The sequence below is a fragment of the Alkalimonas collagenimarina genome (genome assembly GCF_030717845.1).
Lineage (GTDB): Bacteria > Pseudomonadota > Gammaproteobacteria > Enterobacterales > Alteromonadaceae > Alkalimonas > Alkalimonas collagenimarina.
Window position 1 is genome coordinate 1 of sequence record NZ_JAUZVZ010000030.1, and the last position, 42,080, is coordinate 42,080.

Annotated in this window: 38 protein-coding genes and 2 pseudogenes; 31 read left to right on the top strand and 9 right to left on the bottom strand. The window is 49.0% G+C overall.

The features are described from left to right. Nucleotides 1–39 precede the first annotated feature (39 nt). The 4 genes from Q3O60_RS15945 to Q3O60_RS15960 form a co-directional block, all read right to left on the bottom strand. On the bottom strand, nt 40–936 hold the full coding sequence (locus tag Q3O60_RS15945; protein WP_305894929.1) for a phosphoribulokinase: 897 nt from the start codon (nt 934–936) through the stop codon (nt 40–42). Nucleotides 937–1,009: 73 nt separating this feature from the next. Then, nucleotides 1,010–1,357: a potassium channel family protein gene (locus Q3O60_RS15950; RefSeq protein ID WP_305894930.1), complete on the bottom strand. Its 348-nt coding sequence runs from the start codon at nt 1,355–1,357 to the stop codon at nt 1,010–1,012. Continuing rightward, complete coding sequence (locus Q3O60_RS15955; RefSeq protein ID WP_305894931.1) at nt 1,342–1,791, bottom strand: ion transporter; 450 nt, start codon at nt 1,789–1,791, stop codon at nt 1,342–1,344. The genes Q3O60_RS15950 and Q3O60_RS15955 overlap by 16 nt, the downstream gene beginning before the upstream one ends. Then, the gene (locus tag Q3O60_RS15960; protein ID WP_305894932.1) at nt 1,749–1,982 is read right to left on the bottom strand and encodes a hypothetical protein; all 234 of its coding nucleotides are present in this window, start codon (nt 1,980–1,982) and stop codon (nt 1,749–1,751) included. The genes Q3O60_RS15955 and Q3O60_RS15960 overlap by 43 nt, the downstream gene beginning before the upstream one ends. A 33-nt stretch (nt 1,983–2,015) precedes the next feature. Between Q3O60_RS15960 and Q3O60_RS15965 the strand changes: the two genes are divergently transcribed. Continuing rightward, nucleotides 2,016–2,411 carry an MAPEG family protein gene (locus Q3O60_RS15965; protein ID WP_305894933.1) on the top strand — a complete coding sequence of 132 codons (396 nt, stop codon included), beginning with the start codon at nt 2,016–2,018 and terminating at the stop codon, nt 2,409–2,411. Nucleotides 2,412–2,424: 13 nt separating this feature from the next. On the opposite strand, the gene Q3O60_RS15970 is transcribed toward Q3O60_RS15965, so the two are convergent. The 3 genes from Q3O60_RS15970 to Q3O60_RS15980 all read right to left on the bottom strand — a co-directional run bounded on the left by Q3O60_RS15970 (nt 2,425) and on the right by Q3O60_RS15980 (nt 6,513). Then, nucleotides 2,425–4,215 carry an ExeM/NucH family extracellular endonuclease gene (locus Q3O60_RS15970; protein ID WP_305894934.1) on the bottom strand — a complete coding sequence of 597 codons (1,791 nt, stop codon included), beginning with the start codon at nt 4,213–4,215 and terminating at the stop codon, nt 2,425–2,427. A 168-nt stretch (nt 4,216–4,383) separates the two neighbouring features. Further along, nucleotides 4,384–5,673 carry a phosphoribosylamine--glycine ligase gene (gene purD, locus Q3O60_RS15975; RefSeq protein WP_305894935.1) on the bottom strand — a complete coding sequence of 430 codons (1,290 nt, stop codon included), beginning with the start codon at nt 5,671–5,673 and terminating at the stop codon, nt 4,384–4,386. 15 nt (nt 5,674–5,688) lie between these two features. Further along, nucleotides 5,689–6,513 (bottom strand): class I SAM-dependent methyltransferase, encoded by an 825-nt coding sequence (locus Q3O60_RS15980; protein WP_305894936.1) that lies wholly within the window; start codon nt 6,511–6,513, stop codon nt 5,689–5,691. Nucleotides 6,514–6,804: 291 nt separating this feature from the next. On the opposite strand from Q3O60_RS15980, the gene trmJ reads away from it, so the two are divergent. The 26 genes and pseudogenes from trmJ (at nt 6,805) to Q3O60_RS16110 (ending at nt 34,526) form a co-directional block, all read left to right on the top strand. Further along, nucleotides 6,805–7,551, top strand: coding sequence for a tRNA (cytosine(32)/uridine(32)-2'-O)-methyltransferase TrmJ (trmJ, locus tag Q3O60_RS15985; RefSeq protein ID WP_305894937.1), 747 nt, complete (start codon nt 6,805–6,807; stop codon nt 7,549–7,551). Then, entirely contained in the window at nt 7,551–8,360 is an 810-nt protein-coding gene (gene cysE / locus Q3O60_RS15990) for a serine O-acetyltransferase (RefSeq protein WP_305894938.1), read from the top strand. The genes trmJ and cysE overlap by 1 nt, the downstream gene beginning before the upstream one ends. A 114-nt stretch (nt 8,361–8,474) precedes the next feature. After that, nucleotides 8,475–8,951 (top strand): Fe-S cluster assembly transcriptional regulator IscR, encoded by a 477-nt coding sequence (iscR, locus tag Q3O60_RS15995; protein ID WP_305894939.1) that lies wholly within the window; start codon nt 8,475–8,477, stop codon nt 8,949–8,951. A gap of 21 nt (nt 8,952–8,972) precedes the next feature. Next, the gene (locus Q3O60_RS16000) at nt 8,973–10,187 is read left to right on the top strand and encodes an IscS subfamily cysteine desulfurase (protein ID WP_305894940.1); all 1,215 of its coding nucleotides are present in this window, start codon (nt 8,973–8,975) and stop codon (nt 10,185–10,187) included. 32 nt (nt 10,188–10,219) lie between these two features. After that, nucleotides 10,220–10,609 carry a Fe-S cluster assembly scaffold IscU gene (iscU, locus tag Q3O60_RS16005; RefSeq protein ID WP_305894941.1) on the top strand — a complete coding sequence of 130 codons (390 nt, stop codon included), beginning with the start codon at nt 10,220–10,222 and terminating at the stop codon, nt 10,607–10,609. A 2-nt stretch (nt 10,610–10,611) separates the two neighbouring features. Beyond that, a complete protein-coding gene (gene iscA, locus Q3O60_RS16010; RefSeq protein WP_305894942.1) occupies nt 10,612–10,935 on the top strand; it encodes an iron-sulfur cluster assembly protein IscA in 324 nt (107 codons plus the stop codon). Nucleotides 10,936–10,947: 12 nt separating this feature from the next. Beyond that, on the top strand, nt 10,948–11,475 hold the full coding sequence (gene hscB / locus Q3O60_RS16015; protein WP_305894943.1) for a co-chaperone HscB: 528 nt from the start codon (nt 10,948–10,950) through the stop codon (nt 11,473–11,475). Between the two features lie 5 nt (nt 11,476–11,480). Further along, complete coding sequence (hscA, locus tag Q3O60_RS16020; RefSeq protein WP_305894944.1) at nt 11,481–13,340, top strand: Fe-S protein assembly chaperone HscA; 1,860 nt, start codon at nt 11,481–11,483, stop codon at nt 13,338–13,340. Between the two features lie 2 nt (nt 13,341–13,342). Continuing rightward, complete coding sequence (gene fdx, locus Q3O60_RS16025; RefSeq protein ID WP_305894945.1) at nt 13,343–13,681, top strand: ISC system 2Fe-2S type ferredoxin; 339 nt, start codon at nt 13,343–13,345, stop codon at nt 13,679–13,681. 178 nt (nt 13,682–13,859) lie between these two features. Beyond that, entirely contained in the window at nt 13,860–14,981 is a 1,122-nt protein-coding gene (locus Q3O60_RS16030) for a porin (protein WP_305894946.1), read from the top strand. A gap of 10 nt (nt 14,982–14,991) precedes the next feature. Next, nucleotides 14,992–15,414 carry a type 2 periplasmic-binding domain-containing protein gene (locus Q3O60_RS16035; protein ID WP_305894947.1) on the top strand — a complete coding sequence of 141 codons (423 nt, stop codon included), beginning with the start codon at nt 14,992–14,994 and terminating at the stop codon, nt 15,412–15,414. Nucleotides 15,415–15,443: 29 nt separating this feature from the next. Next, nucleotides 15,444–16,539, top strand: a pseudogene (locus Q3O60_RS16040) (porin). Between the two features lie 16 nt (nt 16,540–16,555). After that, nucleotides 16,556–16,969, top strand: a complete 414-nt coding sequence (locus Q3O60_RS16045) for a type 2 periplasmic-binding domain-containing protein (RefSeq protein WP_305894948.1) — start codon at nt 16,556–16,558, stop codon at nt 16,967–16,969. 182 nt (nt 16,970–17,151) lie between these two features. Beyond that, nucleotides 17,152–17,583: a nucleoside-diphosphate kinase gene (gene ndk, locus Q3O60_RS16050; RefSeq protein WP_305894949.1), complete on the top strand. Its 432-nt coding sequence runs from the start codon at nt 17,152–17,154 to the stop codon at nt 17,581–17,583. Nucleotides 17,584–17,680: 97 nt separating this feature from the next. After that, complete coding sequence (gene rlmN / locus Q3O60_RS16055) at nt 17,681–18,808, top strand: dual-specificity RNA methyltransferase RlmN (RefSeq protein ID WP_305894950.1); 1,128 nt, start codon at nt 17,681–17,683, stop codon at nt 18,806–18,808. A 23-nt stretch (nt 18,809–18,831) separates the two neighbouring features. Then, entirely contained in the window at nt 18,832–20,646 is a 1,815-nt protein-coding gene (gene pilW / locus Q3O60_RS16060; protein ID WP_305894951.1) for a type IV pilus biogenesis/stability protein PilW, read from the top strand. Then, entirely contained in the window at nt 20,636–21,550 is a 915-nt protein-coding gene (locus tag Q3O60_RS16065) for a RodZ domain-containing protein (RefSeq protein WP_305894952.1), read from the top strand. The genes pilW and Q3O60_RS16065 overlap by 11 nt, the downstream gene beginning before the upstream one ends. 2 nt (nt 21,551–21,552) lie before the next feature. Continuing rightward, nucleotides 21,553–22,665, top strand: a complete 1,113-nt coding sequence (ispG, locus tag Q3O60_RS16070) for a flavodoxin-dependent (E)-4-hydroxy-3-methylbut-2-enyl-diphosphate synthase (protein WP_305894953.1) — start codon at nt 21,553–21,555, stop codon at nt 22,663–22,665. Between the two features lie 89 nt (nt 22,666–22,754). After that, entirely contained in the window at nt 22,755–24,026 is a 1,272-nt protein-coding gene (gene hisS / locus Q3O60_RS16075; protein WP_305894954.1) for a histidine--tRNA ligase, read from the top strand. A gap of 11 nt (nt 24,027–24,037) precedes the next feature. Next, nucleotides 24,038–24,679: a YfgM family protein gene (locus Q3O60_RS16080; RefSeq protein ID WP_305894955.1), complete on the top strand. Its 642-nt coding sequence runs from the start codon at nt 24,038–24,040 to the stop codon at nt 24,677–24,679. Between the two features lie 11 nt (nt 24,680–24,690). Beyond that, on the top strand, nt 24,691–25,869 hold the full coding sequence (gene bamB / locus Q3O60_RS16085; protein WP_305894956.1) for an outer membrane protein assembly factor BamB: 1,179 nt from the start codon (nt 24,691–24,693) through the stop codon (nt 25,867–25,869). Between the two features lie 68 nt (nt 25,870–25,937). Beyond that, complete coding sequence (gene der / locus Q3O60_RS16090) at nt 25,938–27,416, top strand: ribosome biogenesis GTPase Der (protein WP_305894957.1); 1,479 nt, start codon at nt 25,938–25,940, stop codon at nt 27,414–27,416. 163 nt (nt 27,417–27,579) lie between these two features. Beyond that, nucleotides 27,580–28,722, top strand: coding sequence for an efflux RND transporter periplasmic adaptor subunit (locus tag Q3O60_RS16095; protein WP_305894958.1), 1,143 nt, complete (start codon nt 27,580–27,582; stop codon nt 28,720–28,722). Nucleotides 28,723–28,725: 3 nt separating this feature from the next. Further along, nucleotides 28,726–31,857, top strand: coding sequence for an efflux RND transporter permease subunit (locus Q3O60_RS16100; protein ID WP_305894959.1), 3,132 nt, complete (start codon nt 28,726–28,728; stop codon nt 31,855–31,857). Between the two features lie 159 nt (nt 31,858–32,016). Continuing rightward, a complete protein-coding gene (locus tag Q3O60_RS16105) occupies nt 32,017–33,309 on the top strand; it encodes an amidohydrolase family protein (RefSeq protein ID WP_305894960.1) in 1,293 nt (430 codons plus the stop codon). After that, nucleotides 33,306–34,526, top strand: a complete 1,221-nt coding sequence (locus Q3O60_RS16110) for an amidohydrolase family protein (RefSeq protein ID WP_305894961.1) — start codon at nt 33,306–33,308, stop codon at nt 34,524–34,526. Before Q3O60_RS16105 ends, Q3O60_RS16110 begins: the two co-directional genes overlap by 4 nt. Before the next feature lie 40 nt (nt 34,527–34,566). On the opposite strand, the gene xseA is transcribed toward Q3O60_RS16110, so the two are convergent. Then, on the bottom strand, nt 34,567–35,907 hold the full coding sequence (gene xseA, locus Q3O60_RS16115; RefSeq protein WP_305894962.1) for an exodeoxyribonuclease VII large subunit: 1,341 nt from the start codon (nt 35,905–35,907) through the stop codon (nt 34,567–34,569). A gap of 151 nt (nt 35,908–36,058) precedes the next feature. Here xseA and guaB point away from each other — a divergent pair, with 151 nt between their 5' ends. Both guaB and guaA read left to right on the top strand, forming a co-directional pair. Next, nucleotides 36,059–37,528 (top strand): IMP dehydrogenase, encoded by a 1,470-nt coding sequence (guaB, locus tag Q3O60_RS16120; RefSeq protein ID WP_305894963.1) that lies wholly within the window; start codon nt 36,059–36,061, stop codon nt 37,526–37,528. A 124-nt stretch (nt 37,529–37,652) separates the two neighbouring features. Continuing rightward, nucleotides 37,653–39,230, top strand: a complete 1,578-nt coding sequence (gene guaA / locus Q3O60_RS16125) for a glutamine-hydrolyzing GMP synthase (protein WP_305894964.1) — start codon at nt 37,653–37,655, stop codon at nt 39,228–39,230. Nucleotides 39,231–39,278: 48 nt separating this feature from the next. Here guaA and Q3O60_RS16130 read toward each other — a convergent pair. Further along, a pseudogene (locus Q3O60_RS16130) lies at nt 39,279–40,235 on the bottom strand (integron integrase). 353 nt (nt 40,236–40,588) lie between these two features. Between Q3O60_RS16130 and Q3O60_RS16135 the strand changes: the two are divergent. Together Q3O60_RS16135 and Q3O60_RS16140 are read left to right on the top strand one after the other, a co-directional pair. Continuing rightward, a complete protein-coding gene (locus tag Q3O60_RS16135; protein WP_092590456.1) occupies nt 40,589–41,152 on the top strand; it encodes a TIR domain-containing protein in 564 nt (187 codons plus the stop codon). 26 nt (nt 41,153–41,178) lie between these two features. Beyond that, entirely contained in the window at nt 41,179–42,015 is an 837-nt protein-coding gene (locus Q3O60_RS16140; protein ID WP_305894965.1) for a macro domain-containing protein, read from the top strand. The last annotated feature ends 65 nt before the right edge of the window (nt 42,016–42,080 follow it).

Genomic DNA, 42,080 nt, shown 5'->3' on the forward strand with positions numbered 1-42,080 from the left:
GCTGAGCGGTTTTTTTGTTATTGCTGATGCTGACCGAACTTAACGCCCCAGCCAATCCAACTGACCTCGGGCGCTGGCGCGTTTTTTCATCAGGTTTTCGATGAGTGGCGTTAAAATTAGCTCCATCGCCAGGCCCATCTTGCCGCCAGGCACCACCAGTGTATTGACCCGCGACATAAAGGAGCCGTGGATCATTTTTAGGTAATAGGGGAAGTCGACATGCTTAATGCCGCGAAAACGCACCACCACAAAGCTTTCATCCAGTGATGGGATATCTTTGGCACTGAATGGGTTGGAGGTATCCACCGTGGGTACCCGCTGGAAGTTAATGTGGGTGCGTGAGAATTGGGGCGTGATAAAGTTGATGTAATCATCCATGCTGCGGACAATGCTGGTCATCACCGCTTCGCGGCTGTGTCCCCGGTCATGGGTATCGCGGATAATTTTCTGGATCCATTCCAGGTTGACAATGGGCACCATGCCAATCAATAAATCCACATGCTGAGCCACATTGTGCTGCTCGGTAACCACACCACCATGCAAACCTTCATAAAATAACAGATCAGTATTGGCTCGGAGTTCTTGCCAGGGAGTAAAAGTACCAGGTAATTGATTGTAGGGAACTGCTTCTTCAAAAGTATGAAGGTACTTGCGGTACTTACCACCGCCACTACTGCTGTAACTGGCAAAAAAGTCTTCCAAGGCACCAAAGTCGTTGGCTTCGGGGCCAAAGTAACTGATGTGCTTGCCTTGCTCATGCGCTTTGCGTACCGCTAAGTCCATTTCAGGCCTACTGTAGCGATGAAAACAATCCCCTTCTATAAAAGCGGCATCGACCCCTAAAGTACGGAATATATGTTGAAACGCATTGCTAGTGGTGCTGGTACCGGCACCAGATGAGCCAGTAATCGCAATAATAGGGTTCTTGTGAGCCACAACATCATCCATCGCAAGTGATATAAGACACTTACCTTATCGGACCCGGAGCAGACAGGCAAGGTTCAGTGCATTAGTTCTTGTCATTAAGGTGGGTGGCTTGATAGCGTTTCTCCATCAGTTCACGCAGAATGGCCGCTTCGGTATGGCTGATCCCCAGTTCAGCTCGCAGGCGTTGTAACATGGGCTCAGTTTCGGCTGCAAAGCGACCGTCTTGAAACGCTTTATCCAAAGCCAACTGGTAGAACTGGCGTCGACGTGATAACTGTTCAGAAAAGCCGGACGCCAATATGCCAGCAGGTAGCGCTACCATGCCAATGCCAACGATGGTAATTAAGCCCCCAAACAACTTGCCTAAGTCGGTGACCGGAGTAACATCGCCATAGCCTACGGTGGTTAATGTGACTAGCGACCACCACATAGCTTATAGCCTACGGTGGTTAATGTGACTAGCGACCACCACATAGCTTGAGGTATGGAGCTGAAATGTTCGGGTTGTATGTCTCTTTCCAGGGTGTACATGGCACAGGCAGCCACCAGCATAATGATAAACAGCACAGAAAAAGCAGCAAACAATGAATAACGCTCTTCTTTAAATACATTCATCAGCAATTGCATGGCTCGTGAATAGCGGGTGAGCTTGAAGACTCGCAATAACCGGAACACACGCAGATAGCGCAAGTCGGCTTGAATGAAGAAGCCAAGGTAAAATGGCAAGATGGCCAGTAAGTCAATGATAGCCAGTGGTGAACGTATATAGCGCCAGCGCTTTTGCCAGTGGCTGCCTGCTTGCTGCTGATACAGTGGGGTATCTACGACACTCCAGATCCGGGTACCATATTCCAGCGTAAACACAGTAATTGAAAAAATTTCGAAGTAAAAAAGTGACGGTGATAGACGTGATCGATCGTCTCAATGGATTGCAGGATCAGGGCAATAATATTCAGCCCAATCAACAGGATTAAGGCCAAATCAACCCAGAGATAGCGTTTATTGTGCTCGGAAGACGGCTCTAACCATTGCGCTACTATATGTCGCTGCATCATTATCAACCCTCAACTTAGAAAAAGGAGATCCGCATGACCACCTTGCTACTCACATTATTTATATGCATGTTGCTGCCTTATCTGGCAAAGGCACCTTTAGTGGTTGCGATGCATCGTCAACCCGGAGGTTACGATAACCATAATCCCCGCGAGCAGCAAGCCGGATTGCAAGGTTTTGGCCAGCGAGCTAATGCGGCTCACTACAATAGCTTTGAAGCTTTAGTCATCTATGCCTGTGCTGTCCTGGCAGTGGCCATTAGCGGTACCATTGATGGTTTTACGGAAGCGTTAGCTTGGTTGTTTGTGCTGTCCCGGTTAGGTTATTTGCTGTGTTACTGGTTTGATTTGGCCAGCTTACGTTCCATTATTTGGGTCGTGGGAATGGCTTCTGCTTTGACCATGGTAGGCCGGGCTATTTTTGGAAGTTAGCCCGGCAGTTCAGTTAAGGTTGTAAGCTAAATGTAAGGATAACTGGGTCATGATCGGATGAACGGTATGGGTGTGGTGCGAATAGTTGCTCTTGCATACCCTCACTTTTATAGCCAAAGCTATATTCCAACAATACCGGCTCGTCTGCATTGATAGGCCAGTGCTTCACATCCATCGGCAGGGCGGCCAAAGCCGGGCTGGCAAGTGCATGATCGAGCGAGCCACTTTTACCTCGAAAAACGAAGGAGTAGGACGGTTGGTCATCGTGGGCCGAGAGATAATGCCAGCCTTGCTGCTCGAGCCAGCGCACCGGGTCTTCCATTCGATATGCATTTAAATCGCCCATCAGAATTTGATAGGGAGTGTCGATACCGGTCGGGTGCTGCTGCAGCCATTGATGCAGTGCCTTCGTCGCTTCAACCCGTGCTGCGTTCCAGCATGATTGACCATCTCCTTGATCGCGCATTTCGCTATACAATGGGTGATCGCTGCGTGGGCAGCCGCCTTTGGCTTTAAAGTGATTCACACTGATGGTGATATCTTTGCCAGACTGCAAATCATGAAAGGTCTGGGCGACTGGAGGACGGTGCAAGCGAGTGAATGGTGCAGCGGTTTGTGTTGCCGCTTGCCCACTTTCACTCACCGCATCCGGCCGGTAAATGAGGCCAACTTTGATAGCATCTCCACCCGGTGTTTCAGCGGTTGTTACCATACGATAAGGACGCTCGGTCTGTTGATTAAGCGCCGTGACCAGAGTGGCGATAGCACTGCCTTCATCATAGCCATTATTTTCCAGCTCAATTAAACCGACAATATCCGCATCCATCGCCAGAATCGCGCTGGTCAGCTTGGCTGTTTGTCTGCGAAGCTCTTCTTCGTGTTGCGCACCACGACGGGTGGGGAACGGTTCGGGCTGATCGGCCCCGGTAAAGAAATTCAGCACATTAAAACTGGCCACTCTGAGCTCACCGGCTTGCTTCGCGACGATGGCAGCTGGCCGGGGGTTTGTTACTTGAAAATCAGGCTGACTGGTTGGTACAAGGCGATAGCCGCGTTGGTCTTGAAATAATACGCCCTCCACGCCCGTTACGATATCGCCAAGGCGCAAACCTTGTTCCGCGCTCAAACCTGCTGGGGGATATAAAAGAGGATCCGGGTTTTGCTGCCATAAACCATCATCGAGCACCAGCATCCGGCGCTCCTGCAGTGCTGCATGGGCTCTAGCCGCTTCGCCGGGCTCAACAATTTGAGTCGGTGTCCAAAGCCGCTTATCAGCTAGAGTCAGTTCGCCATAACGGCCTAGTTGATAAGTACTGTTGATCACCAGAGGCTGCTCGAAACGAAGCCACATGCCTTCTAACGCTTCCCAGCTTAGGTGTTCTGCTAATGGAAGTTGCACGATGACGGGTTCAGGCTCTACTTGATCGCACACCCGAAAAGCACTGACATCAACCAGACTGGTGAGCTGCTCAATGTCTTCAACGGTACCACGGATCCGGATGACGTGACCAGGTTGCAGCAGCTCAAGCTCTGGGCTTGCAGCTACAAACAGCGCTTGTGATGATGCACTGACAGCACCCGCATCTGTGCTTTGCAGCATCCACCCTGCTTGCGGAGAGTCTGGATACACCTTAGCCGTAATCACACCATGCGTGATGACCGCCTGTCCATAAAGCGGGCTTTGCTCGCCAGCTCCCTGAATCGTTGCGATTGGGGTGAACTCACTATTACAGTGCAACTCAGGACGGCTGCAACCGATCAGGCCCAGCAGTAGCAGGCCAAGCAAAACTTTAGACACAGTCATTGGTTCGTTTCTCTATTGAGCAGATAGGCTCGTGCTTATATTAATTCTCAGTCAGTGTTTATCTTATCACAGCCAGATGACGCTTTGATGCATCCTCCTTGCTAACATAAATGTGCTGACATAAAAAAACCGACACGAAGTGTCGGCTTTAACAGACTGAACCTTGATTTAGCGCTGGTTCTCTCGATTCACCGCTCGATAGCCGATGTCTTTGCGATAAAACATATCCTGCCAGTTGATGGTATCGACTAGCTGATAGGCTGCTTGTTGCGCTGCAGTCACATTTTCACCTAAGGCTGTGGCACAAAGCACTCGGCCACCACTGGTCAGTACCTGACCGTCTTGCAGTGTGGTTCCAGCGTGGAACACTTTGGCTCTGGTTGAGTCAGCGGTATCGAGGCCACTAATCGCATGCCCCTTGTCATAGCTATCCGGGTAGCCACCTGCTGCCAACACAACGCCTAGTGCTGCTTCCGAGGTAAAGCTGATCTCACTTTGAGCCAGTTTGCCTTGCACTGCAGCCAGACACAGAGCCACTAGATCGGATTCCAAGCGCATCATGATAGGTTGCGTTTCCGGGTCGCCAAAACGGCAATTAAACTCCAATACCTTGGCAGTACCGTCTGGAGCAATCATTAATCCAGCATACAAAAAACCGGTAAATACATTGCCTTCGGCGGCCATGCCCTGAACGGTTGGATTGATCACTTCATTCATCACCCAATCGTGCACGGCAGGCGTTACTACTGGCGCTGGTGAATAGGCACCCATACCACCGGTATTCGGGCCTTGATCACCTTCATCACGAGCTTTGTGATCTTGTGATGAAGCGAAAGGCAAGGCATAGCTACCATCGACCATGACGATAAAAGAAGCTTCTTCACCGACTAAAAACTCTTCAATGACGACCCGACTGCCGGCATCGCCAAACTTATTGCCTGCCAGCATATCATCGATGGCTGCGAAAGCTTCAGCTTCGGTTTGGGCGATAATGACTCCCTTACCTGCGGCTAAGCCATCTGCTTTAATGACAATGGGCGTACCTAGTTGCTGCACATAATCCTTTGCCGGGTTAATGTCGGTGAAGGTTTGGTAGGCCGCCGTTGGGATCTGATGTCGTGCCAGAAAGTCCTTGGCAAAGGCTTTCGAGCTTTCCAGTTGAGCGGCTGCTTGCGACGGGCCAAAAATAGCCAACTTATCGGCACGAAAGGCATCAACGATGCCTTTTGCCAATGGTGCTTCAGGACCGACAATGGTCAGAGCAATAGCGTGCTCTATGGCAAAGGCTTTTAAAGCCTCGACATCATCTGCTGCAATCGCAATGTTTTCCAGTTGAGGCTCTAAAGCTGTGCCTGCATTGCCCGGTGCTACAAAGACTTTGGTGACCAAAGGAGATTGTGCGGCTTTCCAAGCCAGAGCATGTTCGCGGCCACCGCCGCCGACTACCAGTACATTCATTAGGATTTCCGATATTTACTGTTGAGGTTTACGAAATTTAAGCGTCATACGATCGCTCTCACCAATGGCCAAATAGCGATCTCTGTCTTGTTCTCCCAGCCGTAGACTTGGAGGCAGCGTCCAGACACCACGTGGGTAATCTGCCGAGTCTTGAGGGTTGCTATTAATCTCACTGGTGGCGACTAACTCGAAGCCCACACGTTCTGCCAGTTCAATAGCCAGACTTTGTGGGAAGTAACCACTCGCTTGCCAGTCAGTTTGCAGCCGATCTTCTGGCAAGCGATGCTCGACGACACCGAGTACACCACCAGGCTTTAACGCGGTATAAAAATGATGAAAGGCAGTGAGCATGGCTGCTTCTTGTCCTTGATTGTACCAATTGTGCAGGTTCCGAAATGTCAGCACGACATCTGCACTATTGGCTGGAGCAATTTCAACACCGTCAGCGGCTGCAAACTCTGTTAGTTTAACGTTGCTGTATATCTCGTCAGCCGCCATTTTTGCTTTGAAAGCCTGCAAGGTTCGTTGGGCATAGTCAGAGCTGCTGGAGGCAGGAAAGTGAGCGGCGTATAATTGGCCATCTTCGCGCAGCAGTGGAGCTAAAATCTCGGTATACCAACCAGCACCAGGAGAAATTTCGACCACATGGCTGGATGGAGTGACGCCAAAAAAGCTGAGTGTTTCGACAGGATTACGGTAGCGATCTCGAGTTTTATTAACGTCGCTACGGCTTGGGTGATCAACTGCGGCTTGAATCGCACTCTCTGCAGCAGAAGCCGGAATGCTTAGTAATAACGTAGAAAGCACCACAGGTACAATACGTTTAAGGTTAAGAGTCATAGGGGTATCCTTTTAAGTCAGTTTGTTAGTATGGACACTAAAACACCCGGTGCGCATCTGCAAAAATAAAACAGAGCACCACTCACACCGTTGAAGCTAGGCGATAGTGTATCAAAGCCAACAACAAAAAGCAGCGATTAACATCAGCAGAGCTTGCTGTTAAAATAGATGGCCAGACGTCTTATGGTTCTGCTGCTCCCGTGGGTGAATAAATTTGTCCTGGGAGCGTTAGAGAGTGTCACAGCCCTTACCGGCTATGGTAGAATGCTCGTCCTTCACTATGGGTGACTTATGTTAGAGCGTATTAAAATCGTATTGGTTGGCACGTCGCATAGCGGCAATATTGGCTCCGTTGCGCGAGCGATGAAAACCATGGGGCTTAGCCGTCTCTGCCTTGTTCAACCTAAAACTGAACTGGATGGCCACGCTTATGCGTTAGCGGCGGGCGCCAGCAAGCTCTTAAGCTCGGCAGAACATTTTGACAGCTTAGCTCCTGCTGTCGCAGACTGCGGCCTCGTAGTCGGCGCCAGTGCCCGCTCACGTACTTTGTCCTGGCCTATGCTGGAACCCAGAGCCTGTGGTGAGCTTGCCATATCCGAAGCGCCTCAGCATGAAGTAGCTTTGGTGTTTGGCCGTGAAAATAACGGTTTAACCAATGAAGAGCTGCAGTTGTGCAATTACCATGTCTGTATACCTGCCAACCCGGACTACAGTTCTTTGAATTTGGCCATGGCAGTACAAATTGTTGCTTATGAGACCCGGGTTGCCTACCTTGCCGGGCAGCAATCGATCCCTGAGGCGGTTGATTCCCGGTATCCAAGCTCTGCACAAATGGAAAACTTTTATCAGCATCTGGAGCAGACGTTAGATGAAACTGGCTTTATTGTGCGGCAGCATCCGGGCTTAGTGATGACCAAGTTAAAACGCATGTTTAACCGGGCCAGACCGGAAGAAGCAGAATACAATATTTTGCGCGGTATCCTGACTTCAATCCAAAAGCGTATTAAAGCCGTACTGCCGGAGCAGGGACAGCGCTGATGTTTGCTGGCATAAAAGAAGATATCAAAAGTGTATTTGAACGCGATCCCGCGGCGCGAACAACCTTTGAAGTGCTTACTAACTATCCCGGGCTACATGCTATCTGGTGGCACCGCATGAATCACCGACTATGGTGTGCCAACTGGAAGTGGTTGGCTCGATTTTTAAGTACCATAGCGCGCTGGCTTACTGGCGTCGAAATTCATCCGGGAGCTACCATCGGACGCCGTTTTTTTATTGATCATGGCATGGGTGTAGTGATTGGTGAAACCGCATTGATTGGTGATGATTGTACTTTGTACCATGGTGTCACTTTGGGAGGAACCAGCTGGAACGCAGGCAAGCGTCATCCAACGTTGGAAAACGGCGTTGTGATTGGGGCTGGTGCTAAAGTACTTGGTCCCTTAACGATAGGTAAGAACGCCCGTATTGGTTCCAATGCCGTGGTCGTTAAAGATGTTCCCATGGGGGCTACCGTAGTGGGTATTCCTGGCCGCGTTGTGGCTCAAAGTGGTGCTGAGCTGGATGATGAGCGGTTACAGTTAGCACAAAAGTATGGTTTTAATGCCTATGCTGTCTCGGCAGATAACCCCGATCCGGTTGCCAATGCGATTGGTCGTATGTTGGATCATATTCATGTACTGGATAAGCGGGTAGGGGAGCTATGCCACAGCATTAATGAGCTAGGTGGCAATGTGTGTGAAGACATGCCGAGCGTAGATGTTGATGATGATGATTTTAAAAAAGCAGAACTACGTGCTGCCAAACAGCGTAAACATGATTTAGAAGCTTTTGATCCTGAGATTTGACATCCTGAATACCTGACTAAATTACTAGGCTTTAATACTTGACTAAAACAGTCAGGAATGTACAATAACAGGCATGAATCACAGGCGCGATGGCGATGCCATCTGGAGCATGACATGAGATTGACATCGAAAGGACGCTACGCAGTGACTGCGATGTTAGACGTAGCTCTGCATCATCAAAGTGGCCCGGTATCCCTGGCTGATATTTCAGAGCGTCAAGGAATTTCCTTGTCGTATTTAGAGCAACTTTTTGCTCGCTTGCGTAAGCAAGGCCTGGTCAGCAGCGTACGTGGACCAGGCGGTGGCTATCAGTTGGGGCGAACCTCAGCGGACATTGCTATTGCTGAAGTGATTAGTGCTGTGGACGAGTCCATTGATGCAACGCGTTGTCAGGGCAAATCAGATTGCCAGGGAGGCGTTCGTTGTTTAACGCATAGCTTATGGAGTGATTTAAGCCATCGCATTGAAGATTTCTTAGCGGGCATTACTCTGGATGAACTGGTCCAGCAAAGTGACGTACAAGTGGTTGCTAAACGTCAGGAAAAAACACCCCGTACCCTGAATGATATTGAAGTGAGTTGCCAGCTGTAGGCAGCCTAAGTGGAGCCAAAAATGAAGTTACCTATTTATTTAGATTATGCGGCGACAACTCCGGTTGATCAGCGTGTGGCAGAAAAAATGATGGAATTTATGACGATGGATGGCCAATACGGCAATCCGGCGTCTCGTTCTCACCGCTTTGGCTGGCAAGCTGAAGAGGCGGTCGAACTGGCCCGTAGTCAGGTTGCTGAACTGGTGAATGCGGACCCGCGTGAAATTGTCTGGACATCGGGTGCCACCGAGTCAAATAACTTAGCGATCAAAGGTATAGCTGGTTTTTATCACAAAAAAGGCAAGCATTTAATTACCTTAAAAACCGAACACAAAGCGGTGCTGGATACCATGCGTGCTCTGGAGCGGGAAGGCTACGAAGTCACCTACCTGGATGTTACGCCAGACGGTTTGGTGGATATGGCAGCACTTAAAGCAGCCATTCGCCCAGATACTATTTTGATCAGCATTATGTTTGTCAACAATGAGATCGGTGTGGTGCAGGATATTCCAGCCATCGGTGAACTGTGCCGTGAAAAAGGCATTGTTTTTCATGTCGATGCGGCTCAAGCAGCTGGTAAAGTGGATATCGACTTGCAGCAACTCAAAGTCGATTTGATGTCGTTTTCTGCGCATAAAATTTATGGCCCTAAAGGGGTTGGCGCTCTGTATGTACGTCGTAAACCGCGTATTCGTTTAGAAGCGCAAACACACGGTGGCGGCCATGAGCGTGGTATGCGTTCAGGCACATTAGCAACCCATCAAATTGTGGGTATGGGCGAAGCTTTTCGGATTGCCAAAGAAGAAATGGCTGAAGAACGTCAGCGCTTTGCAACCTTGCGTCAGCGTTTGTGGGATGGCGTCAAAGATATTGAACAAGTGTTTTTAAATGGTGATGCGGCGCAGCGTGTGCCTGGCATTACCAACATCAGCTTTAACTATGTTGAAGGTGAGTCGTTGATCATGGCCCTTAAAGATATTGCGGTGTCATCGGGTTCAGCCTGTACATCAGCCAGTCTGGAGCCTTCTTATGTCCTCAGAGCCTTAGGCATGAGTGATGAGTTGGCACATAGCTCGATCCGCTTCAGCATTGGTCGTTACACCACTGAAGCCGACATCGACCACACCATCAAGATTGTCAATGACGCCATCGCGCGCCTTCGTGACATGTCGCCACTGTGGGATATGTACAAAGAGGGTATCGATTTAAATTCAGTTGCGTGGGTTGCTCACTAACGCTCACTTAACTGACTCAGGAGGTAACAGGTATGGCTTACAGCAGCAAAGTAATTGATCATTATGAAAACCCCCGCAATGTGGGTGCTTTTGAAAAAGATGATCCAACCATCGCCACTGGCATGGTCGGCGCACCCGCCTGTGGTGATGTAATGCGTTTACAGTTGAAAGTAAACGAGCAAGGCATCATCGAAGATGCGCGTTTTAAAACCTACGGTTGTGGCAGTGCCATTGCCTCCAGCTCTCTGGTGACCGAATGGGTCAAAGGCAAAACGCTGGCGCAGGCTCAGGAAATTAAGAACACGGATATTGCACAAGAGCTGGCTTTGCCGCCGGTGAAAATCCACTGTTCTATTTTAGCTGAGGATGCCATTAAAGCAGCAATCGCCGATTACCAGCAGAAGCATGGTGGTCAGGAGTAAGCATGGCGATTTCAATGACGACAGCTGCGGCGGAGCGTGTTCGCCATTTTTTGGATAATCGTGGTAAAGGTTTGGGACTTCGGGTTGGGGTAAAAACAACCGGTTGTTCTGGCCTTGCTTATGTACTCGAGTTCGTGGACGATCTGAATCAGGATGATGAAGTTTTTGAAGATCAGGGGGTTAAGTTGATCGTCGATGGCAAGAGTTTGATCTACATTGATGGTACAGAGCTTGATTTTACCCGCGAAGGTCTGAATGAAGGTTTTAAATTCAATAACCCGAATGTGAATGGCGAATGTGGTTGTGGTGAAAGCTTCACTGTCTAGGAGCTGGTCACAATGAATTACTTTGAACTACTGGGCGTGCCAGAGCATATGGAGCTGGATTTAACCGTGCTCAGTCGCCATTATCTTGAACTGCAACGCCGGTTTCACCCCGATCAATTTGGCAATGCGAGCGAGCGTGATCGCCGCCAATCGGTGCAGCAGGCCGCGATGATCAACGATGCCTTCCAAACGCTGAAACATCCTATGTCTCGGGCAGAGTATCTGCTTGAGCAACGTGGGGTTGAGCTCAAGCATGAGCAGCAAAGCTTTCAGGACACGCACTTTCTTATGCAGCAAATGGAGTTGCGTGAACAATTGGCTGAGATTGCCGCTGCCCCGGAGCAAACTGAGGCATTGCAGCAGCAACTGGAACAGGAACTCTCACAGCAGCAGCAACACCTTCGCAGTGAATTGTCCGCCGCTATTGCAAAGCAGACCGCGGAAGCGGACGCTCTGGCTGCTGCCACACTTCGCAAACTCAAATTCTTTGATAAACTCCAGCAAGAACTCGAGTTTATTGAGCAGCAACGACAAGACTAATATTCATGGCATTACTACAAATTGCAGAACCGGGGCAAAGCTCAGCTCCGCATCAACATAAATTAGCCGCAGGCATTGATCTTGGGACCACCAATTCACTGGTGGCTTCGGTGCGCAGTGGTGAAGCACAGATCTTAACCCGGGATGATGGCCCCGTGATGGTTCCTTCAGCCGTTCGTTATGGTCAGGAGCAATTGGTTGAAGTGGGGCAGAAAGCGTTGGATGCGGCGGTATTTGATGCCGAGAATACCATTTTGTCTGTGAAGCGCTTTATGGGACGAGGCTATCAGGAAATATCCCAACAGGCCGAAGCTTTACCCTATAAGCTGGTCGATCAATCAGGCTTACTGGCTATTGGTACCCGGCAAGGGGTGAAAAATCCAGTAGAGGTTTCCGCCGAAATCTTAAAGCAATTGCATGTCACGGCTGAGCAGGCGCTTGGTGGTGAGTTAACCGGTGTCGTGATTACCGTACCGGCTTATTTCGATGATGCGCAACGTCAGGCGACAAAAGATGCTGCTCGTCTGGCTGGTTTAAACGTTCTTCGACTGTTGAACGAACCGACAGCAGCGGCCTTGGCCTACGGCTTAGACTCCAAGCAGGAAGGTGTGATAGCCGTTTATGATTTAGGTGGCGGCACCTTTGATATTTCTATTTTACGATTGCAAAAAGGCGTCTTTGAGGTGTTGGCAACCGGTGGAAACTCGGCCTTGGGTGGTGATGATCTCGATCAGACCATCGTCGGTTGGTTGTTACAACAAACTGGTGAAACCGAGCAATCATCGCAAGGACTGCGTGAATACAAATTATTAGCACGTCGTTTAAAAGAAAAATTAACCGAGCACGATCATGTTGATTTTGTCTTGCCGCTACAAGAGGGTGAGCACCGTGGGCAATTGGACCGCGCGACCTTTGAGCAATTAATCCAACCTTTGGTGCGCAAAACCCTGACGGCTTGCAAAGCCACTGTGCGCGATGCTGGTTTAACGGTTGATGACATTCTTGAAATTGTAATGGTGGGCGGTTCCACTCGGGTGCCCAGAGTACGTCAAGCGGTGGCTGAGCTGTTTGGTAAAGAGCCACTGACATCGATTAACCCAGATCAGGTGGTGGCCCTTGGCGCGGCTATTCAAGCCAACGTATTGGTAGGCAACAAAAGTGAGCAAGATACCTTATTGCTGGATGTGATTCCTCTGTCACTTGGTCTGGAAACTATGGGGGGGCTGGTTGAAAAAATCATTCCCCGTAATACCGTGATCCCGGTAGCGAAAGCGCAGGAGTTTACCACCTTTAAAGATGGTCAGACGGCGATGGCGATTCATGTATTGCAAGGTGAGCGCGAACTGGTAGCAGATAACCGTTCGTTGGCCCGTTTTGAATTGCATGATATCCCGCCAATGCCCGCTGGTGGTGCTCATATCCGGGTTACTTTTCAGGTGGATGCTGATGGTTTATTGCATGTCACTGCTCAGGAAAAAAGCAGTGGTGTTAGCGCCAGTATTGAAGTGAAACCGTCTTATGGTTTAACCGACGAGCAGATCATGACCATGATCACTGGCTCGATGGCGCATGCAAAAGAAGACATGCATGCCCGTATGCTGCAAGAGCAGCGTGTAGAGGCTGAACGGGTGCTTGAAGCTGTCGATGCCGCCTTGGCTGCCGATGGCCACTTGTTACAGGACGAAGAAAGAAGCGCCATTGATGCATCATTATTACGGCTGCGAGCGAGTAAAGACAGTGCGGATGTAGAGCAAATTAAAGCGGCGATTGAGGCCGTCAATATCAGTACCGATCAGTTTGCCGCCTTGCGGATGGATCACTCAATACGAACCGCCCTGAAAGGGCATAAGGTGAATGAGGTTTAGTCATGCCAAAGATTATATTTTTACCCCATGCTGAGTTATGCCCGGAAGGTGCTCAGTTGGAAGCTGAACAAGGTGATACCATTCTGGATGTAGCACTAAAAAATGGTATTTCTATCGAGCATGCCTGTGAAAAATCTTGTGCCTGTACCACCTGCCATGTCGTGGTTCGTGAAGGCTTCTTTAGCCTGAATGAAAGCGATGAATTGGAAGAGGATATGCTCGACAAAGCCTGGGGTTTAGAGCCTGAATCACGCTTGGGATGCCAGGCTAGAATCGCCACCGATGATCTGGTGGTTGAGATCCCTAAGTACACACTTAATATGGTCAGCGAAAACCACTAGTGTACCCAGCCACTTCTGATGCTACATCTTCTCTTTAGCATCGACTAATTTACCGATAACAGAGCCAGATAAGGGCTAGAGAGTTGTTTTCTCTGGTTCTTACTGGCTTTTTTGCATCTGTGAACTAGGCTAAAAAAAGTTCCCCAATTCTTGCATTATTTTTTCTGGAGAGAAGTTGATGAAAAAATCTATCCTTGCGATGAGTTTGTTCACGGCACTATACAGCGGTGCGACTATGGCAAATCTTCACATTAATGGCTTTGCTTCTATCAAGGGCGGGATGAGCACCGGCAGCGATAAATCACTGTATGGCTATACCGATGAATTGGATTTTAAAAACGAAAGTCTATTTGCCATTCAGGTCCGGTCCGACTTAGGTGATCGATTGTCGGTGACAGCTCAGGTCATGGGGCGGGGCAGCAATGATTTTGATGCTCGTTTTGAATGGGCATTTGTCTCCTATGATTTAACTGACAACATGACAGTAAATGCAGGGCGACTACGTACCCCATTTTATATCTACTCTGAGTTTATGGATGTGGGTTATGCCTATGAGTGGAGCCGGGTGCCTCGCAGCGTCTATGGCCTTGGGTTTGATAACATTGAAGGGGTGTCATTGTATCGCACCGATCAACTAGGCTCCTTCGATTCAACCTTGCAAATACTCTATGGCGCTTTTGATGGTGAAGCGGGCTTTGGCTCGACTCAGTTGCAAAATTTGGCGGGGGTGAGCTGGGAGCTGGGGCAAGATTGGTATCGTTTTCGGGCCGCTTATTTTTCAGCCAAAGTGACCATTGATACAGTAGCCCTTAACCCATTATTCGATGGTTTGACGGTATCCGGGCTCGGTGACTTAGCGCGTGAGATGGATTTTGATGATGATAAAGGAACCTTCTTTGGCTTGGGTTTAACAGTGGACCGAAACGATATTATTGCTGTGGTTGAATACAATAAGGTGGATGTCTCTGGCTCACTTTTTGCCAAACGGACCAATTACTTTGCTTCCGTTGGCTATCGTATCAATGAATTCACGCCATTTGTTTCATATGAACGAGAAGACTGGGATGCAAAAAGTGATATTTATCAGCCATTTTTACCCGTGCTACCGTCGCCTGGTTTGAGGGAGCTTGTGGTTGGAGCTGTTGAAGGGCAGGCAGCGGATACCAATACCTTAAACCTGGGCCTACGTTATGATTTTCATCCCTCTGCGGCTTTCAAGGCTCAATACAGTTCGCAAAAAAACAAGCTTTCTGATCAACGCAATGATGCGTTGGTTGTTGGTATTGATCTAGTGTTCTAAGGGGAACTCTATGAAAAAAATGCTGTTAGGTGCATGCATGCTGGGAGCTTGCCTGAGTTGGCCGTTGCACGCTGAAACGGTGGTTATTGTAGTTCACCCTTCAAATACCGCTGACATTAGCACAGATGAGTTGTCGCGATTATACCTTGGGCGGACTCGAACCTTTTCCAATGGTGAGTCTGCAGTACCGATTAATCTGGCTGAAAATCAACCCATGCGTACTGTGTTTGATGAAAAAGCCCTCAGCCGAAGCTCGGCGCAACTGAAAGCATATTGGTCAAAACTAGTTTTTACTGGTAAAGGGTCACCACCGCAGGAAGCCGATACAGTGGACGAAATGGTCAAACTCGTGGCCACGAACCCTAGCATTATTGGTTATGTGCCTGAATCAGCGGCAGATGACCGGGTCCGTATTGCTTTACGTCTTGAGTAGATGCTAATGGAGCGTTTTATGAAAAAACAATGATTGCAACTGCCGCCACTTTGTTGGCCCTGAGCTCTACGGCCTCCGCCAATGTTGATGTCTCGGGGTATGCCTCGGTGATCGGTGGTCGTGTGCTCAGTGGCTCAGGGGTTGAAGCCTTTGATTTACCGCCCACCTATTTAGCCAATTATCCGTTGGTTGGCGTGTACGAAAAGGACTGGACGTTTAAACCAGATACCAAGTTTGGTTTGCAATTCCGTGCTAACTTACTGGATGGCTTGTCGGCTACCGCTCAGGTGGTTGCTCGTGGTGCGGATGACTTTGACGCCAGTTTTGAGTGGGCCTATTTATCTTATGAGTTGAATGATCACTGGACTTTACAAGCGGGTAAAAAGCGATTACCGCTGTATTACTACTCCGATTTTTTTGATGTCGGTTACGCCTTTTTTTGATGTCGGTTACGCCTATCTGTGGATCCGTCCACCGGCCGATAATTATACCTGGCAGATTTTTAATTATACCGGCGTTAACGCTCAGTTTAACTATTTTGTCGGGGACTGGGATATCAGCGGTAATATTTATACCGGACGAGAAGATGATAGCGAAAATAAGTTGCTATCACAGTTCTTTGGCTCCAACCCTATTCGGGAAATCTGGAAAGATATTGTCGGCGGGGTGATTAACTTCAATAAAGATTGGTTGGATATTCGTTTGACCTACATGACTTACATCAATGAGCGTTATCGTACGGTTGATGGGGTGGTTGAGCGGGTAACCTGGGGCGGTGCAGACACGCGGCGAGGAAAATTTGCGGGCATCTCCGTCAATATGGACTTCGGTGATTGGTTATTATTATCAGAATTAAATCGGTTGGATTTAGCGGGAAGCAACTTTGATACCTACATGGTCTCAGCCGGCTATCGTATCCAATCCTACACACCTTATATTTCCTATGCTCATTTTGATAGTGAAAATGAAAAGCACAACACGACCAGCTTAGGGGTTCGTTGGGATTTTCATTCCAATGCGGCATTCAAGCTACAACTTGATGACGTGAAGGATAAAGGTTTACCAGGATGGGAAGTGGCTGGCGATAGTAAATCTCTTACCTTTGGTGTTGATTTAGTTTTTTAAATGAGGGGGTAGACCCATGACGATATTGAAAATAGTGCTGAGTAGTCTGTTGTTGTTATCTTGTTCAGTCTTTGCTGAGATTGCCATAATAGTCCACCCAGCCAACAATGCCAGTGTCGATCAGTCCGAATTGAATCGATTATTTCTAGGTCGGGGCAATAGCTTTAGCGATGGCAATCGAGCTACGCCGATGAACCTTGCCGAAGGGTTACCTGCCCGGGATAGCTTTGATAGCAAGGTATTGAACCGTTCATCAGCGCAGTTAAAGGCCTATTGGTCGAGGCTGGTTTTTACGGGTAAGGGAACGCCTCCTCCGGAGCATGCGACGTCAGCCGCCATGAAGGCAGCGGTAGCAGCTGACCCCTCAGCGATAGGCTATGTGGCTAGTTCTGATGTCGATGATAGTGTGAAGGTCGTAGCCACATTCTAGATAAAGCCTGTTTTACAAAAGCTTTCCTATGGGAAAGCTTTTTTGTAGGCAAGCCAAAATAATGAACCAAACTTAGTTTGTAGCGAAATAAAGTTTTTTGGCCGGATCATAGGTTTTTTCTTCAGGATCACGTATAATTTCGCGCCTTTAAAATTTAACCTATTCATTCAAGGAGTCCTTTCATGGCCTTAGAACGTACCTTTTCAATTGTTAAGCCTGATGCAGTGGCTAAAAATCTGGTTGGCGCTATCTATCAACGGTTTGAAGCAGCTGGCCTACGCCTTGTTGCAGCAAAAATGCTACACTTAAGTCAGGAACAAGCAGAAGGGTTCTACGCTGAACATAAAGAGCGTCCGTTTTTCAATGCATTGGTTTCTTTCATGACGTCTGGCCCTGTGATGGTTCAGGTATTAGAAGGCGAAGATGCTGTTCGTAAAAATCGCGAAATCATGGGTGCTACTAATCCAAAAGAAGCGTTAGCTGGCACTTTACGTGCTGATTACGCCGATAGCATTGATGAGAATGCGGTTCATGGCTCCGATGCTGTTGAATCAGCGGCTCGTGAAATTGCGTACTTCTTCACCGATGCAGAGCTTTGCCCACGTACTCGTTAATTGCGAGTGTCGGTAAGTAATCAAGGGGGCTCAGCCCCCTTGATGCGTCTTACTGGTTGGGTCCATGGCTCCTTATTGTTAGACAGGAATAGATCACATGACAACATCTGCCGAAAAAATTAATTTGCTCAACTTTACCCGGCCGCAAATGAAAGCGTTCTTTGCGGAAATGGGCGAGAAACCTTTTCGTGCTGATCAGGTGATGAAGTGGATCTATCATTACTGTGTTGATGATTTTGATCAGATGACCAACATCAACAAAGTCCTGCGAGAAAAACTGAAAGAGCGCTGTGAAATCCGTGCCCCAGAAGTGGCTACTCGACAAGATAGTCTGGATGGCACCATTAAGTTTGTGATGCGGTTAGATGGTGGGCAAGAGGTTGAAACGGTCTGGATCCCTGAAAAAGACCGTCGTACGCTATGTGTCTCATCACAAGTAGGTTGCGCCCTCGACTGCTCCTTTTGCTCTACGGCCCAGCAAGGTTTTAACCGTAACCTTACGGTGGCTGAAATTATTGGACAAGTGTGGCGGGTATCGAAAATTATTGGCAGCTTTGGTGATACAGGCGAGAAGCCAGTCACCAATGTGGTGATGATGGGCATGGGAGAGCCTTTGCTTAATGTGAACAATGTGATTCCATCGATGGAGCTGATGATGGAAGATTATGGCTTTGGTTTGTCCAAACGTCGTGTCACCTTAAGTACCTCAGGGGTTGTGCCTGCACTGGATGCGATGTTGGGGAAAATTGATGTGGCGCTGGCCATTTCACTGCACGCCCCTAACAATGAGCTGCGCAGTCAACTGGTGCCTGTGAATAAAAAGTATCCGATGGAAGATTTTCTGGCATCATCACGTCGCTATGTCGAATGGTCGAAAGCCAACGATAAAGTGACGGTCGAATATGTGATGCTGGAAGGCATTAACGATAGCATGGAACAAGCGCACGAGTTGGCTCATGCCCTTCGTGATACGCCCGCTAAAATCAACCTGATCCCATTCAATCCATACCCTGGTTCGCCTTACTTGCGTTCAAGCAACTCACGCATCGATCGTTTCAATAAAGTCTTGCAGCAACATGGTTTTACCGTCATGGTACGTAAGACCAGAGGCGATGATATTGATGCAGCTTGTGGCCAACTGGTTGGGGATGTGGTGGATCGCACCAAACGATTATTAAAAAAACAAATGAAAGGTCAGCCGATTTCAGTCAGAATGACCTCGTAAGGGTAGTTACTAAGGCAAAAGTTATGCAAAAACTGTCGGTTAGCATCGTTGTGATGAGTGCATTTGTGTTGTCAGGCTGCGTGTCTGAAAGCACTTATGTCGGATCAGACCGACCGGTGCAACAGCGACAGGTCGATAACACTGAAGCTGCACGAACACGAATGTCACTCGGACTTAATTATTTACAGCGTGGCGAGAATGCTCAGGCTATCTACAACCTTGAACGTGCCAGAGTGATGGCTCCTCAACTGCCTGAAGTTTATAATGCCTTGGCCTATTACTACCAGAGTGTTGGTGAAAATGAACAGGCGGAGTCTGCTTACAAGCAATCACTGGCCCGTGATGCAGACAATGCTGATACCTACAACAATTATGGCGCCTTTTTGTGCCAGATTGATAAGTATGAAGAGGCCGAACGGCTGTTGCTGAATGCCATTCGCAGGCCGGGTTATATGCGAGTCTCTGAAAGTTATGAAAACCTGGCTTTGTGCATGTTGCAGCAGAATAGCTTTGGCCGGGCCCATCAGTACCTTGAAGCCTCAGTTGTACATAGTAGTAATCGCATCAGTAGTTTACTGAATTTAGCCGCGCTGGAATATGCCATGGGCAATAATCAGGCGGCACGGCAGCATTTGACCCGGATTCAGCGGTTGGGCCATGTATCGGCCAATACGTCATTACTTAGTTATCTTATAGCAGATAAAGAGCTGAACGAAGAGGCCATGAAAGCGTCTCGAGAACTCTTATTGCAAGTGTATCCTGACAGTGAGCCAGCTCAACTCATGCTGCAACACAAGTTGGATCAGACCGAATACGAGCAATTACGTGAGCGTTACAAGCAATACTTGATATCGCAAATTGATTTGCCGGCAGAATCTGAGCCGGCGCAAAGCAACACCTCTTCTTCACAGCCGCAAATTCGTATTGTTCGAAAAACGTCGTCGGCAGATCCTCAAACAGCTACTCGATCTGAGTCTTTGGCCCGGCCATCGCAGCCAAGTGTTGCGACTGCCGCAGAAGCTACGACGGCGCCAGTCAGGCCTGAACCGGCTCATGAAGCGACTGATATTGCAGCGTCACTGGCGATGTTCAGTCCCGTTCAGACGGCCCCTCGTCAACCTTCAGTCAGTTCAACGTCGGGTAACACACCATCGGACCAGCATTTGACAGCTGAAACTAAGACCACAGAAGCTCCTAAGCCGCAGTACAGCTCATCAGAACAACCATCTCGCAGCGCGGAGCAACTGGATGCAGCTCGTTCTGAAGAATCTTTCAGCGAACAAGCTGCCCTCGTTGAACTTCAAACGGATGCTGTGGTCCATGACAGCAGCCCACAAACGGACCGATATGACAGCGAGACCGAATCGATGCATTTAGCCGATGTGGAGTCGACTGAAGCTGAACTGCCAACTGCGATGGATGCTGAAGCAGTATCCAGAACAGAGTTCTCTGAGGTTGTATCACAACGTCAGTCAGTACCTCAGCATATCGTGCAACAAGGGGAGTCATTGTTTTCTATTTCAGTCCAATACAACATCAGGTTGGAGCGACTGCAACAATGGAACAATTTAACACCCGAAGCCGTTATTCGTAGTGGTCAGCGCCTCTGGTTGGCTGAAGCGCCGGCGGAGTTGCTGAATGAGCCGGAAATTGCGGCTATAGAACGACCCGATTTTCATGTAGTAGCGCGTGGGGATACATTGTTTAGTATTTCCATGCTGTATAATGTGCGCTTGTCCCGATTGTTGTATTGGAACAACCTGACTGACCAAAGTCGGGTTTATGTTGGGCAACAAATTTATCTGAGTGATCCGGCTACCATAAACCATGACGACTGAACCGACAACTGATGTAACTTCTGCTGAGCCTACTCCGGGGCAATTGCTACGTGCTGCCCGTGAAAAAAAGCAATGGTCCCAGAAAGAGGCTGCCAATCAGCTTAATTTAGGCTTATCTTTGATTCAGAGCATGGAGTCTGATCAGTATGATGCCAAGTTGTTGCCTACCTTTATTCGTGGTTATCTGCGTTGTTATGCCCGGCTGCTGAAGATTTCAGAGCATGAAGTACTAAAAGCTTATGAGCAACTGCACGGCGCTAAGGCTGTAGAACCTCGGGCGATGTATAGCTTTTCCAATAGAACAGAAAAAGAAGCCACCGAAAATCGTTTTATGCTGTTAACTTATCTGGTGATTGCTGTGTTGGTGGGGATGTTGTTGGTTTGGTGGTGGCAAACGCACTGGCTAACTGACAATAGTACTGAAGCTACGACTGAACAGGCGGTGCAGGCTGATACTGCCCGAGCCAGTATGGAACCTGAGTCCGGTAATGCAGAGGCTCCATTACCCGAAGTGGAGCAAGCAGCTGAATTCATCAGCAGCGAGCCGGTTGACGTGCCACAGCCTAGTACTCCAGAGTGGGTGGCCAGTGGCGTAGAGAGTCCTCTATCGTCTGTAGTGAGTGCAATGGCTCCGCAAAATGCAGAACTAGTGAGTGGTGCCAGTAGCTTACGTATGCGGTTTAAAGATGACTGCTGGATTGATGTGATTGATGCAGAAGGCTCCCGCGTAGCATTTGGTACCAAAAAAGCAGGTTATCAGTTACAGGTACAGGGGATAGCCCCATTTACCGTAACCTTAGGTAATCCGACAGTGGTTGAGATTGACTTAAATGACCATGCGGTCGACTTATCCGGCTTTAACACCAGTCGGGTGGCTAAATTTTCCGTTCCCTTACAAGATTAATTATGTTTTCAGACAACCCTATCCAACGTCGTAAGAGTACTCAAATCCATGTAGGCAACGTGCCTATCGGAGGCGATGCACCCATTGCTGTGCAATCCATGACCAATACACGCACCACGGATGTGGAGGCGACAGTTGCACAAATTAAAGCTATCGCGGCGGCTGGTGCAGATTTAGTTCGGGTCTCCGTGCCGACCATGGAGTCTGCCGAAGCCTTCCGGTTGATTAAACAACAGTCGCCAGTTCCCTTGGTGGCAGATATTCATTTCGATTATCGTATTGCGCTCAAGGTCGCCGAGTATGGTGTCGATTGTTTGCGCATTAACCCCGGTAATATTGGCCGGGAAGATCGTATCCGTGCGGTAGTTGATTGCGCTAAAGATTACAATATTCCTATCCGAATTGGTGTCAATGGTGGCTCTCTGGAAGCCGATATCCAACAAAAATACAAAGAGCCAACACCGGAAGCATTGCTTGAATCTGCTATGCGACATGTGGATATTCTGGATCGGCTGAACTTCGATCAATTCAAAGTCAGTGTGAAGGCCTCCGATGTGTTTCTGGCGGTAGGGGCTTATCGTTTGCTGGCCAAGCAAATTCAGCAACCATTGCACTTAGGCATTACAGAGGCGGGCGGTGCTCGTGCTGGTGCGGTCAAATCCGCTATAGGCTTGGGCATGTTGTTGGCTGAAGGCATAGGCGACACGATACGTATTTCGTTAGCGGCCGACCCGGTTGAAGAAGTGAAAGTCGCTTTTGATATCTTAAAATCCTTACGTATTCGCTCCCGAGGCATTAATTTTATTGCCTGTCCGAGTTGTTCCCGGCAAGAATTTGACGTGATTAAAACTATGAATCAGCTGGAGCAGCGTTTAGAGGATGTGGTTGAGCCTTTAACCGTCTCGGTCATCGGCTGTGTGGTGAATGGGCCTGGTGAAGCGCTGATCTCCAATTTAGCAGTGGCTGGCGCCAATCGTAAGAGTGGTTTTTACATCAATGGTGAGCGGCAGAAACTACGGATGGACAATGACCATATCGCTGAGCAGCTCGAGCAACAAATCCGGCAATACCTGCGTGAGAAAAGCCAGCTTATACAAGTACAGCAAATAGATTAAACAGAATCTGGCGGGAAAGCTTGGTGTTTGCTGCTGAAGCTCCTATAATCCCGTCTATTTTTTAGCAAACTGCAGCGGAAGTAGTCACAGTGTCAAAACAAGTACAGGCGATACGCGGCATGAATGATTGTCTGCCTCAGGATACTGGGGTATGGCAATATCTGGAGCAAGTTTTACGCCAAACAGTTGCCAGCTATGGTTATCAGGAAATTCGTTTTCCCATTGTGGAAATGACAGACTTGTTCAAACGTTCTATTGGTGAAGTGACCGATATCGTTGAAAAAGAAATGTATACCTTTATCGATCGTAATGGCGACAGCCTGACGTTGCGACCAGAAGGCACCGCCTGTTGTGTGCGGGCCGGCAATCAACACGGCTTATTGTACAATCAAGAACAGCGTCTCTGGTACATGGGGCCGATGTTTCGACATGAGCGGCCACAAAAAGGCCGGTATCGTCAGTTTCATCAGTTTGGTCTGGAGGCCTTTGGCATTGCTTCGGCAGACATAGATGCCGAAGTTATTGTACTCACTGCGCGTTTATGGCAACAGTTGGGTTTGAGTGGCCATGTTCGCTTGCAGCTGAATACGCTGGGTAGCCCTGAAGCACGCCAGCACTATCGTGCTGCGCTGGTTGAGTATCTGGCCGCCCATGATGATCAGCTGGATGAAGACAGCAAGCGTCGGTTGCACAGCAACCCATTGCGTATTTTGGATAGCAAAAACCCAGATTTAGCGGAGTTACTGGCCGCAGCGCCTCGCTTAGCCGATTATCTCGATCATGAGTCCGCAGAGCATTTCGCCGAGTTGCAACAGCGTTTAACAGCTGCAGGCATCGAATTTGAAGTGAACCCGCGACTGGTGCGTGGACTTGATTATTACAACAAAACAGTTTTTGAATGGGTCACCGATAGCTTAGGTGCTCAGGGCACTGTCTGTGCCGGCGGTCGTTACGATGGTTTAGTGGAACAGTTGGGTGGCAAAAGCTGCCCTGCCGTTGGCTTTGCCATGGGGATAGAACGTTTGGTCTTACTACTGCAAACCTTGGAGTTAGCCCCGGAGCTGCCATCGCAAGCGGATTGGTATCTGATGGCGGTTGGTCTTGACGCGGAACTTGGTATGATTCCTGTTGCCGAACAGCTACGCTCAGCTTTTCCGCAGAAAAGGATGATGCAACACTGCGGTGGTGGTAGCATGAAAAAACAATTTAAAAAAGCCGACAAGTCCGGAGCTGAATTGGCTTTGGTGCTGGGGGGCGATGAACTGGAACGTGGTTGCATCACCATCAAGTGGTTGCGCAGCGATAAGCCACAACGCACGATTCCCCTGGCCGATTTGGTCAGTGAGTTGCAGCAGAATTAACGGAGTGAAGTATGGAAGTATATAGCAGCGAAGAACAACAGGTCGAAGCCATTAAGCGCTTTTGGCGGGAATATGGCATCACCATCGTTGCTGGTGCCATTATTGGTTTAGGTGGCCTCTATGGTTTTCGTTATTATCAGAGCAGTCAGTTAGCACAAGCAGAGCAAGCATCAACAAGCTTTGAACAACTGCTGCAGGCAAAAGAAAATCAGCAAGATAACTGGCTGTCTGATGCTGAGCAGTACATGGCAGCGCATGAGCGTACCTCGTATGCACAATTTGCAGCAATGTTGAAAGCGCGTGATGCCGTAATGAAAGGCGATTATGAGCTAGCAGAGCAACAATTGAGCTGGGTGATAGCCCAAAGCAATGACACCGTGATTAAAACCATCGCACGTCTGCGTCTGGCCCGGGTGCACTTGCAGCAGGACCAGGCAACAAAAGCCCTGGCTGTGCTAGACACACCGGTTCCTGCCAGTTTTGCAGCGCAGCAACAAGAGCTGATGGGGGATATTCAATTAGCGCTTGGGGATAGCGTAGCCGCGAAGCGAGCTTATGTTCAGGCACGTAACAGTGATACCACCGAAGGCAACCAGTTGTTGAAGATTAAACTGGATGAATTGGCGCATGTCCATGTTGAGGGAAATCCGTGAAGTTAATTTCAATGAAAACTTTAGTTGGTCTGGGGTTGGTTATTGTGCTGTTGGCAGGCTGTTCTTCTAAGAAAGAAAAGCTGGTGCTGCCAGAAGTTAACAATCAGTTCAGACCTGTGGTGGTATGGGATCATACGGCGATTGATGGGGTGCAGCATTTTGACTCGAGTCTGCGGCCATTAATCACCAGCGACAAACTCTATGCAGCGAACCGCACCGGTATCGTTTCTGCGTTTGATTTAGCCTCTGGAAAACGGCTATGGGCCTTTGATATTCGGCGTGAAGAGCAAATCGGTTTTTGGCGGTTGTTGGTAGACCGTAATAAAGAAAACGCCCGTATCTCTGGTGGTCTGTCACGTGGCTTTGGTCACATACTGCTTGGTACTGAGAATGGTGAAGTCATTGCTCTGAACCCTGAAACCGGAGCGATCAATTGGCGCACCAAAGTTCCCGGTGAAGTATTAGCTGCTCCAGCCACAGGTGATGGCATGATTGTAGTGAACACCGGCTCAGGTTTACTGATTGCATTGGATCCGGTTACCGGCGCCAAACGCTGGACCTATGAGCAAGAATTGCCGATGCTCACCATTCGTGGTGTTGCTGAGCCGGTGATTGTATCCGGTGGTGTTGTTTTTGGTTCGGGCTCGGGGAAAGTAGGTGTATTAATCTCTGATCACGGCTTACCTGCCTGGGAAGAAGTTATTGCTACGCCAGAAGGTGCCACTGATCTGGCACGTTTGGTGGATGTGGATGCCAAGCCTGTCGTTGTCGGTAATACCATGTATGCACTAGCCTACAACGGTGAATTGGTCGCGTTAGAGCTGACCTCTGGCCGTCCGCTATGGAAGCGGGACTATGCCAGTTTCCGCAATATGGCTGTTGCTGAAAATATACTTTACGTGGTCGACTCCAATGGCCGTGTTTATGCCATCGATCGCCGTAACGGGCAGGAAGTGTGGGCACAAACTGCGCTGGAACGACATTTTGTCACTGCACCAACCGTATTTGGTGATTATCTGGTTTTTGGTGATAACAAAGGGTATTTGCATTGGTTGGATCGCAGTACCGGCGATCTGGTAGCCCGCCACCGTTTCGATAAGTCAGGTTTATACACAGCACCAGTTACCGATGGTGAGCATTTGGTGCTACAAAGCCGCAATGGTGAGTTAGTCGTATTACGACTGCCTTAATCCGTAATTTGCACTACGCTTTATAACAGGCCCCTTTGGGCCTGTTATTTTATTTTTGAGGTGAGCTCATGTTACCGGTGGTAGCTTTGGTCGGTCGTGCCAATGTTGGCAAATCGACACTATTTAATCGTTTGACCCGTACCCGGGATGCACTGGTGGCGGATTTCCCTGGCCTGACCCGGGATCGAAAGTATGGCTCGGTCCAGTACGAAGATTTATCCTTTATTGTGGTGGATACCGGCGGTATTGATGGTGATGCACAAGGCATTGAAGTGGAAATGGCAGAGCAGTCATTGCGTGCTATTGATGAGGCCGATGTTGTCTTGTTTATGCTGGATGCCCGGGCGGGATTGACCTCTGCTGATATAGGGATTGCTGAGCATTTACGCAAATCAGAAAAAACTGTGTTTTTGGTGGCTAATAAAACGGACGGGCTGGATGCGGATTCGGCGGTTGCAGATTTTTATAGCCTGGGGCTTGGTCAGGTCTGGCCTATCGCTGCAGCGCATGGTCGCGGTTTATCGGTATTGCTGAACGAATCGTTACTACCTTTATTAGGCCAGAATGAGCAAGAGCAAGCCGATGCTGCTGCCGAGTTTGAGCCCTCCGAGCTTGATGATGAGTCGGATGATGAATCGGCTGAAGAGCAACCTTTTCACGATAAGCCAATTAAACTGGCCATTGTCGGTCGACCCAATGTAGGTAAATCTACATTAACCAACCGTATCTTGGGTGAAGAGCGGGTGGTGGTGTTTGATATGCCGGGCACAACCCGGGATTCTATCTTTATTCCAATGCAACGCAATGAGCGGGATTATATCCTGATTGATACGGCAGGCGTGCGTCGTCGTGGCCGTATTGACGACAAGGTTGAAAAGTTTTCGGTAGTGAAGACTCTGCAAGCGATTGAAGAGGCCAATGTGGTGTTGCTGGTGCTGGATGCGCGTCAGGGCATTGCCGATCAAGATTTAAGTATTCTGGGCTTTGCGCTTAATGCTGGACGCTCTTTGGTCATCGCAGTCAATAAATGGGATGGTCTGAACGAAGGCGTTAAAGATGAGATTAAACGAGAGCTGGATCGCCGGCTTGGTTTTATCGACTTTGCCCGCTTGCATTTTATTTCCGCTTTGCACGGTTCTGGTGTGGGTAATTTGTTCGAGTCAGTGGAGGAGGCTTATGATTCAGCAACCAAGCGGATCAGCACCTCTATTTTGACGCGTATTATGAAAATGGCGCAAGATGATCACCAACCGCCTTTGGTACAAGGGCGTCGGGTAAAGCTTAAATATGCGCATGCGGGTGGCTATAATCCACCATTGATTGTGATCCATGGCAATCAGGTCAGCGCTTTACCTGAGTCTTACAAGCGCTTCTTGATGAACTATTACCGCAAAGCGTTGCAAATTATGGGCACGCCGATCCGTATTGAGTTTCGTGAAGGTGATAACCCATTTGCAACGGAACACAAACGAGTCAGCATGACACCAAATCAACTGTATAAACGGGAGCGTTTGCTCAAAGCACGACAAAAAATCAAGAAATCGTAATCAGTTATCAGGTCTTGCCACCGCAGCAGTCTGCCGCGGTGGTGTAATTTTGCTACAAAATGTGTCCTTGTACATACTCGCTAACATTTCTTCAATACCTTAACGACATCGTCTCTGCTATTTTATAGAGTAATTTTTCGCTATAAAAACTACGGAGCAATTCATGAATGTCTGGCACAAAGTCGCCATCGCAATTGGGATCTTACTGGCTGGCATCTTGCTATTTGTTTTAGTCTTCGCTACTGCTCCTCAGTCTGTTGAGACCGATGCTAGCCGCGCCTTACCCCCTTTAGTCGATACACAAATTCTGCAGCCAAGGCCACATCGTTTTGAATTACGGGTGTTTGGTGAAGTGCAAGCGAAAGAAAAGACCCGGCTGACACCTGAAGTCTCAGGTCGGATTATTGATTTGCACCCATCCTTTGTTGCAGGTGGGCTCATTAAGCAAGGTGAGGTTATGGCAGCATTGGATGCTGCTGATTTTGAAGCTGCTGTGTTATCTGCTGAAGCCGCAGTAGCGTCTGCCTGGTCCGCGTTAGAGCAAGAAAGAGCCATGGCACGAGTGGCCGAGCAAGAGCTTGGTCATTTATCGTCGGCAGAGGTATCTGCGCTGGGGCTACGTAAACCGCAACTGCATAGTGCTGAAGCCGGGGTAAAGTCGGCCCGGGCCGCCTTGCAAAAAGCACAGCGTGATCTGGAACGAACCCGTATTGTGGCTCCTTACGATGCCCTGGTGATTAATCGGGTGGTCGGGCTGGGCCAGGTGGTGGGTTCAGGTACTACTCTTGGTGAGATCTACAGCATAGAGCAAGCAGAGATTGTGCTGCCGATCGCAGGCTTTGATTTGAACTTTCTGCCAAGCTCCGTGGCCGGTGTCCCTGCGATGGTGCAATTTGATGGACAGCAGCGCAGTGCCGAAGTGGTGCGTGATTTAGGGGTGATCCACGGCAAAACCCGTATGGGTCACTTGGTGGTGCAGGTCGATGATCCCTATAGCCTGAATACAGAGCAACCGGTATTGCGATTTGGCAATTACGTCGAAGTGGTGTTGGCTGGGCGCACGCATCAAGCTGTATTCGAAGTGCCACAAGATGCGGTACAAAATCAGCATGTTTGGTTGGTCAATGAAGACAATACGCTGCGTCGTCAAGCAGTACAAGTGATGCGCCAAGAAGGCAAAACGGTGTTGATTGAGCAAGGCTTGCAGCCAGGTGATGAGCTGGTGCTGTTGGCACCAAACTTTCCTCAATCGGGCATGATGGTTCGTACTGGCACCGCGGCAGTTGACGTCGCTAAATCGGAGTAAGCTATGGACAGCCTGGACCCAAAAAGAGGCATTATTGCCTGGTTTGCCAACAACCCGGTTGCTGCCAATTTAATGATGGTATTCATTCTGGTGATGGGGTTGGTGACTTACAATGGCATGCAGCGCCAGATGTTCCCTCAGCTGGAAATCAACTACATCCATATCAATAGTACCTTCCGTGGTGCCGCACCACAGGAGATTGAAGAAGGTATTTTAATTAAAATTGAAGAAGCGCTGCAGGATGTTGAAGGCATTAAGCGCATTCGTAGTTTTGCCTGGCGCGGTGCGGGCCGGATCAGTGTTGAGCTGGAAGTTGGCCAAGACATTAGCAGCCGACTGGATCAGATCAAACTTCGCGTCGACTCTATTGGTACTTTCCCCGCAGGTATGGAGCCACTGACCATTTATCAGGTGGAGTGGCGTCAGCAAGCGGTTGAACTGGTATTGACCGGAAGTGAAGACCCGTTGCAACTAAAAGCCATGGGCCGCGAGATAGAAAATGAACTGCTGATGCTGGAACAAATCAGTTTCGTTAATTTTAATTCGATGCCAGGCTGGGAAATTGCGGTTGAGATTGATCCAACGGTCTTGCAGCGTTATGACATCAGCTTGTCAGATGTGAGCCGGGCGATCCGTAGTTACTCCGACAATATTTCTGCCGGTATGATCCGAAGCGAAGCGGGTATGATCGCCATCCGCTCCGAACAACGTGTGTATCGGGGCCCTGAGCTTGCCATGATCCCGGTGATCGTGGGACCGCAAGGCGAGCGAGTACTACTTGGGGATATCGCCACCATTCATGATGGCTTTGAGGAACGCGTTAACTACATGCGGAGTAATGGCCGTAATGCAGCCTTTTTGCAAGTAGAGGCTTCAAGCACTCAATCTTTGCCGGATGTCGCTCGCAGTGTCCATCAATACATCGACTTTAAAAACAAGCAACTACCAGAAGGCTATCAGTTAGAAGTTTTGGTAGATATGACCTACTACCTGAATGGCCGCCTTAATATGATGTGGAGCAATTTATTGCAAGGTTCGGTGTTGGTCTTTTTGATGTTGATGCTGTTCCTGCGCTTTAAAGTGGCATTTTGGGTTATGCTTGGCTTGCCGATTGCCTTTTTAGGCGCTATTTGGTTGATGCCGTTTGCTGGCGTCAGCATTAATATTGTCACCTTGTTTGCATTTATCATGGTGCTGGGGATCGTGGTGGATGATGCCATTGTCATTGGCGAAAGTGCCTACCATGAAACGGAGCAAAAAGGTCACTCGGTTGAGCATATTATCCGGGGTGCCAAACGTGTGGCCGTGCCTGCGACCTTTGGTGTATTGACGACCATTGCAGTGTTTGCGCCCTTTATGTTTGCGCAGGGCATGGAGTCGAATGAGTTTCGCAATATATCCATTGTGGTAGTGTTGTGTTTGATTTTTAGCTTGATTGAATCCAAGTTGATCCTACCTGCTCACTTGGCGCATAGCAAAATTAAGCCCTTAAAAGAAGGGCATTGGCGTAGTCGGTTTAACCAGCGCTTTCAGCACTTGATCGAACATCGTTATCAACCCTTTCTGAAGCGTTGCATGGAGCATCGCTATGCAACATTGGCAGCGTTCTTTTCATTGCTGCTAGTCACCATTGCCTTGATAGCATCCAATCATGTTCGGGTGGTCTTTATGCCGCCGGTGCCACATGACTTCCCATCGATCCGCTTTGAAATGCATCAGAATGCCTCCGAGCAACAAACGCTGTCCAGCTTGCTTGCGATTGAGCAGATGATTTATCAGCAAGAAGTATTGATAAAAGAAGAAACCGGCAAGTCGATGCTAAGGGATGTGTTTGCCTTTTTGAATAGCCAGACCAGTGGTCAGGTGGTGGTGCCTTTAGTAGATGAAGATGATCGCCCCTTTAATGCGTTTGAACTGTCACGCCGTTGGCGAGAGGCCATGCCGGAGTTACCTGGTGTCCGGCAAATTCAGGTGCAGGATGATGTGACTGGTATGGGAGATCAAGGTAACCTGGGATATCGCCTGTTTGGTCGTGATATCGATCAGTTAAATCAAGCAGGCTTGGCGTTGATTGATGAGCTTGGGAAAATCCCTGGTGTCTACGATATCAGTTCGACCATCGATTCTGCTGGCAAAGAACTGAATCTGGAATTAAAACCGGTAGCTTATCAGTTGGGTCTGACCCCGACCGATATTGCCAGCCAGGTTGGCGCTGGTTTTTATGGCGTAGAGGCACAACGCATGATCCGTGATGGTGATGAGGTACGGGTGATGGTGCGCTATCCGCGACTGAATCGTGAGCAAATTGCGGCGCTCGATTACAGCAAAATTCGCCTACCCGATGGTGAGTTTGTCATGCTGGGCGATGTAGCTGAATTGGTTGAAACTGCCGGTATTTCACGCATTAATCGCGAAAATGGCTTTCGTACGGTGCGTATTACTGCCAATGTCGACCAGTCTCAGGTCACTACCAGTGAGGTGGTCACCATGGTTCGTAATGATGTAATGCCAGATGTGCTCGAACAGTTCCCGGGAGTTCGCTCTGAACTTGGGGGCCAAATTGAAGAGCAGCAAAAGCAGCGTGATCAAATGTTTCTCTACATGATTGCCGGCATGCTGATGGTTTATATCCTGTTGGCTATCCCATTAAAAAGCTATACACAACCATTGATTGTGATGTCGGTGATCCCCTTTGGCATGATTGGCGCTGTGTTTGCTCATTTCATTCTGGGTTACAACTTGTCGCTGTTCTCTTTCTTCGGCATGATTGCGGCGGCCGGGGTGGTGATCAACGACAGTCTGGTGCTAACCGATTACGTCAATCAGGCGCGCAAGCAGGGACTGTCGCTAAAAGAGTCGGTGGTCACTGCGGGTAAAATGCGGTTTCGGGCGATTTTACTCACCTCTCTGACCACCTTTTTTGGCTTAGTACCGATCATGTTTGAAACCAGCTTGCAGGCGCAGTTTGTCATTCCAATGGCGATATCACTGAGCTTTGCCGTGCTATTTGCGACTTTGATCACCTTGATTCTGGTGCCTTGCCTCTATGTGATTCTGGATGACGCCAAGCGCCCGGTCAAAGCTCTGATTGCCCGGATCAAAGGGACACCACCGGTAGCTGAAGAAGCGCATTAACTGGCCTCCGTTCAAACAAAGCAGCCATAGCTGCTTTGTTTGAAGCGTTCGCAGCTGTTGGATGCGATGACAGTAACCTGAGACAGGATGGATGCAGCTTGTCTCGCTGCATGGGACTGTCTATGCTGGGTTTATTCATTTCTGTGTTTGGTAATTATCATGCGTACACTCTTTGTTTTGTTGCTTGGCTCACTGGCCTATGGCGCACTGGCCGCTAGTGCTGTGGCCGAGCAACGTCCTATCGCTTTTGTCGGCGCCACCCTCATTCCCATTGAAGGGGAGCCTGTTGAACAGGGCACTTTGTTGGTTGCCGGGGGTAAAATTTTGGCACTGGGTCGTGATGTTGCTATCCCGGCAAACGCAGACGTTCGTCAGGTCGATGGCAAGGTGATCATGCCCGGCTTGGTGGATACCCACTCTCATATTGGCCAGGTAGCCGGAGCTGATCGCAGCGCACCCATCCAGGCCGATGTCCGCGCACTGGACTCCATCAACGTGCGACATGCGGGAATCATTAAAGCCAGAGCTGGAGGGATCACCACGGTCAATGTGATGCCAGGATCGGGCCATTTACTCAGTGGCCAAACTCTGTACATGAAGTTGCGCGAAGGCAATAGCGTGGAAGATTTAGCCATCCGAAATGCGGCTGGTGGCATGATGGGCGGTATTAAAATGGCCAATGGTACCAACCCACTTCGGGCATCACCCTTTCCCGGTACCAGAGGCAAAGCAGCGGCACTGATGCGTACTCAGTTGATTGCTGCCCAAGAGTACTGCAAAAAACTGGCAAGTGATGATAAACCAAGCCGCAATCTTGGTAACGAAGCCTTGTGTGAAGCGTTAGCGGGTGAGCGTTTGGTGCATCACCATACCCATCGGCATGATGATGTATTAACGGTATTGCGTATCGCCGAAGAGTTTGGCTTGCGCGTGGTGCTGCACCATGTCAGTGAAGCAGGATTGGTTGCCGATGAAATTGCAGCAGCCGGTGTACCTGCATCGATTATCCATATTGATAGTCCTGGCGGTAAACTAGAGGTCATGAATCTGGAGCCGGACAATGGCCGTTTACTGGCAGAGGCTGGCGTGTTGCTTGCTTATCATACCGATGACCCTATTACCGACTCCCGATTGTTCCTCCGTTCTGCTGGTATGGGCATGCGCTTTGGGCTGGACCGTGACACCGCTTTAGCCTCGTTGACCATCAATGGCGCTAAAATGCTTGATTTGGACGAACGCGTGGGTTCGCTGGTAGCCGGCAAGGATGCGGACTTTGTCATTCTGGATGGCGACCCGTTAAGTGTTTATACCCGGGTGCTGGAAACCTGGATTGATGGCACGCAGGTTTTTAATTTGGATGATCCTGAGCATGCCATTTATGCAACGGGTGGTTATGGGGCAGGCCGTGATGCCATTGCCTCCGATATTATTATGATGGAGGCTGGCTTATGAAACGTCTGACTTTAACCATAAGCTCGCTGACTTTGGCACTGGGGCTATGTTCACCTGCGGTGTTGGCAGAGCGTTTGGCTGTGCTGGCTGATAAAGTACATACTCAGGCTGGGCCCGTGATTGAACGTGGCGTCGTGGTGATCCATCAGGGCAAGATAGAGCAGGTTGGCCGCCAGAGTGACATCCGTTTGCCAGCAGGAACCCGGACCCTTCAGGCCGCAGAAGTAACACCTGGCTTGATCGATGCGCGTACCGTCGTCGGCTTGGCGGGCTACTTAAACCAGCCGCATGATCAGGATCAGTTAGAAACATCGACCGCAATGCAGCCACAGCTCAGAGCATTCGATGCCTACAACTCCCGTGAACGCTTAGTTGATTGGCTGCGAAGTCTTGGCGTGACTACCTTACATACCGGACACGGCCCCGGTGCATTAATTTCTGGTCAAACCATGTTGATTAAAACACAAGGCAATAACGTCGATGCAGGCATGTTAAAGCCATTGTCGATGATTGTGGCTCAGCTTGGTCCGGGTGCTTTCGGTGCTGAAAATAGAAGCCCGGGTACCCGGGCTAAACAAATGGCGATGTTACGCCAACAATTGATGAAAGCCAGCGAGTATCGTGATAAACAGGGGGATGGTGACAAGGCACCAGCGCGTGATTTGGAACTGGAAGCCTTGGCAGAAGTGCTGGCTGGGCGAACGCCTCTGTTGATTACGGCCTATCGGGAACAAGACATTCATTCGGCACTTCGATTGGCTGAAGAGTTTTCCATTCCTGTGGTATTGGATGGTGCCGCTGAAGCTTATTTGGCAATTGATGCCATCAAAGCGGCCGGAGTGCCGGTTATTTTGCACCCGACCATGGCACGGCAATTTGGTGAATTGGAAAATGCCAGCTTTACTTCAGCGCAGCAACTGCATGCAGCTGGTATCCCGTTTGCACTGCAAAGTGGTTATGAGCGCTATGTGCCAAAAACCAGAGTGGTGCTATGGGAGGCGGCGATGGCTGCCGCCTATGGTTTACCACCTGAAGTGGCGCTTGGCAGTATCACCATTGAGGCGGCCAAAATTCTGGGTTTGGATGACCGCATTGGCTCGCTGGAACCCGGCAAAGACGCCGATCTGGTGTTGTACAATGGCGACCCGTTTGAATACAGCTCCAGAGTCACCACGGTCATCATCAATGGCGAAGTGGTCAGTGACACGGCGCACTGAGTTTATTTTGTTTTAAAAGGTGGGCTTTAGCTTTAAAAAGCTAAGGCCCTGGCTTAATTGCAGTGATGGTTGATTGAAACTCACCCTTGGCCAGCCGCGACGTGACGGTCTGGCCGACCCGCACTTGCCCGGCAGAATTAATGACCTTCCCTTGTTCATCAAAACTAATGCTGTAACCTCGCGCCAGAGTGGCGAGTGGACTGACCGTATCCAGCCTGGCCATCAATAGCTGCCATCGTTGTTGCTGCTGTTGCCAACGCTGCTGCATGGCACGGCTTAGTTGCCGCTGCACTTGCTGCAGAGTGCGCTGTTGCTGTTGCAGAGTTTTTAATGGCGACAATTGTGCCAGCTGTCGCTCGACGCTGATATGCTGAAGTTTGGCTTGTTGCAAGCGCTGGTGCATCCGTCGTTGCAATTGCCCGCTTAGGTCATCCAGCCGTTGTTGCTGTTGCAACAATTGCCGCGCTGGGTGACGGGCCAGCAACCGTTGTTGCAAATTGTGTAACTGCGGCCTTAGACGACTAAGCTGTTGCTGCTGTGTTTGTTGCAAAGCGCGACGCAACCGCTGCACTCGTTCCATCACATGCAACTGATCGCTTGATACCAGCTCTGCCGCGGCAGAAGGCGTGGCAGCACGGATATCAGCAACAAAGTCGCTGATGGTGACATCAATCTCATGACCGACTGCACTGACGATCGGTACCGGGCTTTGCGCCATCAACCGGGCCAGTGCTTCATCGTTAAAGCACCAGAGGTCCTCCAAAGAACCGCCGCCCCGGCCAATAATCAGCACATCCACCTCCTGCCGACGATACGCGGTGTGCAGTGCTTGAATCAATTGCTGAGCCGCCGTCGCACCCTGTACCTGGCTGGGGTAAATTACCACTTCAATTCCCGGAGCACGCCGTTGTAATACCGTAATAATATCGCGGATGGCCGCGCCGGTTGGCGAGGTGATCACGCCAACACGTTGGATCATGGCGGGCAGGGGACGTTTACGCTCGCTGGCAAATAAGCCTTCAGCCTGTAATTTGGTTTTTAGTTGTTCAAATTGCTGTTGCAGCAAACCACTACCGGCATCGTCCAGCATCTCGGCAATCAATTGGTACTCACCACGGGGCTCATACACACTGATGCGGGCTTTAATCAACACCTGTTGGCCATTGCGTGGTTTCATGGTGGCACTGCGGTTGTTCTGGCGAAACATCGCCACTTTGACCTGAGCCGCACTGTCTTTCAGTGAAAAATACCAATGGCCGGAAGCCGCAGCGACAAAATTAGACACTTCGCCTTGCAGCCAAATGCGCTCAAACTGCAATTCCAGCGTCATTCTTACTTCACTGTTCAGTCGGGATACGGTGTATATATCTTTGTTTTGCATCGGGGTTGCTCGGCCTGGTTGCTCAGTTCAACAGTCTGAAACGCCATACTCTAGCACAAAAGCGAAAAAATCGTTTGTGGCACAGGCCAAAACAAGTTAAAATTGCGCCGCAACATTCCCTTGGTTTTTCCTTAGAAGCGAGATTGTTGCAATGCTCAGGATCATGAAAGAAGCTCTTACCTTTGACGACGTGTTACTGGTACCGGCACACTCCAAAGTTTTACCCCATACAGCCGAATTGCGCACCCAGCTGACCGACACAATCAGTCTGAGTATTCCTATGGTATCCGCTTCCATGGATACCGTAACCGAAGCTCGCTTAGCCATTGCCATTGCGCAAGAAGGTGGCCTTGGTTTTATTCACAAAAACATGACCATTGAAGAACAAGCCTCCCATGTTCGCAAGGTGAAGAAGTTCGAAAGTGGTGTGGTCTCAGATCCGGTAACGGTTACCCCTGAGATGACCGTTCGTGAAGTGCAGGCGCTGGCTCAGCAGCATGGCTTTTCTGGTTTCCCGGTAGTGGATGCCAGCAATAATCTGGTTGGTATCGTCACTGGCCGTGATATGAGCTTTGAAGCCAATGCAGCCAATAAAGTCTCAGTACTGATGACGCCGAAAGAGCGCCTAGTCACCGTCAATGAGCAAGCCTCACGCGAAGAAGCCTTCCGCTTAATGCACCAACACCGCATTGAAAAAGTACTGGTGGTAGATGATGCTTTTAAATTAAAAGGCTTGATCACCGTGCGCGATTACTACAAAGCCGCCAGCAAACCCAATGCTTGTAAAGATGAACTGGGCCGTTTACGGGTCGGTGCTGCCGTTGGTGTAGGTGCTGGTACCGATGAGCGTATTGCTGCCTTGGTGGAAGCTGGTGTCGATATTCTGCTGATTGATACCTCGCATGGCCACTCGCAAGGCGTGCTTGACCGGGTGAAAGCGACCCGCGCTCAGTACCCGGATTTACAAATTGTTGCCGGTAATGTTGCCACGGCTGAAGGCGCCAAGGCATTAGCTGAGGCCGGTGCCAATGCGGTGAAGGTAGGCATTGGTCCTGGCTCCATTTGTACCACTCGTATCGTCACAGGTTGTGGCGTGCCTCAAATTACCGCCATTGCCGATGCGGTTGAAGGGGTCAAAGGCATGGGAGTCACCATTATTGCCGATGGCGGTATTCGTTTTTCCGGTGATGTCGCCAAAGCTCTGGTGGCTGGTGCGCACTGCGTGATGGTTGGCTCCATGTTTGCTGGTACTGAAGAGTCACCGGGCGAAGTCGAACTGTATCAGGGCCGTTACTACAAATCCTACCGTGGTATGGGTTCATTAGGTGCGATGTCGCAGCGCAATGGTTCCTCCGATCGCTACTTTCAGGGCAGTGATAACGCAGAAAAGCTGGTGCCAGAAGGCATTGAAGGCCGGGTGGCTTACAAAGGCCCGATTGAGAACATCATTCATCAGCAAATGGGCGGTTTACGTTCCGCCATGGGCCTGACCGGCAGCGCCACCATCGAAGAAATGCGCACCAAACCACAGTTTGTCAAAGTGACATCCGCTGGTATGGGCGAATCGCATGTGCACGATGTGCAAATTACCAAAGAAGCGCCAAATTACCGCATGGGCTAATTGGGCACTTGATACCATGGGCAGGCCTGTGCCGGCCCATGGGTTGATAAGACACCAGTTTAAAACGATACCTAGTTTGATCAGATCATCCGTTTGATACGATCACCAGTTTAATAAGGTCATTATGAGCAAAAATATTCACCTGCACCGGATCCTGATCCTCGATTTTGGTTCGCAATACACCCAGTTGATCGCCCGTCGCATCCGTGAAATCGGCGTCTACTGCGAGCTATGGGCTTGGGACGTGACTGAAGAGCAAATTCGTGAATTCAATCCAACCGGTATTATCTTATCGGGCGGTCCGGAAAGTGTGGCTGCAGTGAACTCCCCCCGGGCTCCTGAATACGTTTTTCAGGCCGGTGTACCGGTACTGGGCATTTGTTATGGCATGCAAACCATGGCCGAGCAACTGGGTGGTAAAGTATCCTGCTCAGATATGCGTGAGTTTGGCTATGCTCAGGTCGAGGTGATCGCCAAAAACCGTTTGTTCGCCAATATCGAAGATCATATCAGTGCCAGCAATACAGCACTGGTTGATGTCTGGATGAGCCATGGTGATAAAGTGATTGAAATCCCCGAAGGTTTTGAAACCATCGCTCGTACCGATACCTGCCCATACGCTGGTATGGTTGATGAAGCGCGCCAGTTCTATGGCGTGCAGTTCCACCCGGAAGTCACGCACACCCGTCAGGGCTTGCGTATGCTGGAGCATTTCGTAGTCGATATTTGCTGCTGCGACAAGCTATGGACCGCCGCGTCCATCATCGAAGATGCCATTATCCGTATTCGCGAGCAAGTGGGTAAAGATCAGGTGATCTTAGGCTTATCCGGTGGTGTCGATAGCTCAGTTACAGCGATGTTGTTGCACCAGGCTATTGGCGATCAACTGACTTGTGTATTTGTTGATAACGGCTTATTGCGGTTAAACGAAGCCAAGCAAGTGATGGAGATGTTTGGCAATCATTTTGGCCTGAACATCATTCATGTCGATGCGGAAGATCGCTTCCTTGATGCGTTAGCTGGCCAGCAGGATCCAGAGCAAAAACGCAAAACCATCGGTGGTGTGTTCGTTGATGTGTTCGATGAAGAAGCACAGAAACTTGAAAACGCCCGCTGGTTAGCACAAGGCACGATTTACCCGGATGTGATTGAATCGGCAGGCTCCGTCACGGGTAAAGCCCATGTGATTAAATCGCACCACAATGTTGGTGGCTTGCCAGCCCATATGAAAATGGGTCTGGTCGAGCCATTACGCGAGTTGTTTAAAGACGAAGTGCGTAAAATCGGCCTGGAGCTGGGCTTACCGTACGACATGCTGTACCGCCACCCATTCCCGGGGCCAGGCTTAGGTGTTCGGGTGCTGGGCGAAATCAAAAAAGAATACTGCGAACTGCTGCGCCGCGCCGATGCTATCTTTATTGAAGAACTGCATAAAGCCGACTTGTACCACAAAGTCAGTCAGGCCTTTGCTGTGTTCCTGCCGGTCCGCTCTGTTGGTGTGATGGGCGATGCCCGTAAGTACGACTGGGTGATTGCTCTGCGTGCTGTTGAAACCATCGATTTTATGACTGCACACTGGGCGCATCTACCGTACGATATGCTTGGCAAGGTATCGAATCGTATCATCAATGAAGTCGACGGAATTTCCCGCGTGGTGTACGACATCAGCGGCAAACCACCAGCGACCATTGAGTGGGAATAAGCCACTAGCTAATACTCATCAAACCCCGGTCATAGCACCGGGGTTTTTTTATAACCGATCCAACGGACTGGACGTACCGGCATAATGCTGGCCCAGTACATGGGTGTATATTTGCGTTGTGCTGACGTCATTATGGCCTAACAGCTCTTGTACGGTACGAATATCACAGCCCTGTTGCAGCAAGTGGGTCGCGAAGCTGTGACGAAAAGTATGACAACCTACTTTTTTACGCAGGCCAGATGCCTGTACTGCAGGTTTCAGTGCTTTACGGATCATACTGTCATGCAGGTGATGCCGACACAGTTCACCGGTTTCAGGGTGAGGGCAGACTGACGTTGATGGGAATACAAACATCCAGCCGGGTTGACGGAACGCATTCGGGTACTTTCGGTTAAGAGCATACGGCAGTGATGGGCCTATGCCTTGCTGATTATCTTTTTTCTGCCTACTAAGCGCTTGCTCGATCTGCTGAGTTAACTGCGGTACCAGCTTAGAGCTAAGTAATGTAAGCCGGTCTTTATTACCCTTACCATCCCTAATGGTTAATGAGAGACGGTTGAAATCAATATCTTGCACTCGCAACCGCAAACACTCAGAAATTCGTAAACCACTGCCATACAGTATGGAAATAATTAAGCAGGGTAAAGGTGGGAGTTTTTGGATAATGCTTAGCACTTCTGCTGCGGATAATACCACCGGTAGTTGTCGTTGCCTCACTGCATGAGTAAAGCCTAGATCACCTAGCTCGCGACCAATAATATGGCGATACAAAAAGACCAGTGCATTTAAAGCCACTTATTGAGTATTGATGGCAACGTGGCGATTGGATGCCAGCCAGCTTAAAAAGCCGCGTACCTCCACCGGCCCCATATCCTCCGGGTGTCTCTTTTTATGAAAACAAATGTAGTAACGTATCCAGTACAGGTAGCTTTTTTCGGTGCGAATGCTATATCCACGCAACCGAATAGCGGCGCGAACTGTTTCAATAAACGGGCTCTGTGACATGAGACAATTACCATAAAAACTGTATTTATATACAGTTATATATAAATTGTCATTTAGTCAAGAAAAAAATGTAATTGAAATAAGTAAAAATTGCAGCTTGTCAGTACGAAAAAAGTCAGCTAACTTGGCTAGTTAGTACGCAAGAAGGCGACAAAACAAGAATGACTGCACGACAAAACAAGCCAGCTCGTTTTGTTGGATTCATAATCGGAACTTGTTTTCAAAAAGCAAGGTTAAACAATCATTTACCAAGTTATGTTCCGAATATATGAAAATGAGTTTTCGAGCTGGCGCATGAATATAATGTTAGGGGCCAAGCCTAGCTATCGGCAATATAACTTTTGGAGAAAAAAATGGCATATAGAAACGGAAATTACGCGGCCTTTTATGTTGCGGAACCTTTCAACGCAAGCGCACTAGGGGCACATGCCACAAAAGACTTTTGCTATTACAACATGCTACGAGCTTGGAAGGGTAAGGACTCTTCTTTCCCTTTCAATGACTCGCATGACAAAACATACAACGTCCGCGATAACAGTGACTGGGAATTAACGTTAAAACCAAGGCTAAGAGAACGACTTAGAAGTTCAAAAAACATCGTTCTTTTCCTTAGTTCCAATACAGTAAGTTCAAGGGCACTAAGGGAAGAAATTGATTATGGGATTAATGACCAAGGGCTGCCAGTCATTGTGATATATCCCGAATATGACTCCAAAGAGAGTCTTCTAACAAACGGAAACCTTAAAACAAGCGTTAAAAACCTATGGGATAAGCTTCCGATATTCAGAGATTCAATGGGTGAAGTTCCAACACTCCATGTGCCATTAAAACAAAGCCTCATTAAGAGCGCCCTGAATGACACGGACTTTATGCTAGCAACCAAAGTTGATCCAGGCATTTTTCGGTATAACCCTTAATTATCTGACGGGCACATAATCAAGTGATGACAAAAGTAAGCTTCTTTGACAAAAGGGTTTTTGAAAACTTTCTCAAGGTCACTTCATATATAAGTGTAACCTTATCTCTCATTGTCTTATTCGTTGATATTCCGAAGGACTGTAAATCTTTATATGGATGGATTTTCGTAGGATTGTTGGTGGTAATTTATATTTTAATTTGGATTTGGGCCAACACCTTAAACAAGATTGATATCAAAGTTGAAGGAAGCGATGTAACAATTAAAGTTGGTGATATTTTTCAGCAGAAAGGTCTGAAAGCGATTGCATTTAACGAGTATTTTGACACGCAGGTAGACAATAAAATAATTGCCGAGAACTCGCTTAACGGCATATTTATCAATAACCATCTCGGTGTCCCAGTTTCTGATCTGGATGACTACATTAGAAACTATGCATTTGAAAGCGATGAATTTATTGAAAGCAACCCAAATAGAGCGCAGGGCAAGGTTGATCGTTACCAAATAGGAACCATTTGTATACATGGCGACTATCTATTAACTGCATTCTCCAAGTTCGATAAGAATAACAAAGCCTTGCTCACTATGCCTGAGTACTTAGAGTTCTTAATTAACTTTTGGGATAAGGTCAATAATGTATATGCCCAACAAAATGTGTCCACGCCAATATTTGGTTCAGGAATTACTCGAATAAAAGGCCATAAATCCATAAGTGATGAGGACCTCTTGAAGATCATGCTTTGGACTTTCCGGATTAGCGAAATGCGATTCAAATATCCAGCACGGCTTACTATCATCATTCATAAAGACAAGATTAATCAGATAAATCTTCTCGATATTAAATCAGCAAGGAACGGGGTATGAATGCCCCTAACAAGCGCATGTTGTCGGACTGGTTTTCCGCTGCGCTCCAAACCAGCCGCAAATGC

Bases quoted from the DNA above. Each gene is read 5' to 3' on its own strand.
- Q3O60_RS16135 (WP_092590456.1), top strand. From the start codon at position 40,589: ATGGCATATAGAAACGGAAATTACGCGGCCTTTTATGTTGCGGAACCT.
- der (WP_305894957.1), top strand. From the start codon at position 25,938: ATGTTACCGGTGGTAGCTTTGGTCGGTCGTGCCAATGTTGGCAAATCG.
- Q3O60_RS15980 (WP_305894936.1), bottom strand. From the start codon at position 6,513: ATGACTCTTAACCTTAAACGTATTGTACCTGTGGTGCTTTCTACGTTA.
- Q3O60_RS15950 (WP_305894930.1), bottom strand. From the start codon at position 1,357: ATGTGGTGGTCGCTAGTCACATTAACCACCGTAGGCTATGGCGATGTT.
- bamB (WP_305894956.1), top strand. From the start codon at position 24,691: ATGAAAACTTTAGTTGGTCTGGGGTTGGTTATTGTGCTGTTGGCAGGC.
- iscR (WP_305894939.1), top strand. From the start codon at position 8,475: ATGAGATTGACATCGAAAGGACGCTACGCAGTGACTGCGATGTTAGAC.
- iscU (WP_305894941.1), top strand. From the start codon at position 10,220: ATGGCTTACAGCAGCAAAGTAATTGATCATTATGAAAACCCCCGCAAT.
- ispG (WP_305894953.1), top strand. From the start codon at position 21,553: ATGTTTTCAGACAACCCTATCCAACGTCGTAAGAGTACTCAAATCCAT.
- xseA (WP_305894962.1), bottom strand. From the start codon at position 35,907: ATGCAAAACAAAGATATATACACCGTATCCCGACTGAACAGTGAAGTA.
- Q3O60_RS16000 (WP_305894940.1), top strand. From the start codon at position 8,973: ATGAAGTTACCTATTTATTTAGATTATGCGGCGACAACTCCGGTTGAT.
- Q3O60_RS16100 (WP_305894959.1), top strand. From the start codon at position 28,726: ATGGACAGCCTGGACCCAAAAAGAGGCATTATTGCCTGGTTTGCCAAC.
- Q3O60_RS15970 (WP_305894934.1), bottom strand. From the start codon at position 4,215: ATGACTGTGTCTAAAGTTTTGCTTGGCCTGCTACTGCTGGGCCTGATC.
- Q3O60_RS16140 (WP_305894965.1), top strand. From the start codon at position 41,179: ATGACAAAAGTAAGCTTCTTTGACAAAAGGGTTTTTGAAAACTTTCTC.
- Q3O60_RS16035 (WP_305894947.1), top strand. From the start codon at position 14,992: ATGAAAAAAATGCTGTTAGGTGCATGCATGCTGGGAGCTTGCCTGAGT.
- hscA (WP_305894944.1), top strand. From the start codon at position 11,481: ATGGCATTACTACAAATTGCAGAACCGGGGCAAAGCTCAGCTCCGCAT.
- iscA (WP_305894942.1), top strand. From the start codon at position 10,612: ATGGCGATTTCAATGACGACAGCTGCGGCGGAGCGTGTTCGCCATTTT.
- fdx (WP_305894945.1), top strand. From the start codon at position 13,343: ATGCCAAAGATTATATTTTTACCCCATGCTGAGTTATGCCCGGAAGGT.
- Q3O60_RS15960 (WP_305894932.1), bottom strand. From the start codon at position 1,982: ATGATGCAGCGACATATAGTAGCGCAATGGTTAGAGCCGTCTTCCGAG.
- Q3O60_RS16095 (WP_305894958.1), top strand. From the start codon at position 27,580: ATGAATGTCTGGCACAAAGTCGCCATCGCAATTGGGATCTTACTGGCT.
- guaB (WP_305894963.1), top strand. From the start codon at position 36,059: ATGCTCAGGATCATGAAAGAAGCTCTTACCTTTGACGACGTGTTACTG.
- trmJ (WP_305894937.1), top strand. From the start codon at position 6,805: ATGTTAGAGCGTATTAAAATCGTATTGGTTGGCACGTCGCATAGCGGC.
- Q3O60_RS16030 (WP_305894946.1), top strand. From the start codon at position 13,860: ATGAAAAAATCTATCCTTGCGATGAGTTTGTTCACGGCACTATACAGC.
- Q3O60_RS16105 (WP_305894960.1), top strand. From the start codon at position 32,017: ATGCGTACACTCTTTGTTTTGTTGCTTGGCTCACTGGCCTATGGCGCA.
- rlmN (WP_305894950.1), top strand. From the start codon at position 17,681: ATGACAACATCTGCCGAAAAAATTAATTTGCTCAACTTTACCCGGCCG.
- ndk (WP_305894949.1), top strand. From the start codon at position 17,152: ATGGCCTTAGAACGTACCTTTTCAATTGTTAAGCCTGATGCAGTGGCT.
- purD (WP_305894935.1), bottom strand. From the start codon at position 5,673: ATGAATGTACTGGTAGTCGGCGGCGGTGGCCGCGAACATGCTCTGGCT.
- guaA (WP_305894964.1), top strand. From the start codon at position 37,653: ATGAGCAAAAATATTCACCTGCACCGGATCCTGATCCTCGATTTTGGT.
- Q3O60_RS16080 (WP_305894955.1), top strand. From the start codon at position 24,038: ATGGAAGTATATAGCAGCGAAGAACAACAGGTCGAAGCCATTAAGCGC.
- Q3O60_RS15965 (WP_305894933.1), top strand. From the start codon at position 2,016: ATGACCACCTTGCTACTCACATTATTTATATGCATGTTGCTGCCTTAT.
- hscB (WP_305894943.1), top strand. From the start codon at position 10,948: ATGAATTACTTTGAACTACTGGGCGTGCCAGAGCATATGGAGCTGGAT.
- cysE (WP_305894938.1), top strand. From the start codon at position 7,551: ATGTTTGCTGGCATAAAAGAAGATATCAAAAGTGTATTTGAACGCGAT.
- pilW (WP_305894951.1), top strand. From the start codon at position 18,832: ATGCAAAAACTGTCGGTTAGCATCGTTGTGATGAGTGCATTTGTGTTG.
- Q3O60_RS16065 (WP_305894952.1), top strand. From the start codon at position 20,636: ATGACGACTGAACCGACAACTGATGTAACTTCTGCTGAGCCTACTCCG.
- Q3O60_RS16110 (WP_305894961.1), top strand. From the start codon at position 33,306: ATGAAACGTCTGACTTTAACCATAAGCTCGCTGACTTTGGCACTGGGG.
- Q3O60_RS16045 (WP_305894948.1), top strand. From the start codon at position 16,556: ATGACGATATTGAAAATAGTGCTGAGTAGTCTGTTGTTGTTATCTTGT.